The organism is Tangfeifania sp., from assembly GCF_055108615.1.
In genome coordinates, this window is sequence record NZ_JBSQIC010000022.1 from 1 (window position 1) to 45,633 (window position 45,633).

Annotated in this window: 50 protein-coding genes; 20 read left to right on the forward strand and 30 right to left on the reverse strand. The window is 39.1% G+C overall.

The window, feature by feature from the left end; translation table 11 throughout:
• Positions 1-116 precede the first annotated feature (116 nt).
• From ACTCNA_RS06945 to ACTCNA_RS06955, 3 genes are all read right to left on the reverse strand, one after another.
• The gene (locus tag ACTCNA_RS06945; RefSeq protein WP_462947177.1) at positions 117-779 is read right to left on the reverse strand and encodes an AlbA family DNA-binding domain-containing protein; all 663 of its coding nucleotides are present in this window, start codon (positions 777-779) and stop codon (positions 117-119) included.
• A 10-nt stretch (positions 780-789) separates the two neighbouring features.
• Complete coding sequence (locus ACTCNA_RS06950; protein WP_462947178.1) at positions 790-1,683, reverse strand: VIT1/CCC1 transporter family protein; 894 nt, start codon at positions 1,681-1,683, stop codon at positions 790-792.
• Between the two features lie 81 nt (positions 1,684-1,764).
• Positions 1,765-2,217, reverse strand: a complete 453-nt coding sequence (locus tag ACTCNA_RS06955) for a GNAT family N-acetyltransferase (RefSeq protein WP_462947179.1) — start codon at positions 2,215-2,217, stop codon at positions 1,765-1,767.
• A gap of 99 nt (positions 2,218-2,316) precedes the next feature.
• On the opposite strand from ACTCNA_RS06955, the gene yjjX reads away from it, so the two are divergent.
• Complete coding sequence (yjjX, locus tag ACTCNA_RS06960) at positions 2,317-2,835, forward strand: inosine/xanthosine triphosphatase (RefSeq protein ID WP_462947180.1); 519 nt, start codon at positions 2,317-2,319, stop codon at positions 2,833-2,835.
• A gap of 19 nt (positions 2,836-2,854) precedes the next feature.
• On the opposite strand, the gene ACTCNA_RS06965 is transcribed toward yjjX, so the two are convergent.
• The 4 genes from ACTCNA_RS06965 to miaB form a co-directional block, all read right to left on the reverse strand.
• Positions 2,855-3,184 carry a NifB/NifX family molybdenum-iron cluster-binding protein gene (locus ACTCNA_RS06965; protein ID WP_462947181.1) on the reverse strand — a complete coding sequence of 110 codons (330 nt, stop codon included), beginning with the start codon at positions 3,182-3,184 and terminating at the stop codon, positions 2,855-2,857.
• Positions 3,185-3,232: 48 nt separating this feature from the next.
• A complete protein-coding gene (locus tag ACTCNA_RS06970) occupies positions 3,233-3,538 on the reverse strand; it encodes a carboxymuconolactone decarboxylase family protein (protein WP_462947182.1) in 306 nt (101 codons plus the stop codon).
• Positions 3,539-3,667: 129 nt separating this feature from the next.
• Complete coding sequence (nhaA, locus tag ACTCNA_RS06975; RefSeq protein ID WP_462947183.1) at positions 3,668-4,984, reverse strand: Na+/H+ antiporter NhaA; 1,317 nt, start codon at positions 4,982-4,984, stop codon at positions 3,668-3,670.
• 216 nt (positions 4,985-5,200) lie between these two features.
• Positions 5,201-6,535 (reverse strand): tRNA (N6-isopentenyl adenosine(37)-C2)-methylthiotransferase MiaB, encoded by a 1,335-nt coding sequence (miaB, locus tag ACTCNA_RS06980; protein ID WP_462947184.1) that lies wholly within the window; start codon positions 6,533-6,535, stop codon positions 5,201-5,203.
• A 137-nt stretch (positions 6,536-6,672) separates the two neighbouring features.
• Between miaB and ACTCNA_RS06985 the strand changes: the two genes are divergently transcribed.
• From ACTCNA_RS06985 to ACTCNA_RS06995, 3 genes are all read left to right on the forward strand, one after another.
• Entirely contained in the window at positions 6,673-7,422 is a 750-nt protein-coding gene (locus ACTCNA_RS06985) for a YebC/PmpR family DNA-binding transcriptional regulator (RefSeq protein WP_462947185.1), read from the forward strand.
• 135 nt (positions 7,423-7,557) lie between these two features.
• Complete coding sequence (locus ACTCNA_RS06990; protein WP_462947186.1) at positions 7,558-8,055, forward strand: SPOR domain-containing protein; 498 nt, start codon at positions 7,558-7,560, stop codon at positions 8,053-8,055.
• Entirely contained in the window at positions 8,039-9,937 is a 1,899-nt protein-coding gene (locus ACTCNA_RS06995) for an amidophosphoribosyltransferase (protein ID WP_462947187.1), read from the forward strand. Before ACTCNA_RS06990 ends, ACTCNA_RS06995 begins: the two co-directional genes overlap by 17 nt.
• 137 nt (positions 9,938-10,074) lie before the next feature.
• Here ACTCNA_RS06995 and ACTCNA_RS07000 read toward each other — a convergent pair whose 3' ends face one another.
• Positions 10,075-10,287, reverse strand: a complete 213-nt coding sequence (locus ACTCNA_RS07000; protein WP_462947188.1) for a hypothetical protein — start codon at positions 10,285-10,287, stop codon at positions 10,075-10,077.
• Between the two features lie 139 nt (positions 10,288-10,426).
• On the opposite strand from ACTCNA_RS07000, the gene ACTCNA_RS07005 reads away from it, so the two are divergent.
• The 5 genes from ACTCNA_RS07005 (at position 10,427) to ACTCNA_RS07025 (ending at position 14,944) form a co-directional block, all read left to right on the forward strand.
• Positions 10,427-11,629: a lipid II:glycine glycyltransferase FemX gene (locus tag ACTCNA_RS07005; protein ID WP_462947189.1), complete on the forward strand. Its 1,203-nt coding sequence runs from the start codon at positions 10,427-10,429 to the stop codon at positions 11,627-11,629.
• Between the two features lie 335 nt (positions 11,630-11,964).
• Positions 11,965-12,411: a hypothetical protein gene (locus ACTCNA_RS07010; RefSeq protein WP_462947190.1), complete on the forward strand. Its 447-nt coding sequence runs from the start codon at positions 11,965-11,967 to the stop codon at positions 12,409-12,411.
• A complete protein-coding gene (locus ACTCNA_RS07015; RefSeq protein ID WP_462947191.1) occupies positions 12,380-14,185 on the forward strand; it encodes a hypothetical protein in 1,806 nt (601 codons plus the stop codon). The genes ACTCNA_RS07010 and ACTCNA_RS07015 overlap by 32 nt, the downstream gene beginning before the upstream one ends.
• Positions 14,186-14,307: 122 nt before the next feature.
• The gene (locus ACTCNA_RS07020; protein WP_462947192.1) at positions 14,308-14,655 is read left to right on the forward strand and encodes a type II toxin-antitoxin system RelE/ParE family toxin; all 348 of its coding nucleotides are present in this window, start codon (positions 14,308-14,310) and stop codon (positions 14,653-14,655) included.
• A complete protein-coding gene (locus ACTCNA_RS07025; protein ID WP_462947193.1) occupies positions 14,633-14,944 on the forward strand; it encodes a helix-turn-helix domain-containing protein in 312 nt (103 codons plus the stop codon). The genes ACTCNA_RS07020 and ACTCNA_RS07025 overlap by 23 nt, the downstream gene beginning before the upstream one ends.
• A gap of 4 nt (positions 14,945-14,948) precedes the next feature.
• On the opposite strand, the gene ACTCNA_RS07030 is transcribed toward ACTCNA_RS07025, so the two are convergent.
• From ACTCNA_RS07030 to rsfS, 7 genes are read right to left on the reverse strand one after another with little or no spacing between them, the layout of a single operon-like run.
• Positions 14,949-15,695, reverse strand: a complete 747-nt coding sequence (locus ACTCNA_RS07030; protein ID WP_462947194.1) for a CDP-alcohol phosphatidyltransferase family protein — start codon at positions 15,693-15,695, stop codon at positions 14,949-14,951.
• A 6-nt stretch (positions 15,696-15,701) separates the two neighbouring features.
• The gene (locus ACTCNA_RS07035) at positions 15,702-16,358 is read right to left on the reverse strand and encodes a phosphatidylserine decarboxylase family protein (protein WP_462947195.1); all 657 of its coding nucleotides are present in this window, start codon (positions 16,356-16,358) and stop codon (positions 15,702-15,704) included.
• A gap of 3 nt (positions 16,359-16,361) precedes the next feature.
• Positions 16,362-17,189, reverse strand: a complete 828-nt coding sequence (locus ACTCNA_RS07040) for a phosphatidate cytidylyltransferase (protein ID WP_462947196.1) — start codon at positions 17,187-17,189, stop codon at positions 16,362-16,364.
• On the reverse strand, positions 17,186-17,392 hold the full coding sequence (locus tag ACTCNA_RS07045; RefSeq protein ID WP_462947197.1) for a putative signal transducing protein: 207 nt from the start codon (positions 17,390-17,392) through the stop codon (positions 17,186-17,188). The genes ACTCNA_RS07040 and ACTCNA_RS07045 overlap by 4 nt, the downstream gene beginning before the upstream one ends.
• A gap of 56 nt (positions 17,393-17,448) precedes the next feature.
• The gene (locus ACTCNA_RS07050; RefSeq protein ID WP_462947198.1) at positions 17,449-17,748 is read right to left on the reverse strand and encodes a hypothetical protein; all 300 of its coding nucleotides are present in this window, start codon (positions 17,746-17,748) and stop codon (positions 17,449-17,451) included.
• Positions 17,748-19,838 (reverse strand): ATP-dependent zinc metalloprotease FtsH, encoded by a 2,091-nt coding sequence (ftsH, locus tag ACTCNA_RS07055; RefSeq protein ID WP_462947199.1) that lies wholly within the window; start codon positions 19,836-19,838, stop codon positions 17,748-17,750. The genes ACTCNA_RS07050 and ftsH overlap by 1 nt, the downstream gene beginning before the upstream one ends.
• Before the next feature lie 9 nt (positions 19,839-19,847).
• Positions 19,848-20,219 (reverse strand): ribosome silencing factor, encoded by a 372-nt coding sequence (gene rsfS, locus ACTCNA_RS07060; protein WP_462947200.1) that lies wholly within the window; start codon positions 20,217-20,219, stop codon positions 19,848-19,850.
• Between the two features lie 161 nt (positions 20,220-20,380).
• Here rsfS and ACTCNA_RS07065 point away from each other — a divergent pair, with 161 nt between their 5' ends.
• A complete protein-coding gene (locus tag ACTCNA_RS07065; protein ID WP_462947201.1) occupies positions 20,381-21,124 on the forward strand; it encodes a biotin--[acetyl-CoA-carboxylase] ligase in 744 nt (247 codons plus the stop codon).
• Between the two features lie 6 nt (positions 21,125-21,130).
• Here the strand turns inward: ACTCNA_RS07065 and ACTCNA_RS07070 are convergent, their stop codons facing one another.
• From ACTCNA_RS07070 to pyrE, 4 genes are read right to left on the reverse strand one after another with little or no spacing between them, the layout of a single operon-like run.
• Positions 21,131-21,574, reverse strand: a complete 444-nt coding sequence (locus ACTCNA_RS07070; RefSeq protein ID WP_462947202.1) for a hypothetical protein — start codon at positions 21,572-21,574, stop codon at positions 21,131-21,133.
• A gap of 12 nt (positions 21,575-21,586) precedes the next feature.
• Positions 21,587-21,988: a PIN domain-containing protein gene (locus tag ACTCNA_RS07075; protein WP_462947203.1), complete on the reverse strand. Its 402-nt coding sequence runs from the start codon at positions 21,986-21,988 to the stop codon at positions 21,587-21,589.
• Positions 21,973-22,176 carry a hypothetical protein gene (locus ACTCNA_RS07080; protein WP_462947204.1) on the reverse strand — a complete coding sequence of 68 codons (204 nt, stop codon included), beginning with the start codon at positions 22,174-22,176 and terminating at the stop codon, positions 21,973-21,975. The genes ACTCNA_RS07075 and ACTCNA_RS07080 overlap by 16 nt, the downstream gene beginning before the upstream one ends.
• Positions 22,177-22,209: 33 nt before the next feature.
• Positions 22,210-22,845 (reverse strand): orotate phosphoribosyltransferase, encoded by a 636-nt coding sequence (pyrE, locus tag ACTCNA_RS07085; RefSeq protein ID WP_462947205.1) that lies wholly within the window; start codon positions 22,843-22,845, stop codon positions 22,210-22,212.
• A 30-nt stretch (positions 22,846-22,875) separates the two neighbouring features.
• Between pyrE and ACTCNA_RS07090 the strand changes: the two genes are divergently transcribed.
• A complete protein-coding gene (locus tag ACTCNA_RS07090) occupies positions 22,876-23,496 on the forward strand; it encodes an NUDIX hydrolase (protein ID WP_462947206.1) in 621 nt (206 codons plus the stop codon).
• On the opposite strand, the gene ACTCNA_RS07095 is transcribed toward ACTCNA_RS07090, so the two are convergent.
• The 3 genes from ACTCNA_RS07095 to ACTCNA_RS07105 all read right to left on the reverse strand — a co-directional run bounded on the left by ACTCNA_RS07095 (position 23,484) and on the right by ACTCNA_RS07105 (position 25,845).
• A complete protein-coding gene (locus tag ACTCNA_RS07095; RefSeq protein ID WP_462947207.1) occupies positions 23,484-24,914 on the reverse strand; it encodes a peroxiredoxin family protein in 1,431 nt (476 codons plus the stop codon). The two genes, ACTCNA_RS07090 and ACTCNA_RS07095, sit on opposite strands and share 13 nt — an antisense overlap.
• Positions 24,907-25,389: a pantetheine-phosphate adenylyltransferase gene (coaD, locus tag ACTCNA_RS07100; protein ID WP_462947208.1), complete on the reverse strand. Its 483-nt coding sequence runs from the start codon at positions 25,387-25,389 to the stop codon at positions 24,907-24,909. Before coaD ends, ACTCNA_RS07095 begins: the two co-directional genes overlap by 8 nt.
• Before the next feature lie 132 nt (positions 25,390-25,521).
• On the reverse strand, positions 25,522-25,845 hold the full coding sequence (locus ACTCNA_RS07105; RefSeq protein ID WP_462947209.1) for a hypothetical protein: 324 nt from the start codon (positions 25,843-25,845) through the stop codon (positions 25,522-25,524).
• A 181-nt stretch (positions 25,846-26,026) separates the two neighbouring features.
• On the opposite strand from ACTCNA_RS07105, the gene ACTCNA_RS07110 reads away from it, so the two are divergent.
• The 3 genes from ACTCNA_RS07110 to ACTCNA_RS07120 all read left to right on the forward strand — a co-directional run bounded on the left by ACTCNA_RS07110 (position 26,027) and on the right by ACTCNA_RS07120 (position 30,314).
• On the forward strand, positions 26,027-27,643 hold the full coding sequence (locus ACTCNA_RS07110; RefSeq protein WP_462947210.1) for an ArnT family glycosyltransferase: 1,617 nt from the start codon (positions 26,027-26,029) through the stop codon (positions 27,641-27,643).
• Between the two features lie 120 nt (positions 27,644-27,763).
• The gene (locus tag ACTCNA_RS07115) at positions 27,764-28,708 is read left to right on the forward strand and encodes a glycosyltransferase family 2 protein (protein ID WP_462947211.1); all 945 of its coding nucleotides are present in this window, start codon (positions 27,764-27,766) and stop codon (positions 28,706-28,708) included.
• Positions 28,698-30,314 carry a hypothetical protein gene (locus tag ACTCNA_RS07120; RefSeq protein WP_462947212.1) on the forward strand — a complete coding sequence of 539 codons (1,617 nt, stop codon included), beginning with the start codon at positions 28,698-28,700 and terminating at the stop codon, positions 30,312-30,314. The genes ACTCNA_RS07115 and ACTCNA_RS07120 overlap by 11 nt, the downstream gene beginning before the upstream one ends.
• Positions 30,315-30,338: 24 nt before the next feature.
• On the opposite strand, the gene ACTCNA_RS07125 is transcribed toward ACTCNA_RS07120, so the two are convergent.
• The 5 genes from ACTCNA_RS07125 to ACTCNA_RS07145 all read right to left on the reverse strand — a co-directional run bounded on the left by ACTCNA_RS07125 (position 30,339) and on the right by ACTCNA_RS07145 (position 36,226).
• A complete protein-coding gene (locus ACTCNA_RS07125; protein ID WP_462947213.1) occupies positions 30,339-31,817 on the reverse strand; it encodes an ArnT family glycosyltransferase in 1,479 nt (492 codons plus the stop codon).
• A 103-nt stretch (positions 31,818-31,920) separates the two neighbouring features.
• Complete coding sequence (locus ACTCNA_RS07130) at positions 31,921-33,618, reverse strand: hypothetical protein (RefSeq protein WP_462947214.1); 1,698 nt, start codon at positions 33,616-33,618, stop codon at positions 31,921-31,923.
• On the reverse strand, positions 33,605-34,507 hold the full coding sequence (locus tag ACTCNA_RS07135; RefSeq protein ID WP_462947215.1) for a lysylphosphatidylglycerol synthase domain-containing protein: 903 nt from the start codon (positions 34,505-34,507) through the stop codon (positions 33,605-33,607). The genes ACTCNA_RS07130 and ACTCNA_RS07135 overlap by 14 nt, the downstream gene beginning before the upstream one ends.
• Before the next feature lie 2 nt (positions 34,508-34,509).
• A complete protein-coding gene (locus ACTCNA_RS07140) occupies positions 34,510-35,289 on the reverse strand; it encodes a hypothetical protein (RefSeq protein ID WP_462947216.1) in 780 nt (259 codons plus the stop codon).
• Positions 35,276-36,226, reverse strand: coding sequence for a glycosyltransferase family 2 protein (locus tag ACTCNA_RS07145; RefSeq protein ID WP_462947217.1), 951 nt, complete (start codon positions 36,224-36,226; stop codon positions 35,276-35,278). The genes ACTCNA_RS07140 and ACTCNA_RS07145 overlap by 14 nt, the downstream gene beginning before the upstream one ends.
• Before the next feature lie 335 nt (positions 36,227-36,561).
• On the opposite strand from ACTCNA_RS07145, the gene ACTCNA_RS07150 reads away from it, so the two are divergent.
• Positions 36,562-38,127 (forward strand): ArnT family glycosyltransferase, encoded by a 1,566-nt coding sequence (locus tag ACTCNA_RS07150; RefSeq protein ID WP_462947218.1) that lies wholly within the window; start codon positions 36,562-36,564, stop codon positions 38,125-38,127.
• Between the two features lie 6 nt (positions 38,128-38,133).
• Here the strand turns inward: ACTCNA_RS07150 and ACTCNA_RS07155 are convergent, their stop codons facing one another.
• The 3 genes from ACTCNA_RS07155 to ACTCNA_RS07165 form a co-directional block, all read right to left on the reverse strand.
• Entirely contained in the window at positions 38,134-38,883 is a 750-nt protein-coding gene (locus tag ACTCNA_RS07155) for a glycosyltransferase family 2 protein (protein ID WP_462947219.1), read from the reverse strand.
• Positions 38,884-38,952: 69 nt separating this feature from the next.
• A complete protein-coding gene (locus ACTCNA_RS07160; protein ID WP_462947220.1) occupies positions 38,953-40,293 on the reverse strand; it encodes an ABC transporter permease in 1,341 nt (446 codons plus the stop codon).
• 14 nt (positions 40,294-40,307) lie between these two features.
• The gene (locus ACTCNA_RS07165) at positions 40,308-41,225 is read right to left on the reverse strand and encodes an ABC transporter ATP-binding protein (RefSeq protein ID WP_462947221.1); all 918 of its coding nucleotides are present in this window, start codon (positions 41,223-41,225) and stop codon (positions 40,308-40,310) included.
• A 151-nt stretch (positions 41,226-41,376) separates the two neighbouring features.
• Here ACTCNA_RS07165 and ACTCNA_RS07170 point away from each other — a divergent pair, with 151 nt between their 5' ends.
• The 5 genes from ACTCNA_RS07170 to ACTCNA_RS07190 form a co-directional block, all read left to right on the forward strand.
• A complete protein-coding gene (locus ACTCNA_RS07170) occupies positions 41,377-41,655 on the forward strand; it encodes a hypothetical protein (RefSeq protein WP_462947222.1) in 279 nt (92 codons plus the stop codon).
• 163 nt (positions 41,656-41,818) lie between these two features.
• Positions 41,819-42,718, forward strand: a complete 900-nt coding sequence (locus ACTCNA_RS07175) for a DUF4007 family protein (RefSeq protein ID WP_462947223.1) — start codon at positions 41,819-41,821, stop codon at positions 42,716-42,718.
• Positions 42,708-44,066 (forward strand): hypothetical protein, encoded by a 1,359-nt coding sequence (locus tag ACTCNA_RS07180; RefSeq protein ID WP_462947224.1) that lies wholly within the window; start codon positions 42,708-42,710, stop codon positions 44,064-44,066. The genes ACTCNA_RS07175 and ACTCNA_RS07180 overlap by 11 nt, the downstream gene beginning before the upstream one ends.
• 11 nt (positions 44,067-44,077) lie before the next feature.
• A complete protein-coding gene (locus tag ACTCNA_RS07185; protein WP_462947225.1) occupies positions 44,078-45,190 on the forward strand; it encodes an HNH endonuclease domain-containing protein in 1,113 nt (370 codons plus the stop codon).
• Positions 45,178-45,633: class I SAM-dependent methyltransferase (locus ACTCNA_RS07190; protein ID WP_462947226.1), on the forward strand; the 456-nt coding region annotated here is incomplete at its 3' end. The genes ACTCNA_RS07185 and ACTCNA_RS07190, both read left to right, overlap by 13 nt.

The window sequence follows — 45,633 nt, forward strand, 5'->3', positions numbered from 1 at the left end:
TTTTTTTTTTTGAATATTTGTTTAATCGAACTTTTTTTAAAATTGACTGCTTGTTTCAAATTAACACCTGAACCACCAACAAGTTTAATTTGCATGATTATAGAAGTGTGAGATTTTTATTCAAATTTTTCAAGTTCGGTCTTGTCAAAATCAGCATTGAGAAAAAAGTAGGTCCCCTCGTGGGTTGTGTTCAGCCGGATGATGTTCATTATTATGAAATTGCTTAGAATTTCCTGTGCTTTTTGCCTCGAAATTTGGGCCAGCCGCATGAATTTTGAAAATGTAATCCTTTCGTTTTCCCGGAGGTACTGAATCAGAAATTTTTCATCATCGGAATAGGTAAAACAAATTCCTTTTGGGCTGTTCTGTTTGTTCCAAACCACCAGTTGAATTTTGTGTGCTAAAATATTTTCATCGTTTTTTCTGATATAAGCCAGCCACTTTCCACTTTCGTCTTTCGCGTAATGGGGCTTTTCAATGCTGGGCTCTATTGAAATTTCGAGTACGGTTTTTGCTTCGGAATGCCATTGTTTGGTGGAAAAGTTGATGGGCGGGTTGCTGTAAATTTTGGCGGCTGCTTCAACCATGTAAAACTCTTCGTCGGTGCTTATTCCCACTATTTTGCCATTATCTTTCACTCCTATGAGAAGCCTCCCTCCATCGGTATTGGCAAATGCAACCAGCGATTTTGCAATTTTTTTCGAGTCGTTTATACAGTACTTGAAATCTTGCTGCTGGTGTTCGCCCTCTTCAATCAGTTTATGCAAAAATGTATTCACAACCGTTTTTTTAAACTTCGATACCAAAAATCACCCGGGCCAGGTATCCTAATCCAAATGAGATTAACCCGACTACTGTACTTAAAACTACCATTTCGAAAAAATGTTTTTTGAAAGGCTGCTCGTTGGCTACCGAAACGTAATAACTAAAGAGGAACACAATAAATACTGAGTTTAAAGCAGCCCAGCACAGGCTTCCCCAGGGAGAAGACAGGAGCAGGTAAGGGGCTACCAGGAAAATAACGGCCACGATATAGGCAATGCCGGTAAATATGGCCGATTTAACCGCTCCTTCCGTTTTCCCTTCCGATTTGTTGGAGAGATACTCCGACGACGACATCGAGAGGGCACCGGCTATGCCGGCAATAATTCCGGCAAGTGCCACCAGCCTGTTGTTCTGGAGGGCAAAGGTGAGCCCTGCCAGGGTACCGAGTATTTCGACCAGTGCATCGTTCAGGCCTAAAACAATGGAACCGATGTATTTCAACTTATCTTCGTCGATTAAGTTGAGCAGCTCATTCTCGTGCTCGTTCTCTTCCTGTTTTATTTTATTGGCTTCCGGGATTTCTTTTCCGATTTCGGTATAGTTTATTTGCGCCCTTTCTTCGCCGCGTTCCATCAGTTTTAGCCCGAAGGTAAGTCCGAGAATCCGTGAAATCCAGTAAAATTTCCGAATGTTCAGGGCACTCGGCGCGACCTCGCGGCCGCTTTGCGCTTCCCATATTTTATAATGCCTCAACTCATCTTCCGCAATTTCATTCAGGATGTTACGGTTTTTTTGATTTTTTGCTTTCCGGGCCAACCGTTTGTAAATGTGGTATTCGGTTATCTCGGTGCGTTGCGCCTTGATAATTTGTTTCCTCACCCCCGGGGTAAGCGTTTTTAAAGTTGTTTCGGTTTGCATTTTATTTCATCTCATTATTTCAATGGAATTCGCTGTAACTCCCGTGGATTATGATGTAACTCATGTGTGGATAGCGTTTATTCATGGTCGTTTCAGCCATTCAAAAGTTATATAATGGTCGGGGCTCATTCCTAATTTTTTATAAGTTTTGTGGGCCGCTTTGTTGTCCTTGTCGGCATACAAACGAATTCCTTTCAGCGACTCCTCTTGCAATACCAAATCTTTTAAATACAAATACATTTTGCTGTAAACGCCTTTTCTCCTGAATTCGGGAAGTATAAATACCGACTGGATCCAAAGCACAGTTCCGTTTCGCCAGTCGCTCCACTCGTAGGTAGTTAAAAGGGATCCTATGATTTTGCCTTTTTTTTCAGCCACATAGTAACGGCCTTTTGTGTCGTCATTTATTACTTCTTCCACACCTTTTTCTACTGTAGGTTGGTGAAGTTTAATATTTTCCGTTTCTTCGGCCATTGCCACTTGAAATTGGACAATTGCAGAAATATCTGCTTTATTTGCTATTCTTACTAACATTATTATTTTTAAAAGGCAAAATTAAAAAAACCGGCATAACCATTAAGATTTGGTTGATAAAAGTATCCGGCAAATTTTTTAGTATTAAAAAAACGCAATATGAAAATTGTTGTTGCTTCTAAAAATCCGGTAAAAATTGAAGCTGTACAAAAAGGATTTAAATCGTATTTTAATGATATTGAGGTTGAAAGTATTTTGGTCGATTCAGGGGTTTCAGAGCAGCCCGGCACCGATGATGAAACCCTAACCGGAGCAATCAACCGGGTAAAAGCCGCCAGAAATCAGATTTATGATGCTGACTATTGGGTGGCCATTGAAGGTGGGATTCAGGCCAACGAAAAAGATGTTCATGCTTTTGCCTGGGTAGTTATTTATTCGGCAGGGAAATATGGTGAGGCGCGGACTGCGTCATTTGTTCTTCCAAAAAAAATAGCCCATCTCGTGGCTGGTGGAATGGAGCTTGGAGTTGCCAACGACATGGTTTTTAACGAAACAAATTCGAAACAAAAAAACGGGGCCGTGGGGCTGCTTACCCACAACCAAATCGACCGGGTTGAGTTGTACCGTGCAGGTGTGGTTTTGGCTTTAATTCCCTTTGTAAATCAGGGGTTGTATTAGCCTGCTTGAATTAGACAAGTTAGCCTGCCTTTTGGGTTATCCGGTTAATTATTTCTTCCACCTTAATTTTTTCTTCCTGTAAAAGAACAAGCTGTAATTTTTCTTTTTCGAGTAAATTGCTCACCAATGGGCCAACTTCTCCGGTAATGATTACCGAAACGCCTTCTTTCTGAAGGTGCTTAACCAGTTTTACCCCGCTGTGATCTGAATCTTTGTACGGATTCTCAATAATTGAATATGTACCGCTTGCCTCGTTGTAAATAACAATGTTTTCACACTTTCCGAAGCGTAAATCGAGAAACGATTTTTCGGATTTTCCAGAAGAGGAAATTGCATATACTTTATTCATAACTTGAAAGTTGTTTTTTATTATAACAATTTTAAACCTGAAAGTTTTTTATTTCTGGTTGTTTAATGCTTCCCAGTATTCCAGCGCTTTACGTGTATGAGGTATAACAATGGTTCCGCCAACAACGTTTGCAACCGAAAAAATTTCAAATATTTCGTCGGTGGTAATTCCCTGTTCGAAACACTTCTCCAAATGGTATTTGATGCAGTCGTCGCAACGCAGTACCATGCTGGTTGCCAGACCAAGCATCTCTTTTGTTTTCCCGCTCAATGCACCGTCCTGGTAGGTGAGCGTATCCAGACTGAAAATTCGCTTCATTACCTTGTTGTCACTTTCCAGGATTTTTTCATTCATTTTTGAGCGATAATCCCGAAACTCTTTAGTCATCGATTGCATACACTGATTTTTAATTTAACAAGACTGCAAATATGCCATCATTCTGTAATAAGGAAAAGAAAAAACTAAATAAAAGTTCTACCTGTTTTATTTGGACGATTTCGTCAACTTTGCTCGCAGAATGAAATAACCTGCAACACCTGCTATTACTGACCCTGTGAGGACAGATAATTTGGCAGTGTTGGTAAATTCAGCAGTTGTAAAAGCCAGTTCTGTAATAAAAATAGACATCGTAAAACCAATACCGGCAAGCAATCCGGTTCCCAGGATATGGGCGAAATCAATTCCAGGCGGTAAGTCTGCAACTTTTGTTTTAACGGCAATGTAACTTAAAAGTGTAATACCTATTGGTTTTCCAAGTGTGAGGCCTAAAACAACACCCAAAGGAAGGGTTGCTGATTCGGGGGAAAAAAAATTGCCGCCCGACAGTTCAATGCCCGTGTTGGCAAATGCAAATATGGGCATGATAATGAATATGGAGAAATACTGGAGCGAATGTTCCAGCTTCTGTAACGGCGAATTTACCTTTTCATAGTTATCTTGCATATTTTCAATGGTTTCAAATTCTGCTTGTGATAATTTAAATTCTGATTGTTGCAATTCGCTGTTTTCTAACTTGTGGAGCGAATTATGAATGGTGTCGATAAATTTATGAGAATCCATTTTTCTGCGTGCCGGAATGGTAAAAGCCGCCAGTACCCCGGCTATTGTTGCGTGTACTCCTGAAAGAAGCAGGGGTAACCACAGAAGCAAGACCGCAACAGGGATGTAATACCAGATGTTTCGTGCGTTTGCCCGGTTCAAGGCTATCAACAGCAGAAACCCGCCCAAAGCAATAAAAAGCGCAACAAAATTTATTTCTGAAGTATAAAATATGGCAATAGCCAGCACTGCGCCAATATCATCAACGATGGCCAGAGCTGCCAGAAAAACTTTCAACGGCAGTGGAACTTTTTTGCCTAACATGGCTAAAATTCCCAGTGAAAAGGCGATGTCAGTAGCCATTGGGATTGCCCATCCCTCAAGTAATGTTGAGTTGGAAAAGTTCAGTGCGAAATAGATAAGTGACGGCACTAACATTCCTCCAACTGCAGCAAAAATCGGGAGCATCGAATTTTTTACTGATGACAGATTACCACTTAGAACTTCTCTTTTAATTTCCAAACCAATCAGGAAAAAGAAGATCGCCATCAAACCATCATTCACCCAGTAATGCATTGGTTTTGAAAGCTCGAAATCTTTAAAACTGAACGATAACTTGGTCTCATCCCAGAATTCGTGGTAATAATGCGCCAGCGGCGAATTCGCAATAACCAGCGCTGCAACGGTTGCAACAATGAGTAAAATACCGGAGGCACTTTCCGATTTTAAGAATTTTTGAATGGGTCTAATTGCACTTTCCATTTTTTGTAAGTTATAGAGTCAGATTAATTAATTATAATTATTTTTTTGCAAAAATGTTCACCGGGCGCAATGGAAAATTATTTTTACGAATGTATTAAAATCGGGACAAACAGCCTTGTATTTGCATAAAGATTCATGAAGTTTATTTTAACCATTGTTGGTTAGACAGTTAAATGAAACGAGGAAGTAAGTAGTGCCGACGTTGATATTTTGCAGCTATTTTTGTTTGACTGTTCCAATTAAAGTAGCAGACGTTGCTTTAGTAATTTTCACGTTTGCAAAGTCGCCTTTTTCAAAATTTTGTTTCGGGAAAACGACGACCTTATTTTGAGGTGTCCGGCCAAAAAGTTCTTCGTCTGATTTTTTGGAAACTCCTTCCACCAGCACTTCAAAGGTTTTACCAATATCCCCCTGGTTATTATCCAGTGAATGCCTGTTCTGAAGCTGAATCACTTCGTTTAACCGGCGCGTTTTGGTTTTCTCCGGCACATCGTCTTTCAGTTTTTTGGCAGCGTATGTGCCGGGCCTTTCCGAGTATTTAAACATGAAAGCCATATCGAATTTCACCTCTTGCATCAGCGACAATGTTTGGGCGTGGTCCTCTTCGGTTTCACTGCAAAAACCGGTAAATACATCGGTGGATAATCCGCAACCGGGCAAAATGGTTTTAATAGCCCGAATGCGGTCGAGGTACCACTCACGATCGTATTTGCGGTTCATCAGTTTTAAAATGCGCGAACTGCCCGATTGTACCGGTAAATGAATATGTTTGCAAATGTTGGGGTACTGTGCCATTATGTGCAGCACTTTGTCCGACATATCTTTGGGGTGCGAAGTGGTAAAGCGTATTCGCATTTCAGGATCGATTTTAGCAACCATTTCCAGCAAATCCCAAAAGCGCACCGGTTTCCGTTCTCCCCCGGGCAACCACTTGAAAGAATTAACGTTTTGCCCGAGCAGTGTTACTTCCTTATAGTTTTTTGCCGAAATATCTTTTACTTCATTTAAAATATCCTGTGGGTCGCGGCTGCGCTCGCGTCCGCGTGTGTACGGGACAATACAGTAGGTGCAAAAATTATTACACCCGCGGGTAATGCTCACAAACCCTGAAAGCGCTTTGTCGCCAAGGCGCACGGGAGTGATTTTGTCGTAGGTTTCAATAGGCGATAATTCGGTGTTGAAGGCTTTTTCTCCGCTTTCTACTTTATCGATTAAATAGGGGAGGTCGCGGTAGGCATCGGGCCCGGCCACCAAATCAACCACGCCTTTCTCCAGGAATTCATTACCAACCCGTTCGGCCATGCACCCGAGCACTCCAACCACCAGCTTTTTATTTTTCTTTTTGATGGCATTGTAATGGTTCAGCCTGCCCCAAATGCGTTTTTCGGCATTGTCGCGAACCGAGCAGGTATTCAGGAAAACAGCATCGGCTTCTTCGGGCGATTTTACCAACTGGTAGTGCCTTTCCTGCAAAATGGCAGCCACCACTTCGCTGTCGGCCACGTTCATCTGGCACCCGTATGTTTCTATGTATAATTTTTTGTGTTCCATTTCAGATGTGGCAAATTTAGTTCATTTTACCGATTATGAGGAATTCACTTTCAAAAGAATATTATTTCGTGTTTGTCAGAAATTGGTATTTTCTACATTTTTGTAACTTAATAGAAATTTAAAAGAAAGAAAAGCATATGTCAGGTCACAGCAAATGGTCAACCATAAAACGGAAAAAAGGGGCATTGGATGCCAAGCGGTCGAAAATGTTTTCTAAACTTTCGAAAGAGATTACTGTTGCAGCCAAAATGGGCGGGGCTGATGTGGAAGCAAACTCGCGGCTCCGGCTGGCAGTGCAAAATGCCAAAGGCCAAAACATGCCTAAAGACGTGATTCAGCGGGCAATTAACAAGGCCGATAAAGATTCTTCCAATTTTGAAGAAATGACATTTGAAGGCTACGGGCCCGAGGGGATTGCCATTTTTGTGGAATGTCTTTCTGATAATAATAACCGCACGGTAGGCAGTGTGCGGTCTGTTTTTTCAAAACATAACGGGCATTTGGGAACCAATGGCTCAGTAGCATTTCTGTTCGAAACCAAAGGTATTTTTGTGGTTCCGGTTACGGATAAAATTGACATGGATGAGTTTGAGCTCGAGATGATTGATGCCGGTGCTGAAGAATTGGAAGAAAATGATGGTTTCATTGAAATTACTTCTGCCATGGAAGACTTTGGCAGCATTTCAAAAAAACTGGAAGAGCAGGGCATTGATGCCGAAAGCCAGGGCCTGCAGCGCATTCCAACAACCACCACAGCTCTCGATGTGGAAGACGCTAAAAAAGTGCTGCGCCTGGTTGAACGCCTGGAAGAAGACGACGATGTGCAAAATGTTTACCACAACCTGGAAATTACACCCGAGTTGGAAAAAGCACTCAACGAAGAGTAGTTTGCAGCCGGTTCATTTTAAAAGTGAAAGGGGCTTTTCAGTAACAGAAATTTTCTGCAGGCAATTGTCAGTAAGAAAATCCGTTATTGTTTTAAGGTTTTTACGTTATATTTGCATTCTCAATTAAAGGGATTAATGAGGGCACTTTTTTTATTCATTACAGGTTTGTTTTTTTGCCAGCTTGCTCAAGCGCAGGTACTGTTTCCTGAAAGCACTTCTTCTGATACTGTGGCCATTCCCGAAATAACAGTTGACAGTATTCAACTGCTTTCAGAACTTGATTTGAACCAGGATTCCCGCCTCGATAAAATGCTGAAATGGCATATTGAATACAACAGAAGGCGCGATGGGATGGACGGGTACCGCATTGAAATTTTTTCAAGTTCGGCGCTTAACGGTAAAGAACAGGCCCTGAAGAAGAAAGTGGAATTCCTGTCGTTATACCCCGATGTTAATGTTTACGTAAAATTCAGGGCACCGGTGTTTAAAGTGAGGATTGGCGATTTCAGGACCAAAAAGGATGCAATGAAATTGTACAATCGAGTCCGGAAAAATTACCCCGGTGCATTTATTGTTCCTGACATCATAAATTTTCCTGTGCTGAAAACAAATAAATATGAGCGACCAGATTAAGCACGAATGCGGAATTGCTTTAATTCGACTTTTAAAACCTTTATCGTATTACAAAGAAAAGTACGGAACCTGGAAATACGGGCTCAATAAACTCTACCTGCTCATGGAAAAGCAGCACAACCGCGGGCAGGACGGCGCAGGTGCAGTTTGCGTGAAAGATCACCTCGCCCCGGGAAGTACCTACATCAACCGGTACCGTTCCATTCAGCAAAACCCCATTAAAGATGTTTTCGACAGGATAAACAAACCGCTGAAAAAAGCTATCCGCAAAGGAATTGATGTGAATGATTGCGAATGGGCTTACCAAAATTACCCGTTTGCCGGGGAATTGTACCTGGGCCATTTGCGTTACGGTACTTTCGGGAAAAACAGCATTGAGTTTGTGCATCCGGTAATGCGCCAGAACAATTGGAGATCGAGAAACCTGGTGCTGGCCGGCAATTTTAATCTCACCAATACCGACGAACTTTTTGAAGTGCTGGTTGACCTGGGTCAGCATCCAAAAGCTTATACTGATACTGTTACTGCCCTTGAGAAAGTGGGGCATTTCCTCGACGAAGAGAACCAGTTGCTTTTCAGGCAATATAAAAATGAAGGCTACCAGAACAACGAAATTTCGCCGCTGATTGAAGATAACCTGGACATTCGAAATATTCTGGAAAGGGCCACTAAAGATTGGGATGGCGGCTACGCCATGGCTGGCTTAATAGGCCACGGCGATGCCTTTGTGGTGCGCGATCCGTGGGGCATACGGCCGGCGCATTACTATGCCAACGACGAAATTGTGGTGGTGGCTTCCGAACGCCCGGTTATTCAAACTGCCATGAATGTGCAGTGGGATGAGGTTCATGAAATTGAACCGGGTGAAGCCCTGATTATTAAAAAGAAAGGCGAAGTAAAACATGAAATGGTTCGTCCGCCGCACAAAAGAACTTCCTGCTCGTTCGAACGGATTTATTTTTCGCGTGGCAGCGACCGGAACATTTACAACGAACGCAAAGAGCTGGGACGGTTAATCAGCCCGGCCATTCTAAAATCGGTTGATTACGATTTTATTAATACAGTCTTTTCTTTCATTCCCAACACTTCGGAAACTGCGTTTTACGGAATGCTGGAAGGTGTGCGCAGTTACCTCACCAACTGGAAAATTGATGAGCTGAAGAAAAAAAACGGGACACTTAGTGACGATGATATAAAAAAGATAATTTCGTTTGAACCCCGGGTTGAGAAAATTGCCATTAAAGATGTGAAACTCCGTACTTTTATTGCCGACGATGCCAGCCGCGACGACCTGGTGGCTCACGTTTATGATGTTACTTACGGAGTTATTAAAAACGGAGTGGATACCCTGGTGGTTATCGACGATTCCATTGTGAGGGGAACAACACTGAAAAACAGTATCCTGAGAATTCTTGGCCGCCTTAAACCCAAAAAAATCATTGTGGTTTCGTCGGCTCCACAAATTCGCTACCCCGACTGCTACGGAATTGACATGGCACAGCTCGATAAATTTATTGCTTTTAACGCTGCCATAACTTTGCTGAAAGAAACCGGGAGGGAATCGGTCATCGAGGAGGTTTACCAAAAATGCAAGGAACAGCAAAATCTGCCTAAAGAGGAGATGGTGAACTATGTTCGTGAGATTTACCGTCCCTTTACAGCCGAACAAATTTCTGCCAAAATTTCTGAATTGCTGAAACCCGATGAATGCCCCTCGGAAGTTGAAATTGTTTACCAATCGATTGAAAACCTGCACAAAGCTTGTCCCAACGATACCGGCGACTGGTATTTTACCGGGAATTATCCCACCCCGGGAGGCAACAGGGTGGTGAACTCTTCATTCATAAATTATATTGAAGGAAAACACCAACGCGCCTACTAATTTTGGTTTAGCAGAATCTTTTTATCTCCGTAAAAACAATTTGTATGTTGGCGTGTTAATTTAAAAGCCTCTGGAAATGAAAGATGTAAATTTGTCATGGCGTATTATTTATCTTTCCTTCGGGAAAAAATTATCTTTCAATTTTCAGGGGTTTTTTTATACTTCTGAATGAATTTTTGATATTCTTCACTCATTGCCTCCCGGCATTCATTACACCCTTTTTCAAAATTTTTGCCTGAAGCACTGGGCCGAAACAAAGAAAGAATGATATCGCTGATTTTTTTTGCTGGCTGAAGGAGCGATAATTGTGTACCCAATAGCAAATCTACCAAACTTGCTTTTTTCTTCAAAATGCTGGGCATAAGTTATTTGGTAACCTAAAATTAACAACTGTACTGTAAAAGCTAATCTTCCCGTTATGCACGGTTTCTGTTGAAGAATGCGATGATACGAAATCAACAATAAGCTGTTTCCTGCTTTCAAAAAGGTATGTATCTCGGAACATGGGTGATATCATTTTGTGCAGCCATCATGCTTTTTAAATTTGCCTGCCCAAAAGTCAACAGGATTATGCATTGCAAACTTGAAGAAAAAGCGATTCGTGATATTGAAGCAACCAACGTGGTTCAGCAAACTTCGTTTTGGGCACGCGTGAAAAATAAGCAGGGGCTGGAACCTTTTGCTTTTGAGTATGCTGCTTCGGAAGATTTATTGAAACCAGCCAGTAGCGGTCAAAAATTTATTAATGACGATTTGCTGGTGCTGGTGCGTTACATTGACGAAAAACACAGTGTTGCATACATTCCTTACGGGCCGGTTGATGAACCCGACTTTGAAAACCAGGGCGTTTTTATGGAAGAGCTGGCCGAGGCTATGCGTCCTCATCTGCCTGAAAACTGCATTCTTGTCCGGTTCGATTTGCCGTGGGAAAACCAGTGGGCGCACGAAGATGATTTTTTTGACGAGCGGGGAAATTGGATCGGTCCGCCTTCGGCCAACCAGCAGGAGTTCAGGGTGAATTTTAAAACCAACAACTGGAACCTGCAAAAGAGCCGGAGCGACAACCTGCCAACCAACACTATTTTTCTGGATTTGAACCAGGGGCAGGACAGGCTTTTGCAAAACATGAAATCCAAAACGCGTTACAACATTCGCTTGTCGAAGCGCAGGGGAGTTCAGGTGAAAAGCTACGGCATGGATATGCTTGAAACCTGGTATGATTTGTACCGCGAAACTTCAATGCGCAACGGAATAACGCTGCACCCCAAAGAAAATTTTTACGACTTTTTTGAAATTCAGAAAAATGCCGGGAAAGACATTAATACCCACCTGCTGATGGCCGATTCTGAAGGCGAATTCCTGGCGGCTATGTTTTTGGTGCTGGCAAAAAAACGGGGCACCTATTTGTACGGTGCATCTTCTGCAAACAGGCGCAACCTGATGGCTACTTACGCGGTGCAGTGGGAAGGCATCCGTCTGGCGCAGGAAGCTGGCTGCGAAGAGTACGACATGTTTGGCGCGGCTCCCAATGCCAATTCGGGGCATCCGATGCACGGCCTTTACCGCTTTAAAAGTGGTTTTGGCGGTTCCTTTTTCCACCGCATGGGGTGTTGGGATTACCCCTTAAACCAAACACAGTACAACGCTTTCAGGGCGCAGGAAGTGAACAGCCAGGGGTATCATACCAATTAAGCAGAGAGAATAAGGGTGTCATTTGTCTTTCTTAAAGTATTCATTACTCCAAATAAATATTTTGACCCTTAAGATTATTGAATTTTGTTCGAGTTTAATTTCTGCGAACTCCTTTTGCATTTTAAATCAAAGTTGGTTAGTTTTACAAAATACTGAGGCTTAACGAAACTGATCTTGAACAAAACAATCAAAATAAAAATTCACAATCACCAAATTCTTAATTTTTGGGATTTTTCAATAGTTATTTGTTCACACAGCTTTGAACAGCCAAATTTTTTGGAACTCAATCTGAATGTATTTTAACTGATCATTGGTAAGGTCATGAATTTAGTTCTATGATAAAAAAATTATTTTTAAACGATAGGTTTATACTTGGGCTAATTCTTCTAAATGCATTGTTGCTTATTGTTGGGGGTTATTTACAAACTGATTTTGAAAGACAATTTTTTTCAATCGCGGATAATTTAATTACAACACTATTGATTTCACTTTATTCAACATTCAAAATTTTTACTGTTGAAGGATGGTTTGAAATTCCTGAACAAATAGTTGAAAATTATTCAAAATCAGCTTCTTTCTTTACTTATTTGTATTTTATATTTGTTGTATTATCGGGAGGGATTTTTGGTCTTTCGCTGGTTAATTCAATATTTGTAGATTCAATGGTCAGCGATAATAACGATGAACTCGAGAAAAAAATTGACAATCTTGATTCAAAAATCATAGAAATTTTAACTAAAATCAAAGACAATGAAACTGGAAATAATTCTGGACAATGTTAATTCTTTAGAGAAAAATTCGTTTTTAAAAATTATCGATAACATAAAAGCCAGCAACCCGAAAAACAGCAAAGAGATTGATAAAATTCTTTCAGACAGTAGCAATGATTTAAAAAGCGTTGACAGTATCAATATTGCCAGGGTATTTGATTTGGTGAAAAATGAATTTGCCGAAACAGTTCAGGCTGAATTTGTAAATACTACTTCACAACTGGATATTCTTATAGACATAATAATTAAAGATGGTAATGGTATATTGAGTCGTGAATGGCTATCTCGCCTTTATGAAAAGGAATTAGCAAATATTAAGAAGAAAACACAACAACTTAAGAAGCAGTTAGAAATTGAAAAGTCTGATATTAATGAAACCCGGAAACGATATTATGAGATTTATAAAGCTTGTTTACTAACTGCCTACAAAAATGACATTGAGAAAAATCATGAACCTAAGATAACAGATGACGAGTTATCAATTTTATTAACCTTAACCAATGAGTTAGAATTATCACAAGAAGAAGTTAAGCTCATAAATTATTTGATTATACCGCCTAAAAAGGCTGATATTGATGATGTAATTAATTTTCTTAAAAATATTGGAGTAATTTTTTACTCCCGAAAAAATAATTTGATTTATGTAGCCGATGAAGTTGTTAAAGTACTACGTAAAATCAGGAAAAAAGAAGTTGCTGATAAATACTATCGTCGAATTCTTAAAACATTGAAAGAATCCCAGATAAATCTTGTTTGCCGAAAACATAACATTAATACCCGAGAACTTGATTATGAATCAAAAATTAAACAAATAATTAAAGAGGGCATTTCATTTTCAAAACTTCTTAAAAATGATATTCACAAAGACGGAACTACTTTAACTGATAAAAAGAAGTTTTTAAATGAACTTTGGGAGAAAGGATTACGAGTGGAAACTCCATTGCGTGGTTCTACAATTGAAGAGAAAATTGAAAATATTATTTTGTATTTCGACGATCTTGAGCGAGATGAAAAAGTTGGTATTTCAGTTGAGGGATATGAAAAATTGCTAATTGATTTGAAAAATACATTGGATACTTTTGAAAAAATTGTTTTTGATGAATTTGAAATGCAAGATGGAACAGTATTAAACAGCAATACATTATTGGAATACAACATTAAACCGCGCGACATTTTAGATATTCTTCCAATTGATGAACTGAAAAAATTCATTGAAGCTCACAATCTTAAATCAAGGGGTTATATGGTACTAAATATTTTGGAAGCCTATACCGATGCTGAAAATCTAATGATTGAGAATTATGAAGCTATCGGTTTAAGAGACATTGCCACATTACGAGAAAACGGAATTAATATTAAAGAAAGTGAACTGGGCTTAAAGTTTGAAGAAATTACCAAATCAATTTTTGAAAGATTAGGATTCAATGTTGATGATTCCCTGAAAAAACAACTGAATACGTCTAAGAATAAAATCGATCTTGTCCTGAATTTGGGGAAGAATAATATCATAATCGTTGAATGTAAGTCGGTAAAAGAAAAAGGTTATAATAAATACAGCTCAGTATCACGGCAAATAAAATCGTATGTAAATCTGGCCAGGAAAGCGGAATTCAATGTGGTTAAATCTCTTCTTGTGGCTCCCGAATTTACTGATGATTTTATTAATGAATGTGATTTGGAATTTGAAATAAACTTATCACTCATTACAGCCGGGGCTTTGATAAATATCCTTAAAGTATTCCGAAACTCCAATCTGGAACAGTTTCCACATCAACTTTTAATGTAAGATGTATTGATAAGAGAGGATAGGATTATTAAAGCGATGAGTAAATAATTGAAAAACACGAAATAATTTTTTTGATAAATGTAACTTTTAAGTTACATTTGTGTTTGATAGTAATGTAATCAATGAAGAAAGTCCGAAAGATAATTGCCTATCGATATTACTTTGAGGAGTTTTTATTGAAGCAACCAATAAAAGTGCAAAATAAAATTTACAAGGTTTTGGAAGCGGTAGAGACTTTCGAGAGGATTCCTTCAAATTATTTGAAAAGTGTTGCCGGCACGAAAGGATTATATGAAGCCAGAATAAAACTTGGGAGTAATATTTGGCGTGTATTCTGTTTTTTTGATGGCGATAGATTAGTGATATTATTGAATGGGTTTCAGAAAAAATCGCAGAGGACACCAAAAAAAGAGATTGAAAAGGCGGAGAAATTAATGCATGAATACTATGAAAACAAAAGGAGAAAATAGAGAAGTTAGCTCATGGGCTGAGATAAAAGACAGGGTGTACGGAGAGAAAGGAACAGAAAGACGTGATAACCTTGATAGAGAAACTGAAGCATTTAAAATTGGTTTACTTTTACGAAAAGCCCGTGAATCGCGAAATATAACACAGGAAGAATTAGGCAAAATTATTGATAAAAAACGAACTTATATTTCCCGCGTTGAAAACGACGGGAGCAATATCACTTTGAGTACTTTATTCGAAATTGTGGAAAAAGGTCTTGGCGGGAAGGTGAATATTTCAATTGATTTGTAAAATTTTATATTTCCACACCAATCAGGTAAAACACAAAATTCAAAAAGATATAGGCAAGAATAGTGAGTGCCAGGCCGTACACGTTGAAAACGGCCAGCAATGCTACGGCAACGGTCAGAAACAGGAACCGGTGCCAGTTTTCTTTCCATTTCAGGTTTTTAAATTTCAGTGAGAACATGGGCAGGTTAATCACCATCATGCCGGAGGTGAACAGGCCCAGCAACAGCAACGTGCGGGTGGAATAAATCATCTCGAAAAGCTGGTGGTAGCGCGGAACCTCGAGCATCAGCCCCAGCGAAGCCCAGAATAAACCGTTGGAAGGAATGGGCAATCCCCTGAAAAAATTTTCGTCGGGAGCATTGTTAAAGCGGGCCAGCCTTACTGCTCCCAGCACAGGCATTACAAAAGCCGAGAACAAAATAAGCCACTGGCTCCAGTGGGCTGTTATTTCGTAAATGGGCTGGTTTTTTTGAAACATCGAAAATTCGAGCAATGTAAAAAGAATGGCTGCCGGTGCCAGACCGAACGAAACCAAATCGCCCAGCGAATCGAGCTGTTTGCCGGTTTCGGAGTAAGCATTCAGGAGCCGCGCCACAAAACCATCGAGGAAATCGAAAACCGCAGCGAGGCAGATAAAAATACCGGCCCAGGTGAGGTGCCCGTCGATGGCAAAAATTACCGCCAGCGAGCCTGAAACCAGGTTCAGCGAAGTAATAAAATTGGGTATTTGCCGGATAATTCTTTTCAACATTTCTACTTATTCAAAACTTGCAATTATCGTTTGACCACCTACCGCGAGTTGGTGTAATTTTACATTTACCTTCGTGTCAACGGGCAAAAACAGGTCCACACGCGACCCAAACCTGATGAAACCGTATTCCTCGCCCTGTTCAGCCTTGTCGCCCTGTCTTTTGTAAGTTACAATACGTTGTGCAACTGTGCCGGCAATCTGTCGCGACAAAACCTCGGTGCCACTGCTCATTTTAAAAACGGTGGAACAGCGCTCGTTTTTTTCTGACGATTTTTTTACAAATGCCGGGTAGTAGGCACCTTTAAAATGTTTTTGATAAACGATATTGCCGCCAACAGGGGCACGGTTTTGGTGTACGTTAAAAACCGTCATGAAGATGGAAACCATCAACCGTTCTTCCTTGAAATATTCATTTTCGCGAACTTTCAGTATTTCAACAATCTCGCCATCGGCAGGGGCCAGCACATGGTTTTCATTTTTTTCAATTTCGCGGAAAGGTTCCCTGAAAAAGAAAATAATAAGCACTGCCAGCAACAGCGATGCTCCCATGAGAAAATAAAAAACGGTGTAATCCCGCAGTAAAATATAAATGATTGCATCGATTACCGCGAGAAAGAAAAAGGCCACGGGAATAATTTTTCGTCCTTCTTGATGAATTTGCATAGCTTATAAATTTTCTGAAAAAGTTAACCATACATAGATAACGGGTATTACAAACAGTAAACTGTCGAGCCGGTCGAGCAAGCCGCCGTGGCCGGGTAAAACCGAGCCTGAGTCCTTCACATTGAGTTTGCGTTTTATTTTGGATTCGAACAAATCGCCCAGTGTACCGAATGCTACCACAATTACTGCAATTATTATCCAGTTGATAATATCCTGTTCCTGAAAAATAACTGCATTGAGAACGCCCATTACCAGTGCGAATATTGCGCCGGCAAAAAATCCTTCCCAGGTTTTGTTGGGCGAAATTTTTTCGTTGATTTTATGTTTTCCAAACATGGAGCCTACGAGGTAAGCCATTGAATCGTACACCCAAACAATAAAAAACACACCCATGAGTATCCACGGGAAAAATTCAGGCTTTTCGGGATAATCAGGGTAAACAATGAAATTAAGCAGGCTGAAAGGAACGGCAACATAAACAAAGCCGGTAAGTGTAACTGAGCTGTTTTGAATTTCTTTGGAATTATCTCTGAAGGTTTCAACCAAAAAAAGAATTGTTAAAACAGGGATGAAAATGAGAAAAGCATTTTGAGGAATAAATCCGTGAACCATCCCAAAACAGGTACCAAAAAGGAGTAACCCCAAAGTTAATCCCACATATTTACGTGGCGAACTGCCAGCACTTTCCACCAGCTGGTAAAATTCGAGCTGGGTAAAAAACAGCATCGTCGCAAAAATTATTGCAAAAACAACAGGATGTATAGCTGTACCTGCTATTAGCAGCGCTACATATATACATCCGGTAACAGTTCTTTGTACAAGATCATTCAATGCTTCAACTCTTTTAGTAGTTCTTTGGCTTTGTTTTCGTCGGCTTCGGGCACATAAACCACTATGTCGCCAAACGATTTGTAGGCCGAATCGTGCTGGTTCATAATCACAGTTTTAATTCCTGCATTTTCCAGAATGTCTTTGGCCATGTTTGCTTTGTATTCCTGAACAGTCAGAAACACCTCTTTCCATCCTTCTTCCATGTTACAAAAGTATTAAAATTTATATTCAAAGTTAATATAAAAAAACATGAAGACCTTTAGGGTCGTGTGCCCCGAGTGTAAGTGTTTTTTTGAAGCTTCGTTTGAATTTCCGGCTCCGCGCAACAGATTCTTTCCGGATTGCGCGAAGAAAGTAATTCTTTCAGTTTCCTGTACAGTTCTTCTTTCGTTTCGAAGATGGATACATTTCCGTTTACTGCCTCCATGTTATTTATAAAAATCAACTCCGGTAATCCGGTCTGCTCATGAAATACCGGCGATTCAAAATCGGGCATTTCGGGAATCCTGACAGTTGTTTTTTGCAACTTTTGGAGTATTTGCTGCCGGGCCGGTTCCATTAATCTTTTACCGAAATGGATTTATCTTTCGGAGTATCGTCGTTTTTGGGGGTTTCTTTATTTTCAGTTTTTTCCTCCTTTTTATCTTTTGGCTCTTCCTGTCCGTTTTCAGGATCAATAATTTTATCGTCCCACGGCCGCTTGCCAAAGATATGTTCCAGATCTTCGCTGAAAATTACCTCCCGATCGAGCAACAGTTCTGCCAGTTTTTTATGGCCTTCGGAATTTTCTTTCAGAATTTGTTTTGCCCGCTTGAACTGCGAATCGATGAGCTTTTTAACTTCTTCGTCAATAAGCTCGGCTGTTTTTTCGCTGTAAGGTTTCGTGAATGAATATTCCGACTGGCCTGTAGAATCGTAGTAACTAACGTTGCCCACTTTTTCGCTCATGCCAAAATAGGTAACCATGGCAATGGATTGCTTGGTAACTTTTTCCAGGTCGTTTTGAGCTCCTGAAGAAACCCTGTTGAAAATGAGTTCTTCGGCAGCTCTTCCACCAAGTGCCGAGCACATTTCGTCAAGCAGTTGATCTTTTGTAGTAATTGAACGCTCTTCGGGAAGGTACCAGGCTGCACCCAGTGCCTTGCCACGCGGTACAATGGTAACTTTCACCAGTGGGTGGGCGTATTCAAGCAACCAGCTAATAGTGGCATGCCCTGCTTCGTGGTAAGCAATGGTTTTCTTTTCGTCTTTCGAAATAATTTTATTTTTCTTTTCCAGTCCGCCAATAATGCGATCAACGGCATCGAGGAAATCCTGCTTGGTAACCGAATCGCGGCTTTTCCGTGCTGCAATAAGTGCGGCTTCGTTACACACGTTGGCAATGTCGGCACCCGAAAAACCGGGTGTTTGCTTGGCCAGGAAATCCACTTTTACATCTTTGCCCAGTTTGAGAGGTTTGAGGTGGACTTTGAAAATTTCGCCACGTTCTTTAAGGTCGGGCAATTCAACATGAATCTGGCGATCGAACCTGCCGGCACGCATAAGGGCACGGTCGAGCACATCGGCGCGGTTGGTTGCAGCCAGAATGATTACGCCGCTGTTGGTATCGAACCCATCCATTTCGGTAAGCAGCTGGTTCAGGGTGTTTTCCCTTTCGTCGTTGGAACCGAAGTTGGGGTTTTTCCCTCGCGAGCGGCCGATGGCATCAATTTCATCGATGAAAATAATGCAGGGCGCTTTTTCTTTTGCCTGCTTAAACAGGTCGCGCACCCGCGAAGCACCTACACCTACAAACATTTCCACAAAATCGGAACCCGACATGGAGAAGAATGGCACGCTTGCCTCGCCGGCAACAGCTTTGGCAAGCAATGTTTTCCCTGTTCCCGGGGGGCCAACAAGCAACGCTCCTTTGGGAATTTTACCGCCCAGTTTAGTGAATTTTTCCGGGCTTTTCAGGAATTCCACAACCTCTTCCACTTCCTGCTTGGCTTCGGCCAATCCTGCCACATCCTTAAACGATGTGGTTACTTTTTGATCTTTATCGAAAATTTTGGCCTGCGATTTACCCACGTTAAATATTCCGCCGGCACTGCTGCCGCCACCTCTGCTCATTCTTCTGAATATCCACCACCAGAGCAGGATAATCAGCACAAACGGCCCTATTGTCCATAAAATTTCGCTGGCCCAGTTTCGTTCTTCATCGTATTCGAGTAAAATTTCCTGGTCTTTTCCTTCCTGGGCTTCGCGCAGGTTGCGTTCAAATGTTTCTACCGAGCCAATAGTGAACGTAAAGTGCGGGCCTTCTTCTGCTGGTTGCGAAAAATTTCCGCTGAATTGCTGCTCGTATTTTTGAAGGCTGCTTTTTTTAAGGTAAATGTTGGCCTGTTTCTCGTTAACAACCACAATCCGTTCTATGTCGTTGTTGGCCAGCATTGTTGTCTTTACTTCGTTCCAGTTGGTTTTAACGGGACCGCGGCTGTTGGTCAGGTAAATTTGTACAACAATAAAAACTACGGCAATAATTCCGTAAATCCAGTAGGCATTAAATTTGGGGCCTTTCGGGTCTTTTTTGTCGTTCTTGTTTTTGCTGCCCTGGTTAAAAGGGAAGCCCGGTGGTGTTTGTTTATTGTTTTTGTTGTTTTCTGCCATATCTAATTTCTAATTTTCTGAATCAATTTTAATAAATTTTGCATCAGCCCAAAGCTCTTCAAGGTTGTAAAACTGCCTTGCCTGTTGGTGAAATACATGGACTACAATTTCGCCAAAATCGAGTAATACCCAAATTGAATTTTGCATTCCTTCCACATGCCAGGCATCTTCCCCGGTTTCTTTTTTAACTGTCTCTTCAATCGACCGGGCAATGGAGTTTACTTGTGTTGACGAAGTTCCGTGGCAAATTATAAAATATCCGCATTCAGTATAATGTATTGTATTTAAGTCAATTATAGTTATGTCTTTTCCTTTAATTTTTTGAATCCCTTCGAGGATTGCTGTTTTTGTTTTTTCTGTAATTTTTTCGTTTTTATTCATAAATAATTTTTAACTCCACAAAGATAATCTTTTTGACTTACTTCTTTTTTTGTGTTTTCTATTTATGTTTGTTTTTATCGCTGATTTGAAAATTATTAAACATGAAGTTTAATAACTCCGAATGAGGAAAATAATTTAAAGTTGATAATTTCGCTTCTGAAATGACAAAAACAGACAAAAATACATTCATAATCCAGGAAGTTGATTCTACCAATAACTATGCCAAGCAGTTAATTGCAGCGGGAAAGGCAGATCATGGCACTGTCGTTTTGGCACACTTCCAGAATGCCGGAAAAGGGCACGCCGAAAATCACTGGGAAAGTGAGTTCGGAAAGAACATGTTGGCAAGTTTTATTTTGTTCCCAAAATTCCTGAGGGCAGATAAGCAATTCTACCTTTCAAAAATTATCAGTTTGGCACTGGTTGATTTGCTGAGCGATGAAATAGGTTCTGTTTCAGTAAAATGGCCTAACGATATTTATATTGAAAATAAAAAACTGGCCGGCATTTTAATCGAGAATTCAGTCAGTGGGAGCTATATTCATTTTTCGGTGATAGGAGTGGGGCTGAACCTGAATCAGGAGAAATTTAGTGAGCAACTGCCCAATCCGGTGTCGCTTAAGCAAGTTACACGAAAAAAATATTCACCTGAAACCGTAGTCCTGCAGTTAAAAGACAAACTATGGAGCTGGTACAAAAAACTGGAAAACGGCCAGCAAGATTTCATCGATTCAGCCTATTTCCGAAAACTATACCGGCGGGAGCAGTGGAGCCGTTTCAAAAAAGGAAATGATTTCTTTGAGGCCAGGATTAAAGGAATTGGCGAATACGGACAACTGATTCTTGAGATGAGAAACGGTGCTGAACAAGCCTTCCAGTTTAAAGAGGTGGAATTTGTGATTTAACTTCGGCTATTTATACGGAAGTTTTGAAAGCGTTTCTGCCAGTTGGTTAATTCCCTCTGCCAGTTTATTGCCTGCCATCATTTTAATCATCATGTTCATATCGGCATGCAATGTGAGCCGCATTTTGGTTTGATGCGGTGTTACCGGCAGCAGCTGAATCCAGAATGTGAAGCTCAATGGTAAGCCTCCCGAACTTTCCACTTTAATTGTTTTAAACGGTTCGCGGTTTACTATCTGGATTTTGGCAACTCCCATTCCCGTAATGTTAAACTTGCAGGAATCGCGATCCGACTCAAAATCGGTGATTTTTACCTGTGGAACCTGTTTGGTGATCTTTTCAATTAAGCCTGAATTCAAATACTCCGAGAGGTTTTCAAAATTCGAAAGGTATTCAAAAATAATCTGCTGGTTATGATCGATTAACTTTACGTCGCTTATGTATTTCTCCATGTTTTAAAATTCTTAAATAATTTTTGGGAATTTATAAAGGTTAAGCTCCTTGATAAATTTAAAATCTTTTTTGTTTAGGGTAAAAAGCTCAATTTCGTTTGCAATTGCTGTGGATGCAATTAGTGCATCCGGAATTTTAAGGTTATGACTCAACGAATATCTTTCAAGTAACTTCAAAAAGATGGCTTCAGTTTTTTGATTTAAATGAAGTGTGTTTAAACTTTCAATATCTTTTTTTATTTGTTTCAATTCTTTCTTGTTGAGGGCACCAAAAATAAGTTCAGCTGCTGAAATAGTACTGATTGCAATATTATTTCTTCCAATCAGATGTAATTCAGAAACAACTTTTTGATTGTTTTTATAGAATTCAATGATAACATCTGTATCGCAAAGTATAGCTATTTCTTTGTCCATGCTTCATCTCTTAACCTGTGAGAGTCAATATCTCTTCCTTCCCACATTCCTGCTGAGTCAAAAAAGTTATGGTCTGAATGTTCAACTGATTTTGATTTTTTCATCTCAACAAAATCCAGTTGTTCTAAAAGTTGTTTCAGAAACTTCAGTTTGCTTTTGTCTTTTATTTTCAAAACGATTTCTTCCATCCCAATTTTTTGTAGCAAGTTAAGAAAAAAATTCTACTTTTTTCCCCAGTTAGCCGGGTCTTCGCGCCATTCCATGAGGGTTTCCACCTGGTCTTTCGAAATTTCCCCCATTTCCAAAGCTGTGTCAATTAAAACCTGGTAGCGGCTGAGTGGTGTCAGTTCAATATTTGCTTTTTTGAAATTTTCGCGGGCAAGGTTAAAATTATAGGTGAAAATTGAAACCATTCCAATTACTTCGGCACCAAAATTATTAACTGCCTCAGCTGCTTTCAGGCTGCTTACACCTGTTGAAACCAGGTCTTCGATTACAACCACCTTTTGGCCGGGTTTCATTTCGCCTTCAATCAGGTTTTCAAGGCCGTGCCCTTTGGGTTTCGATCGAACATAAATGAACGGAAGTCCCAGCACGTCAGCAACCAAAACTGCGTGTGCAATTGCTCCGGTGGCAACTCCGGCAATTACTTCGGCATGCGGGTATTTTTCCCGGATAATTTCTGCAAATTTGTCGCGAATAAACGAACGGGTGCCAGGGTATGATAAAATTTTCCGGTTGTCGCAATATATCGGTGATTTCCAGCCCGATGCCCAGGTAAATGGACTCAACGGCTGGATTTTTATAGTATTCAACTCTAAAAGTTTTTTGCTAACTTCTTTTTGTGTTGTTTCCATAATAGTTGAAATGATTTTAATTTAAAACAAATGTATAAAGTTTTTCTGAATGACCGGTTGATACAAATTGGTGAGCCGGTGAAAATAACAATTAATAAACCACCAGTAACTTTCAGCGATTGGGTTGAAAAAGATGAAATTAGAAAATGGTTTTTAAATTTCCTGGAGGATGATTTTCAGGAGGTTTATTTGTTGCATCCCAGGCCGGAATATTTTTTTGAAATATTCCGGAGTTCGTTCCGGGAAATCAGTGCCGCGGGGGGCGTAGTGAAATCGGGCAACAAAATACTTTTTATATTCCGCCGTGGTAAATGGGATCTGCCCAAAGGAAAAATCGACAAAGGGGAAACTCCCGAAATTGCTGCAATGCGTGAAGTGGAGGAGGAGTGCGGCATTTCAGGGCATGAAATCATCAAACCGCTGCCCACGACTTATCACATTTATGAATCGCCTTATTCAGAAAATACGGGGGAATGGATTTTTAAAGAAACGTTTTGGTTTGAGATGGATTACACAGGGACTTTCAGTGGAAAGCCGCAAACCGAAGAGGATATACTGGAGGTGAAATGGATAACGCCCGAAAAACTGGATCCGGTTCTTGCCAACACTTATGCCAATCTGAAACAGATTATTGAACTTTACCGCTCCTGATTACGCTGCCGTTCAAACAACTCTTTTTGCAGGAAGGCACCGAATTGCTGCTCAAAGCCGTCGAGCGGGGCTTTGGCTTGCTGAAAAACAACGTTGTGGTTTTCGTTCAGTAAAAAACAGGTGGGGTAAGATTTTATCCGGTATTGTTCAATAAATTTACCATTACTATCAACCAGGTGGATGCCTGGAATTTCATTTTCATTGAGAAAGATTTTCATCTCAATCAGATCGGTTTTGCGGAGAATCACATAAATTTCGAGGTGTTTGTTAAATCTTTCTTCAATTTTAGTGAGGTATTTCAGGTGTTCTTTGCACACCACCATTTCGGTGTCGGCAAAAATGAAGTATTTGAATTTACCGGAATTTTTGTTCGTGCATTTGTTGCGGCCGTCTGTGTCTTTCAGGCAAACAACCGGAGCTGTGCTTCCGGGCCGTAAAAATTTGATTTTTTGCAGCACGTTTTGGGCAGCCATCGAAATTTGTTTATGCCTGTTTTTTTGAAAATAATCGGAGCCAATGATTTTTGTAATCGATTCCTGCGAAAAATCGCCGGAGTAGTAGCTGTCGTGCAGCATTTTAAGCAACGCCAGCTCCAGCATTGGGCTCGAAAGCTGGTAGTTTTTTTTCAAAAAATCAGCTAAAAAGCCTGTGTTTGTTGCTGCCACAGCTCTGGAAATATCTTCATTCCCGGTCGTTTTCGCTTCAAAACTGAGTTTGTTGGCGTATGTTTTTTCAAAAAGATCGATAAAAGCCGGATGTGTCCAGAAACGTGGATCGACATCAGACAACTCTGCGGAAATTTCCCGGGGCCCCAACCGGAACGCATCGGTTTCAACCGATTTTAGCGACAGGTTTTTGTGCATTAAAAAAGTTGGCGCTTTGGCAGAACCAAACTGCCGGTTGAGTTCCGTTTTCAGGGTGTCGAAAATTTGTTCCGACTGCCGGAAATAGAGGCGGTTGAAATATTGGTCGGTCAGCTGGTTCAGCTTCTGGTCGAAAGCAGAAATTTTATCGTTCAGATGATTGCCCTGTTCGGTAGCAAACCAGAATTCTACTGGTTTAAAGAAGGGGTTTTTCTGGTCGGCAAAGCTTTTTTCGCGCAGTGGGGGGAGCCTCAGTGTAATTTCTTTTCCGGCCTCCAAAAACAGCAGTCCCCGATAAATCCCGAATTCAGTAAAAAAGAAGTCAGTATTCGAAGCTTCAATCTCTTTGCTGAATTTCCCGTCTGCATCTATTTTTATTGAAAATGCAGAAATTTTTTCCCGGGTTATTGCATCAGAATAACGAAAAAAAATCAGCTCACGGCCGGCGTAAGCTTCATTTTGTCCTTTTATTACTGTTGCGCTAACGGGAGCGCAAATCAGCAAAAGCGCCAAAAGCAGGAATGGCGTTATAAATTTTGGAGATTTGTTAATCATTTTCGGCTACAAACTCTTTTGGGTCGAGACCTGAAGGAAGAAACATGCTGGCATCTCCGCCGTGCAAAACAATGTCGCGAATGATGGTGGCGTTTACCGGCGTATGTTCCGGCAGGGTAAGCAGGAAAACGGTTTCAATTTCGGGATGCATTTTTTTGTTTATCTGGGCAATGGCGCGTTCGTACTCAAAATCGGATGAGGTACGCAGTCCGCGTAAAATGTATTTTGCTCCCACTTCCTTGCAAAAATCAACGGTGAGCCCTTCGTGAACACGCACCTCAATATTATTTTGATTTTCAAAAACCTGGTTAATCCATTTCAATCTTTTTTTAAGCGAAAAAAACGATTTTTTATTGGCGTTAAAACCAATCATTATTATGATTTTGTCGAATATGGGCTCGGCACGCCTGACAATGGATTCGTGGCCGATGGTAAACGGATCGAATGACCCGGGGAATATGGCTGTTCTTGTCATGATAATACTGATTATTTAGATTCAAAATTAATGAAATTAAAATTCTTCTATCAATTAAAACCGGTTAATTTCCTGAACGTTACCTGAAATCAGTTTATTGCCTTGGCCCGGTTGGTGCCCACAAACAGTATGTTATCCAGGTTTTCGTAGCCTTCCGAAAGGTCTTCGGGATTGAACAGCATTTCGGAAGTTCAGCCCAAACGAGCGGCTGATAATGAAATAGGCACCGCCACCCTGCACCCGCTGGTTGGTGGCAATTTCGGCAACGGCAAAAGCAGTGGGAATGGTTACCACATGCCCGAGTAGGATGATTCCGATAATTCCCGGAAAACCGACTTGCCCCACAACCCAGCCAAAACGCAGAAACAAGATTGCTCCCAGGATAGTAGATAGTGCCGTTAAAAATACGGGCATCGTACCAAACCTGGCATTGGTATTCACCAGTGATTTTGCCATTTTTATTTTTTCAGAGCCAAAAATTAACGGATTTCATTGAAAAACCAAACCGGTAACGAAGATAATTGTTCCCCGCAAGATTTTGCATTTTGCTTGGACGGATTTCTAAATAATTCTTCATTTTTCAGGTTAATTCCTTTATTTTGTCTGAAAATTAACTGAACGAATCAATTTGAAAATTTTGTCGAAAAACATTTTGTGGGGATTGGCCTTTCTGATGATTGGAGTAGCCTGGATTTTTGGTTTGTTTATCGACCTGACGGGCGACTCGGGTTTGTATGCCGCCATTTCCCGGCAAATGGTTGAATCGGGCGACTGGCTGGTCCTGAAAATTAACGGCGAACCCTACGACCAGAAACCGCATTTGCTTTTCTGGCTGGCCGGTTTGGGAATTGAATTGTTTGGGAATTGCAATTTTGCATTTAAACTTTTCCCGTTTCTTTTTGCAATCAGCAGTTTGTGGTTTGCATATAAACTTGGCCGACTTTTATTTTCACGCGAAGCAGGATTAACAGCCGCGCTGATTGCCGGTACTTCGCAAATGTTTTTTCTCTACACGCTCGATATTCATACCGACACCATATTGCAGGCTGGTGTTGCACTGGCACTGTGGCAACTTATTGCCTACCTCGAAAATCGAAAAGTCAGAAATTTTGTTTGGGGATTTGTTGGAATTGGGCTGGCTATGCTTGCCAAAGGTCCGGTGGGGGCGGTGTTGCCGTTTTTTACTGTGCTGATTTATTTACTGATAAAAAAAGATTACCGACAACTGTTTCACCCCAAATGGATTTTGGGAATTGTAATCGTGCTGGTTGTTATTTCGCCAACGCTCTGGCATTTGTATCAAAGTTTTGGCTGGGAAGGCATCCGTTTCTATTTCATCACCAACAACTTGGGCCGGGTAACCGGAGAGTACGCAGGTTCCAGCACCGATCCGTTTTTTTATCTCTACAACATGTTGTGGGCATTTTTACCCTGGACACTCATTGTGCTGGCAGCAATCTGGTTCGAAATTAAAAGCTGGTTTTCTGCAGGAAAAATTCACCCGGCACGTACAGCCATTTTGGGAAGCGTCCTGATTTTATTGTTTGTGTACAGTATTTCAAAAGGAAAGGCCCCCCATTATTTCCTGATAATGGTTGCGCCGCTTGCAGTGGTAACAGCCGGGCATTTGCCGAAATTTAAAAATATGTCATTAAAAAGAGGCAGAAGTTTTTTGTGTTTGCAGGGCGTGGTTTTAACTATTATTTTTTTGGTTTTCATTGCGGTGGTTTTTTTCTTGTCGGAGAAACTTACCTGGCTGCCGGTTTTTTTGCTGGGATTGCTTTTTGTGTTGTCGTGGGTTTTTATCCAAAAAGAACACGACAGCTGGAAGCGGCTCCTTTTCTTTTCAGTAATTGTTACCGGTGTCTTCAATATTTTTATGAATGCTGAATTTATTCCCGGCTTGTTTCGTTACCAGGGAGCCCGTCAGGCGCTGGAGATTTTTGAAGAAACCCGGAAACCGGGAGATAAATTGTATAATTTCGCACTGGAAGAATATGAACTGTTTTTTATGGCCGATGAGAAGATTGAAGATATTGTTAATGGAGACAGATTACGGGAGGTTATGGAAATATCTGACAGTTGGATATACACTAATAAAACTAAATATCAGGATATTATGAGAATAAAAAATAAAGTTGATACTGTTTTTATTATTAAACAGCATGGAATGAATGAAATTAGTTTACAGTTTTTGAATATTAAAACACGCGAGAAAAGCCTAACCGATAATTATTTAGTAAAAGTAAAATAACTCTTTTGTTTTTTTCTTTTGATTTGTAGACAAAATTTAGTTTATAGCTCAATATGAAATAGTACCATTATCCAAAACCAAAAAAATATTTTTATTGTTATTTTTATAAAAAATGCCTTTATGAAAACTTTATGTATTATCGTTCCTTGCTATAATGAGGAAAATAATCTTACTTATTTAAATAAAAAACTTCAGGAAATTTTTAAAAATCAACTTTTAAAAAATTATAACTTCAGGATATTATTCATCAATGATGGTAGCAGTGACAATACATTAGTAGAAATAAAAGAATTACGAGATAAGTTTTCTAATATTGATTTTATTTCTTTTTCCAGAAATTTTGGTCACCAAAACGCAATAAAAGCAGGAATAGATCATGCTGAAACAGATGTTGTAATAACCATGGATGCTGATTTACAACACCCCCCAGATTTAATTCCTGAACTGATTAAATATTGGGAAAAAGGATTCGATATTGTAAATACCAAACGGTGCGATAATGAAAATCAATCTATTTTTAAAAAGTTAACGTCTCAAAGTTTTTATACCGTTTTGAACTTCTTTAGTTATGTGAAAATTGAATCAGGTACTGCAGACTTCCGATTAATAGATAAAAAGGTCTTACAACAACTGCGGAAACTAAACGAACAAAATTTATTTATCAGGGGAGCAATTCCATGGATAGGATTTAAGCAATATACACTAAATTATTTTCCTGATGAACGTAAGTATGGAAAAACAAAATATACGGTTAAAAAAATGATTAGTTTTGCCATAACAGGAATTACTTCTTTTAGTGTAAAACCATTAAGGATTTCAATCATTTTTGGACTGGTTCTGTCTGTGGTAGCAATCGTTTATATGATATATGCCTTATATATCGGATTGTTTACAGATAAAGCGATTGAAGGTTGGACTTCGGTAATTGTGAGTGTGCTTTTTATTGGGGGACTCCAATTGTTAATGTTAGGTATTATTGGAGAATATTTAGGAAAACTTTTCATCGAGAATAAAAAACGACCCAATTATATTATCGATCAAATAGAAATTTCAAATGAGAAATAAAATCCTCTTCAAAGTTTTATTCTACCTTACACTTTTATTAAATCTTGTATTTGTACTGCAAGTTTTCGGCAGCTTAACTGAAAAAGAATTAAGTATTTTTTTTAATTCCGATGCCTTATATCTGCCATCAATTTATAAAGATATTTTTATTGATAACTCCGGTTTCTCCGGATGGCATCTAAATGCTGCCCCCAACTTTTTCCCGGAGTGGCCTGTATATTTTATATTATATTATATTGCAGGTAATTTTAAAATAGCCAGCCTTTTATATTCTATTTTTTATGTTCTTGCCGTTAATGTTTTAACAGCAGGTATTATTAAATATGTCTTTGAAAAAATAGATTTCCGTTATCTTATACTTGTAAATTTAGGTTATGCTATATTTCTGCACCAATACCTGGTAATGGGTTATTTTGTTGAAACCGCGTATTTATTTTTAGTCGGCTTTCATGGAGGCACCTATTTAATGGCTTTAATATCACTGCTTTTCTTTTTGTTTTATTTTAAAAAAGGCACAATTGTCTATTTCGTTTTACTTTCTCTATCAGTGTTTTTAGGAGTACTTTCCGACAGATTTTTAATCATGTATTTTGTTGTTCCTTCTCTCCTTGCCTTGTTTTTTATTGGTAATAAAAGGCATAGAAAAAGAATAATACTTAGTTCTGTTGGCTCAATTTTTTCAACAGTTTTAGGTATGATTACTTATTCTTTCATTAAGAACAGTGATTACATTTATATCATTGGTCTTGGGTACAGAAAATTTGACCCTCAAAAAATAGAATCTGCAGGTATCAATTATGTCAATAAACTCAATGGTATGTTAGAAGCAGGAGGAATTGAAATGATTATAATTATTATTAGCATTATATCAATAATTGCAGGAATCTATTTATTCTTAAATGCACTTTTTGCGAAAGGGAAAATTTATAACAATTTAAAAGAAAAATTATTAGTTGTTTTTTTTACCGGGTTTATTATTATTATTGCATTAACCCCAGTTGTTCACGGTACTTTTTCTCCAAGCGGTGCTCATTTACGGTACAATTTTGCTGCATTTTATATTGCAGTTAGTTTCATTCCAGTGATTTTGTTTTTGTTAGTGAGGAAAATACCAAAACTTTCAACTGGTGTATCTATTTTGACTTTAATGTTAATTATTGCAGCTATTTTTTCTGTGATAAGAAATGAAAAAAATAACAGTACAATCCTTGGATTAATAAGTTTTAAGAATTATTACCCCGAGGAAGTGAAATTAATTGATGAAATAGCGAAAAAACATAATCTGCAATTTGGAATCGCAAACTACTGGTACGCCAAAAGAACTACTATGTTTTCTAAAGAAAATGTCAGAATTTATGCAGTCCATGATAATCTCCGCCCCTGGTACCATGTAACAAATGAAAACTGGTACCACTCAGGCGGAAAAGGGAAATACCATACACCGCGTTTTAGTTTTATTTTACTTAATAACCTTAACCCTGAAGGAGAATTTTATCAACAATTAATAAATGATGCCGATTCTTTGTCCAATGGGAAAATAGATATTTTGAAGGTTCCTGAATTTGGCTATAAAAGAAATAAAGAAGCCTACTTTTTAAATGAATAGGATTCACTGCATGTATTTCTGGATTTAATTTATTCTTTTGAAAATTTTAAACTTATCGTTTTCCCAAATTAGTTCTAATTTATTGTTGTAGTTTTTAATGTAGTTCTCAAACTGTTTGCTTTTTTTATCCTCAACTGTCAAGATATAATTTACTCCAACCTCTGAAAATTTTTGGTCAATTTCTTCCATGCTTTTCCCTTTACCAATACCAATAGATTGTCTTTCTGTGTATAGGGCTAATACCCTGGGTTTTATAAATGCAAAGACTGAATTTTCATCTGTGTGTTTTTGTATGTAATGGAATGTTTCGGTTGAATAACTTGTTTGTGGACCGGCAAGAGTCTTTTTTTGAGATTTAATTACTGATGATATACCATTGTAATAAATTAAAATCAATAAACTTGACACAGCTATAGTCAAAAAAACATTTCTTTTGCTTGGAAAATTTATTTTAATCGACTTAAAACCAAACACAATATAAATTAGAATGATTGGATATACCGGAAGTAAATATCTGAAACCCTGAACAGCTGGGAAAGAGAATATGATTATTAAATAGGCTATAAAAATGTAATCTGCAATATCTGCTTTGCTTATTATTTTTTTGATAAAACCCAACAAAAACAGAGTTATGGTAATTGCACTTATTACAACATCATCTGAGAAATAATTTTTTATTAAAACAAAATAGTAACTATAGTTCGATTTGATAGCTCCAACAATATTGTCCAAATTAAATAAAGTTGAAAAAAAAGAATAGTGTTCAGTATCAGTAGGAAAGATAATATAATTTGAGAGTATGTAAAAAAATAGAATGGTTACCAAAATTATAAGTGGATCATGAAAACGGGCAAATTTAAAATTCCTGTTTTTTAATGAGGCCACTATTTTTTCAAAGAAAATTCCGAAAATGATTAAGGCACCTATGCTCTTTATTAGCATCGAAATGCAAATTATTAAACCGAGTAAAATTGAAAACCTGATTTTTGTTTTTTCTGAATTAAATTTATTCAGATAGAAATATATTCCCAACAAAAAGAAAAACGCAAAAGGGATATCAGATACAATAGTAGATTTAAACCGCAATAGCCATGGATTATATATGAAAGCTACTGCCATTAAAACTGAGATTAAATAATTAAAGTATAAGTTGAAAGTTTTAACAAGGATAAATGATAAAGCCAACAGAAAAATTGAAATTAAAAATGAAAAAACTGATATATTGTTGCCAAAGAAATAATAAAGTGGGGCTAATATAAGTGGAAATCCAATGGGGTATGTAGGTGGTCCCAGGTAAGGATTTTGCTCATTAAAGATATACCCGGTTTCAGACTGGCTTCGTCCTTCACTTATGCATTTTGCCTGGTTTATATATTGAGCAAAATCACCACCCCAGTTATGACTACTTCGGACATTAATAAACAATACGGGCAAAAAAATCAACAAGACAATTGCAGATTTATATATTTTATTTGTAAGTACACTCTCAAACGGCCTTATCATTTTATTCGCATATTTGAAATTAAAAAATGCCTGTGAAAAGATTAGTGTAATCAGTCAATCGTATTTTTATACTTACATTTTTCATCGGAACCTATTAAAACAACTACTTAAAATACAAGGTGTTTATGATTCTTTTGAACTCTATGTTTAGAGCTGAATCATAAGGAATTTCATTTTTCAATGCCAGTTTTTTCACAAATTTATTCCACTCCTTATCGCCGGTAATCCTGTTTTTGATCTCTTCCTCTTTTTTCTGCAGTTCATTTCCTACGCGCTTCGATGCCAGGTCTTTTATAGCTTCGTCAATAGTTTTTTCCACTCCTGTGGTATATAATTTCAGGCTGTCGAGCACTTGCTGATTCTGTTTAACCGTGTTGATGTAGTTGTCACGGTAACCTCTCCACAAATCGCGTCTTCTTTTTTCAACCGGGGTAACTGCTTCGTAAATCCCCTTTCTTGCCAAATAATAATCTGGAACCCGTACCATATCCCAATATTCGCTGGAAGGGTGAAGCCGAAGGAAGTTTTCCCAATAAGCCTCCTTGTTATTCCACCAAAAATGAATGGCACCCTTGGTGTACTGCCTCAATTGAAAAGTGTTGTACCAAATGAGCACGACTAAAACCGACGGCGCTACATATTTCAAAAATTTTTTTTGCGAAGCGACATCCAAAACCATTGCCAGCGGAATCGCCATAATTCCGTAGGAATCGATAAACGCCCGGAGGCCGAATGCACCACCAAACCACCAGCTCCACCAGCTCGACTGGACATAAATGTTCAGAATAGTAAAAATCAGAATGGGCCAAAATGCCTCTTTCATTCTTTTGCGCAACAGGAAAATTCCCAGAAAAGCAATGAACATGATTGGCGTATAAACAAACCATCCTTTTTTATAGCTGAAAAGAATATCAAATATTTGGGGATTTCCCCAGAAGAAGGAGGCATCCTTGGTGCTGTAGGAATAGAAAATCCAGTGGCCGGTTATTTCTTTCCAGTAAAAAAATTGTGGGATCCAAACCAGAAAGAAAAAAAGCAGCATAATCAGCACAAAATCGAATCGTTTGATGTAAAACCAAAGCCGCGCGGTAAAATCGTTCCAGGTTTTTACATCCCAAAGCAGCAAAATAAAAAAAACCAGAATATTTGACGGCCGCACCAATGCAATCAGTCCGAATAATGTTCCAACGGCAATGGCTTTTTTTCGCGATGGCGATTCGTACCATTTAATCACCAGCCAGGTGAAAACAGTAATCAGCGCAAAATTGTAACAGTGGGTCATGGCAGCTTCATAAGTAGCATAATAGGCCAGGTTGGTACCTACTGCAACTGCCAGTAAAACCATTGCCACAATCCTTTCTTTAAAGTAGCGTTTAAGCAGTTTTCGTAAAAAAAACAGTCCGAGCAACAAATAAAATGCGGCGCTGAAAGTGAGCGCCAGACTGTAAGGCAATGAATATCCGTCGGCTTCGAAATTATTGTCGAGCAACGCATAGCCATGCGCCAAAATAAAGAAAGGCGAATACAACAAGGACATTCCATACGAAGTGACAATCATTTTGTTTCCGTTGGGCAGCGTTACCGGCCACATTTCATCAAATATCCGGGGATTATCATCCAGAAATTTCAGGGTCAAATCGTTGTAAATGAATGCCGCCGGCAGGTAGGAGTAATAGGCCTTTACATCGTGCTCGATTACGGTTCCGCTTTGCCATTTATGATGACTGAAATTTACCAGCACCACAGCGGCCAAAATGAACCAGATAACTATTCGTGAAAAGCTGTTTTTAATTTTTTGCATTGTCGGTTTTTGTTGATATTCTTTTTAATAGTAATGCCAGAACGAATATAACGATTTCTCCGAATAACATCCACAACCGCGTGATCAATGAAATGGTAGTTGCCGTTTCAACAGGCAGGCCTCCCTGGTGTAGCCAGAAAACCAGCACACCTTCGCGCACGCCAAGTCCGCCGGGAGCAAAAACAGCCAGAATCCCCATTGTAATCGATAGCGGATAGCCGGGCAAAAACAGCAGTTGCAAAAAATCGGGCGACAATGCTCCGAGCAGCAAAGCGAAACCAGCAATTCGGATAATCCAGTCGAACAGAAAAAAGGGTACCAGCCGGATGAGTTCACCTACCCGGATAACCGGCAGTTCAATGTTTTTTTTGAATAATTTATTGCTGATTTTCAAAAAGTAGTCCTGCAGTGAGGGCACAAATAATATCAAGGTGAGTAATACAAAACCTGCAATAAAAACGATGGCCCACTTGGCTGGAATTGGAATGAACAAAAATCCGGCGGCACCAATGAGCAGCCCGGTCCAGATGGTAAGTATTTGCGCGTAAAAAGAGACGTAAGAAGTGTCTTTCAGTTTCCAGGAATAGTTTTCGGAAATGTAGCCGGCGCGGCCCAGAATTATCCAGAGTTTCCCCGGTATGTATTTCCCCAGCTCGGCCAACCCAACCGAGGTTACCCCGCTTCGAAACGTCACCGGAAGGTTTTTGAATTTCAGAGTTTGTGTCCATGCAAAACTTTTTGTCAGGTAGCCGGCAATTAAAAAAACGACCGAACCTGCCAGGAGAAAATAATTTTGAATTTCAGGAATAATCAGGTAATCGGCTTTCCACAAAGCATAAATCAGGAACAGTACCGAAATGTATACGAAATATTTTGTCCACTTCTTCATATTTATAAATCGTAGTCGTATTTCGCCAGCAAATCACTTCCTTCCTGTTTCAAATAATCGAGGTGTTTTTGCTGAACCGGCCATTTTTCGGAAATGTTTGTTTTCGACTGATTGGAAGGTTTAGCCAGCCAATCCAGGTTTTCTTCATCTTTTAGATTCTCACAACCCACAAAATTTCGGATTTGGTTGAGCGATTGCAATGATTTTTCACCCGGCTTCACAAACAAATCTTCAAACCGGAAATTGAGATATGGAAAATCCTGTTGATAATTTTCAATTACCCGGTTCACATACATCCAGCGGGCAGCCAGTATCAAAACCGGGTCGTTGCTTTTGCGGATATCTTTATCTACAAATTCTACCCATCCCGGAATATTGCGGGCGGTAAATCCTTTAATCCCGTTCCAGAACCCTTTGTTCAGGTGCGACCGGATATAAGTAAGCGGGTGCCGGATGATATGAATTACTTTCACCGTTTCCATTTCGGAAGCAATGGGTTTCATGCACCCAAAAATCATGTTACTCGATTCAACATATTCTTTTTCGCTGAAATTTGTTAAAATTTTATGTCGGGTTTTTAGAAATTCTCCGGCCACAAATTGTGACGAAAGCCGGTTGGTAAGGTAATAATTGGAGTACCATTTAAACCGGCGGGTGGGAGGTGGCTCGTGCAAACACAGCACATGGTTGCAGGTTTGCGTAAGGTATTTGGCAAAAAACTGCGTGCCTGTCCGTCCGGTGGACAAAATAAAAGTGACTGGAATTTTTTTAATGTCTTCCATTCTGGTTTTTTAATTGAAAAAGAATTTCTTCCTGGTTGTGGCGCATCCGGGCAAACATGTCGAGAATGAATCCCAAAAGCAAAAAGATAAGCGAGGAGAGGAACAGCACACCCGCTGCCAATCCACTCCATTTGTACGGAGTGAAAGAACCGGTGGTGAATTTGAAGTAGAACAGCACAATTAAAAATACCAAACCCGCCAGCGCAAATAGCAGCGAAACAAACCCAAAAAGTTTGAAAGGTTTGTAATCGCGAAAAGTGCGCAAAATAATTTTCAGGGTTTGAAACGCGTACTTAAACAGGTTGGAGGCCACGCGCGATTTTCCTTTGCTTCGTTTCCCCAGCACTTTTACCGGAACTTCCATGATAGTCATATCTTTGAAAACCAGGTCGATAAAAGTTTCCTGGGTGTACGTAAAAGTGCCGAATAAATTCATCCGGTGAAGTGTTTCGGTGGAGTAGGCCCGGAACCCGCAGGAAACATCATGGAATTTTTCGCCGGTGAGCCAGCCCACAAACCGCGACATTTGCCGGTTTCCCCACAATTTTACAGGCGACATCACCGGCACCAAATCTTTGTCTTTAAACCGCGATGCCGTTACAAAATCGGCTCTGTTTTCCACAATCGGGTCCAGTAGTTTCGAAATGTCTTCGGGGTTAAACTGCCCGTCGGCATCCATGTTAACCATGATGTCGATACCGGCTGTGAGCATGTATTTTACACCAGTATTGAAAGTGGCTCCCACGCCCCGGTTTTTTTTGTGATTGATGACCGTGGCCCCGTTTTTTGCGGCAATTTCTGCAGTGTCGTCATCTGAACCGTCATCCACCACCACCAACTTGTCGATATACTCCGGAATGCGAATCAGAACGTCTTGTATGTTCTCTTCTTCATTAAAAGCGGGTATTACAAGGCCTATTTTTTTTTGTTTATACATTCAGAGTTTTTGTTCAGAATTTTCAATTGTTCGTTTCACTGGTTTTTCCTGATTTAAAAGGAAATTTTTTTTATGATGATTTTTAAAGGAGTAAAATTACTATTTTTTAGCAGAAACCTGAAACTGCAATCAGCACTTGTGTTTAATCAATCAAAAATGCGAAGTTTTTCTTCCTGTTTTAGAACCAAAAAAAAGTGCGGATAATAGCTTTAATATTTATATTTGAACCAAATTTTTGGGAATGTGCAGTTCAGCCTTTCACTCTCATTAACAATTTTTCATTTTCAGTTGGCTTCTTTTCAACTGCAAAATTGTAGCTAAATGCAGATGTTTTTATGAGAACAAATATTATAAAATCAAAATGGTTCGGTAATCTTCTGTTTCTGTTGGTTTTTGTGGCTATGTTTTTTTACTACGGATTGCATGAATCAATGTTTTATCCTCCTCAGTCTGTTCATGTTTGGCGGCAAACAAATTGTCTTTCGTTAACTCAAAATTATTATCAGCACGACCTGCCATTTCTGCAACCAGAAATGCATAACCAGTTTGGAAACGGGGGAACTTCAGGAAAAGCCGTGGGTGAGTTTCCGGTTATTTATTATGTGGTTGCACAGCTATGGGATGTATTCGGTAAGCATGAATGGATATTTAAACTGGTTCAAATCCTTATTTTTTTTACTGGAATGTTGGCTTTATTCTCCACATTAAAATACCTGTTTAAAAATTATTTTTGGGCAGCTTTTGTCAGTTTGCTGGTATTTACTTCGCCCATGATTGTTTTTTATGGCCCTAATTTTTTACCTGATGTGCCGGCGCTTTCGTTGGTATTTATAGCCTGGTATTTCGTTGTACGATTTATAAAAAAACGAAGGCAGCTTAATCTTTGGTGGGCAGCTTTGCTTTTCTGCCTCGCTATGCTGTTAAAAGTGACTTCAGCCATTTCGTTTATTGCACTTGGCGGATGGGTTGTTTTCGAGTTAATCTTTCAGCAAAATCAGCAGCGCATATTTAATTTTAAGATAAAGCATTTTTTGCCATTTGTACTTTTTCTTTTACCTGTTATCGCCTGGTATCTTTATGCCGATTATTACAATTCTGTCAATCAGGGACATTTTTCCGTTCACGGAATATGGCCAATATGGAATATTACTGAGGAGAATTTTTTAAGAGTAATTGACGTTCAACGAAAAATTTATTTTAAACAGTTATTTTGGCCGGTTACACAATATTTAACTGTTGGTATCTGGTTATTTTTGCTGATTACCATCAAAAGGATGAAACCGGTTTACCGTTATTTTGTCCTTGTTCTGCCGGCCGGATTTATTATGCAGGTGCTGTTCTGGTTTCAAATTCTCGATTACCACGATTATTACATGATTAACCTTGTAGTTGTGCTTGTTGCTGTCTGGACAATTTTCGTCATTCAGTTCAGAACACTTAATTTGAGCCGATACCTGAATTATGCAGTTTACGGATTCTTTACATTGTTTTTTGTTTGGAATGTGGTTACCTGCCGGGAACATTTGCAAATTCGTTACCGGGGCTGGATGAATGCACCGTTCACAAAGTTTCACCAGGCGCTGCTGGAAATTGAACCCCTGTTTAAAAGATTGGGAATCAGTAAAGATGATAAAGTTATTTCGTTGCCTGATACTTCCATCAATTCAACATTGTATTATATGAACAGAAAAGGTTATACAACTTTTGGCAGCGATTTTTCAAAGAAGGAAACCTTTTACAGGCGGATTGAACAGGGAGCAAAATACCTGATTGTAAATGACTCATCCATTTTGTCTTCTGAAGTTTTACAGCCATTTATTAATAACAAAATTGGTGAATTCGAGAATGTTTCTGTGTATGATATCCGAAATATAAAACCGGAAAATCAACAATCAAATTGATCAGGATTATCTGTTGTATTTCAGATAGTTGAATTTTGAAATCCCCCACTTTTGCAACCTGAACTGCACCGATGTTCTTAAAACCCCAAAACCGTATATACTGCTGCTTTTCAGGCTGATGCTCGAGGCATCGTCGAAATACTTGGTGGGGCAGGTAATTTCGGCAATTTCGTAACCGGCGTACCAGATTTGCGCCAGCATCTGGTTATCGAATACAAAGTTATCGGAGTTGGCATTGTAGTTTACGGCTTCCAGCACTTCGCGGGTAAATGCGCGGTAACCGGTGTGATACTCCGAAAGCTTGGCATTCATCAGAATGTTTTGAATCAAAGTAAGCCCCCGGTTGGCAACGTACTTTATCATGGGCATGCCGCCTTTCAGCGCACCTTTTCCCAGAATCCGGGAGCCCAGAACCACGTGGTACAATCCGCTGGCCAGCAGGTGCGTCATTGCCGGAATTAATTTTGGTGTGTACTGGTAATCGGGGTGGAGCATAATCACGATGTCGGCACCTAACTCGAGCGCTTTGTTGTAGCACGATTTCTGGTTTCCGCCGTAACCTCTGTTTAGTTTGTGCTCCACAATGTGTTTAATGCCCAGTTTTTTCCCGACTTCCACGGTGTCGTCGTTGCTCAGGTCATCTACCAGGATAACATCATCAATAATCGAAAAATCAATTTCGTTGTAGGTTTTCTCCAGTGTTTTTGAGGCATTATATGCAGGAAGAACAACGATCACCTTTTTGTTTTTAACCATCTCCGATTTGGTTTTTGCGTGTAAAAATAACAAGAAAAAAGCAGATGCCGGACTTCTTGAATCGTGCTTTCAGCTTTTATAGCGCAGCCATTTTATTAACTCTTTGAGGTTTACCTTTTTGCCGTACATCAGCAAGCCGGTTTTGTAAATTTTTGCAGCTACCCAAATTGCACCAACCGTAGCCAGCAGTAGCAAAAACATGGAGAGCAGCAGCTCCCAGGTTGGTATTCCGTAGGGGATGCGGGCCAGCATGGCCACCGGAGAGGTAAACGGTATAATCGAGCCCCAGAAAGCAACAGGCCCCTCAGGATTCCGGGCAATGGGGAAAAGCAGCATGATGGAAAGAATGAGTGGAAAAGTGATGGGGAATACCATTTGCTGCGAATCTTCGTCGTTATCTACAGCCGCTCCAACAGCTCCCAGGAGCGAACTGTACATGAGGTAACCGGCCAGGAAATAGAATACAAAAGTAAAAAGAATCAGGCCGAGGTTAAGGTTGCCAATCATGTCGAGCGCTGCGGCAACCTGGTTTTGGTCAGCAGCCTGTGTCATTTCCGGGCCCATCGATTGCCGGCTTTCCATCAGGCTTTGTCCCATTTGCTGTGCACTTTCGGGCGTAAAAAAGCTTTGCATGGCGGTTAAAACAATCATTCCAACTATAACCCAAATAGCTACCTGGGTGAGGCCAACCAGCGCGGTGCCTATTATTTTCCCGGCCATCAGCTGAAACGGTTTCACCGACGAAATAATTACCTCCACAATGCGGTTTTTCTTTTCTTCCATTACGCTGCGCATAACCATGGAACCATACATGAAAACAAAGAAATAGATGATGAATCCCATGGCGTAACTGGCAATGAATGCCACTTCAGAAGAACTTTGTGTGGCCTCGCCGGTTTCCGATATTTTCAGGGTATTTAGTTTTACCGAAGTTTGGGTTGCTGCGAGGCGTTCGTCCAAATCGGGGATGCCTGCTTCGTCAATAACTTTCTGGCGTTTGTCTTTTTCGATGAACTGGCTCAGCCGGCGTTGAATTTTTTCGGTCAATTCAATGGGCACCTGCTTTGCAGAAATAAGTTGTGCTGTTCCGGCCGAATAAATATTTTCAGGAATGTACAACAATGCATAAAACTCGCTGTTTTTCAGGTCCGATTTCAACTCATTGTACTTTTCTTTCGGAATAAAATGAAATTTGGTGTATTCGTCCTGTTCCAGTTCTCCGAGGAAAAGTGTCGATTCATCGAAAACTGCAATGGTGCGCTCCTGTTTATCGTTGTTTATCGATAACAGGATGATGAGGGCAAACATCCCCACAAAAAGTAACGGCACCAGCAGTGTGAGTATAATAAACGATTTTTTCTTAACCCGTTTTAAGTATTCTTGTTTTAGTATCAGAATTGTTTTGTTCATTTTCCTTTGGTTTATTATTTATCTTCCTCAACTGCTTTAATGAAAACATCATTCATACTGGGGATTATTTCTTCGAAGGCCACAATTTCGGCAACCGGAATTAATGCCTGCAACAACTCGTTGCTGGTTCCGCCTTTTAAATGCTGAATGCGTATCCGGTTTGCTTTTTCATTTTCGGTGTGTTCCAGAATTTTGACCTGGTTACCCAGCGTTTGGTCCACTTTTTTGAAATCGCCTTTGTACTTCACTTCAAAAATGTTCGATTTGTATTTTTCGCGTATTTCGTGGGTTGGGCCATCCACAATTTTTATTGATTTGTTAATGAGTGCGATGTGGTCGCAAAGTTCTTCTACCGAGCCCATATTGTGGGTAGAGAAAATGATGGTGGCCCCTTCGTCGCGCAATTGCAGAATTTCCCTTTTCAGCAGATTGGCATTTATGGGGTCGAAGCCACTGAAAGGTTCGTCGAAGATAAGCAACTTTGGCTCGTGCACAACGGTTGTAATAAACTGCACTTTTTGCTGCATTCCTTTCGAGAGCTCTTCAATTTTCTTGTTCCACCAGTCCATGATGTCAAACCTGGTGAACCATTTTTTCAGGTTGGCCACGGCCTCTTTCCGGCTGAGTCCTTTTAACCGGGCCAGGTAAATGGCTTGTTCGCCAATTTTCATTTTGGGGTAGAGGCCCCGTTCCTCGGGAAGGTAGCCAATGTGTGCCACATCGGATGCCCGCATGCGCCTTCCCTGCAAACGAACCTCGCCGGTGTCGGGAGCAGTAATTTGGTTGATTATTCTGATAAGGGTAGTTTTTCCCGCCCCGTTGGGCCCCAGTAAACCAAATATACTTTGTTCTCCTACTGAAATGCTCACATCGGTAAGTGCCCGGGTGCCGGCAAAAACTTTGGTAACATTGTTCGCGCTGAATAATTCCATTCCTTGTTATTTTTTTGATGGGTACAATTTATGAACTGTTTGTTACAACGTAAGCTTTATTTACTGGAAAAATAACCAGACTTATCGAAAAAATTAAACTGTTCTTCTGAAAGCAACCTGGGCCGGCGGCAAGCGCTACACACCCATTGATGTGGAAGCTTCAAAAAATAACGATGACGGTGCTTTTAATACTGTTTCCATGGATGAACTCGCGTATTCAAAACAATTTCCGGGTTATTTAAAAGCGGATGTAAAAATCGGTTACTGCCTCGATGGCAAAAAGGTTTCGCAGGTTTGGGAGTTTTACGTGGAAAATGTAACCAACCACAAAAATCCGCTCAACCAGACATTTGATTCCAACACCGTTGAAGTTGAAACGGTTTACCAACTGGGAATTTTTTCGCTGTTTAATTATAAGTTCTATTTTTAATATGAATATTTACAACTTTAGTAATAACAGATTTCCTTTCCGAATGGACGAGACAAGAAAATTACGGTGTTCAAAGAATCTTGATAAGATTATAATGTTTCAGATTTATACAATTTTCTGTTTTTTTTATCTTTACTGAAAATTAAGATACCACACAGGTGTTATGAATATACGATTTACAGGTCACGAAACTTTTGTTGTCAGGACTTTTTGGCCTAAAAAAGGGTTTGATTTTATTAACAGTAGTGGAAGTTTCAGCAATGAAAGTGCAGTGGTCGATTTAGGTGTTGGAAAAAACATGGTAGCGTCCATAAGCTTTTGGATGAAAGCTTTAGGACTTTACGACGGAAAGAAAAAGGAACTAACTGATTTTGCAAAGAATTTACTTTCGGACGATGGATTAGATCCTTTCCTCGAAGACATTGGTTCAATCTGGTTATTACATTATTATTTGCTGAAAACAAATTATGCCTCCATCTACCACTTAATATTTAATGAATTTCGAAAGGAAAGGGCGGTTTTCAACAAAAGTCAACTGAAAGCATTTATTAAGCGAAAGTATGCTGAAATGGATGACAACACATTAAATGTAAATACGATTGATAAAGACATTTCTGTTTTTGCACGTTTGTATGAAAAAGTAGATTACCAAAATGTATCGAAAGATTTTGAGGAAGAAATCAATAGTTTAATGATTGAGTTGGAATTAATTTCCACCACCGTTGAAGATGAAATAAAAGAAGGAACCAATAGAAGAGAAAAAGTCAAATGGTTTCATTTGCATGGCGAAAGCAGGAATTCTTTACCACCAGCAATTTTGCTTTTTACCATATTGGATAATTTCAAGGAATCCAGAAACATCGCAGTCAAGCGGTTAGAAATAGAACCGAATAGCCCTGGATTAATTTTTCTGCTTAGTAAAGACGGGCTGTATAAAAAACTCAAAGAAATTGAAAAAGAATTTTCGGAAATTATTGTTTCTGAAACTGCAGGTAATTTGGTTTTGGTATTGCCGGAAGGTCTAAACAAATGGGAAATTTTAAGAAATTACTATGCAACCTAAATATTATTCTCCTTCCATAAATATTCTCCGCGATGCCAACAGTCACCTTGATTACATTCCGACAAGAAATGGTGAAAAAGCATTTCAAAAAATAGTTTCGGCATTTGAAGAAAATGGAAGAAAGTCGTTTAATATTATCGGTGCTTACGGAACAGGAAAGTCTGCATTTATCCTGGCTCTGGAAAAAGTACTGAATAAAAAAGCCGATTATTTTATTAATCCCCTTGACGGTTTTATTGATTCTTTTGATCCAGTTTTTATAGTTGGAAGTTACACTTCTTTTAAAGAAGAATTTTGCGATACTTTAGGAATTAAGACCAATGAAAACATTTTTGAAAACCTAAAATCTGTCACCGAAAAAAAGAAAAAAGCCCGGATTGGCCAGTTGATTGTTGTTGATGAATTTGGAAAGTTTCTTGAATATGCCGCAAAAGAAAGCCCCGAAAAAGAGTTGTACTTTATTCAGCAGTTAGCAGAATTTGTGAACACACCGGATTTGCCAATCCTTTTTATTACCACCTTGCATCAACCTTTTGAAGATTATGCACTGGCTTTAACCAAACCACAGAAAAATGAATGGGATAAAGTTAAAGGACGCTTAACCGAGGTTTCTTTTAATGAACCTGTTGAACAACTTCTGTTTTTAGCATCTGAACGAATCAGCGATAAAAAATATCCTTGTCACATCTCCGTGAAAAAACAAAAACAGTTATTCGATTCCATAAAAAAGGCGGATGTGTTTCCCATGAGGGATTACTTTTCTTTTGATTTTGCCCGGAAACTTTTTCCATTAGATATTTTATCTGCTTCTGTTGTAACTGTTGCGTTCCAACGATATGGGCAAAATGAACGGTCTCTCTTCTCTCTACTTGAGTCTGAAGATTATTTGGGCATTAACGATTTTAAAAGTGGTAAGGAATATTATAATGTTGCTCGTATATACGACTATCTAAAACATAATTTTCACAGCTTATTAAATTCAAGATATAATCAGGATTCTGCACATTGGAAATCAATTGATGAAGCCTTGCAAAGAGCCGAGACTATATTTGAAAAAGATTTTGATGATGCTGCCCAGCTAATTAAAACAATTGGATTAATCTCTGTTCTTGGAAGGCAGGGACAGAAAGTAACCAAATTTTTTTTAACCACTTATGCAAATGTCGCCTTAAATGTTACTGATGCAAGCCCATTAATTGATATCCTGGAAACAAAACAAATTATCCGGTTTAGGGAATATAGTCAACGATATGTTCTTTTTAAAGGAACCGATTTTGACATCAACCTGGAATTAGAACTGGCAGAAGGGCAGGTGACAAAAGATTTTTCAATTATTAATTTAAATTGAAAGAACCTACAATGAGGGACGAAGTATTTGCGAATATTAGTAAAATAATCGAAAGAGACAGTAAAACTACCACTTACAAGTTTGCATTACTTCGAGGTGTAATTGATATAATTCAGGACAATTCTCCATACATCGATTTTAAACATAACAGAGCATATTTTCCAATAGGTTTGCTTGTTGAAAAATGGTTGTTATACTATTATCCAATTTTGGAAGCCAACGATAATATTCCACAAATCAATGGAGTAGCAAAACTTGCATTTGAAACTCAGTTTAAAAAACTCATTAAAGAATATAGAAATATCGGGGGATTATCTGCTTTTTATAATGATTTAAAAAGCAAAGGACTACCGCCAAATCTTATCCCAGAATTTTTTGATTTAGCAAAGAAAATTAAAAATACAATTATACGGATGCCCATGAAATACATAGGGCGTTCAATAAGTGATGAATATTATTCGATATTCCAATTTGAACCAAAATCAAAAGGGGGAAAGTCCGATTTAATTGATATTGAATACTTAATAACCAATTTTGGAAACTTTTCAATTCCAATCGAATACTATGACGCTTTTCGTATACTTGGAAGTTTTATAAATGGCCAAGATTCAATATTATTTAAATGGGCAGAGTTCTCAGTTAAAGCTTCAGGAAATAATATATCTATTGAAAAAGTGATTGGTGAAGTATTAAAAAATCCAATTACCGATAGAGATATAAAAGAATCGAAAAGAATTTTCGAAACCATTTTGAACAAAGAAGGAAAAGTTTATTGTGTCTGGACAGGAGATCCAATTTCAAATTATCAAGTTGACCATTTAATACCTTTTTCAATTTGGAAAAATAATGATTTATGGAATTTACTTCCCTCAAAAGCAACAATCAATAATCAGAAAAGAGACAAAATCCCCTCTACTCATTTGATTGAGAAAAGGAAAGATTTAATTATTCATTATTGGGAGTTGTTAAATAAAAATCAATTTGAAAGATTTCAAAAAGAAATTCAAATATCACTTCTTGGAAATAATTCTAATACAAATTGGCAAGAAAATGCATTTGCCCATCTTCAAGATAGTTGCAGATATCTCATAAATAATCGGGGATACATAGAATGGAAAATCTAAAATCTAATCCATATAATCACTTAACAGCCAAAGAACGAGAAAAGCTTTCTTTCCCTGCCAGAATTTTATTAAACCAAAACAAAATAAAAGGCAGAGTACTTGATTTTGGCTGTGGGTTTGGAAAAGACGTTGAGGTGCTGAAATCGAAAGGGATTGAAATTACGGGCTACGATAAGCATTATTTTTCGGAATATCCAACTGGTAAATTTGATACAGTTTTATGTTTTTATGTCTTAAATGTTTTACTTCCCGAAGAACAAACCGATGTTTTGATAAAAGTTTCGCGATTGCTTAAACCAACGGGAAAAGCCTATTTTGCAGTAAGAAGAGATATCAAATATGAAGGATTTAGAACTCACAAAATTTACAAGAAACCAACTTACCAATGCATCGTTAAACTGGGTTACAAATCCATTTTTAGAAATGAAAATGTTGAGATTTAT

What these genes read in the sequence shown, in the direction of transcription:
- ACTCNA_RS06950 (WP_462947178.1), bottom strand. Translation starts at nt 1,683, where the DNA reads ATGCAAACCGAAACAACTTTAAAAACGCTTACCCCGGGGGTGAGGAAA.
- ACTCNA_RS06955 (WP_462947179.1), bottom strand. Translation starts at nt 2,217, where the DNA reads ATGTTAGTAAGAATAGCAAATAAAGCAGATATTTCTGCAATTGTCCAA.
- yjjX (WP_462947180.1), top strand. Translation starts at nt 2,317, where the DNA reads ATGAAAATTGTTGTTGCTTCTAAAAATCCGGTAAAAATTGAAGCTGTA.
- ACTCNA_RS06965 (WP_462947181.1), bottom strand. Translation starts at nt 3,184, where the DNA reads ATGAATAAAGTATATGCAATTTCCTCTTCTGGAAAATCCGAAAAATCG.
- ACTCNA_RS06970 (WP_462947182.1), bottom strand. Translation starts at nt 3,538, where the DNA reads ATGAATGAAAAAATCCTGGAAAGTGACAACAAGGTAATGAAGCGAATT.
- nhaA (WP_462947183.1), bottom strand. Translation starts at nt 4,984, where the DNA reads ATGGAAAGTGCAATTAGACCCATTCAAAAATTCTTAAAATCGGAAAGT.
- miaB (WP_462947184.1), bottom strand. Translation starts at nt 6,535, where the DNA reads ATGGAACACAAAAAATTATACATAGAAACATACGGGTGCCAGATGAAC.
- ACTCNA_RS06985 (WP_462947185.1), top strand. Translation starts at nt 6,673, where the DNA reads ATGTCAGGTCACAGCAAATGGTCAACCATAAAACGGAAAAAAGGGGCA.
- ACTCNA_RS06990 (WP_462947186.1), top strand. Translation starts at nt 7,558, where the DNA reads ATGAGGGCACTTTTTTTATTCATTACAGGTTTGTTTTTTTGCCAGCTT.
- ACTCNA_RS06995 (WP_462947187.1), top strand. Translation starts at nt 8,039, where the DNA reads ATGAGCGACCAGATTAAGCACGAATGCGGAATTGCTTTAATTCGACTT.
- ACTCNA_RS07005 (WP_462947189.1), top strand. Translation starts at nt 10,427, where the DNA reads ATGTATCTCGGAACATGGGTGATATCATTTTGTGCAGCCATCATGCTT.
- ACTCNA_RS07010 (WP_462947190.1), top strand. Translation starts at nt 11,965, where the DNA reads ATGATAAAAAAATTATTTTTAAACGATAGGTTTATACTTGGGCTAATT.
- ACTCNA_RS07015 (WP_462947191.1), top strand. Translation starts at nt 12,380, where the DNA reads ATGAAACTGGAAATAATTCTGGACAATGTTAATTCTTTAGAGAAAAAT.
- ACTCNA_RS07020 (WP_462947192.1), top strand. Translation starts at nt 14,308, where the DNA reads ATGAAGAAAGTCCGAAAGATAATTGCCTATCGATATTACTTTGAGGAG.
- ACTCNA_RS07025 (WP_462947193.1), top strand. Translation starts at nt 14,633, where the DNA reads ATGAAAACAAAAGGAGAAAATAGAGAAGTTAGCTCATGGGCTGAGATA.
- ACTCNA_RS07030 (WP_462947194.1), bottom strand. Translation starts at nt 15,695, where the DNA reads ATGTTGAAAAGAATTATCCGGCAAATACCCAATTTTATTACTTCGCTG.
- ACTCNA_RS07035 (WP_462947195.1), bottom strand. Translation starts at nt 16,358, where the DNA reads ATGCAAATTCATCAAGAAGGACGAAAAATTATTCCCGTGGCCTTTTTC.
- ACTCNA_RS07045 (WP_462947197.1), bottom strand. Translation starts at nt 17,392, where the DNA reads ATGGAAGAAGGATGGAAAGAGGTGTTTCTGACTGTTCAGGAATACAAA.
- ACTCNA_RS07050 (WP_462947198.1), bottom strand. Translation starts at nt 17,748, where the DNA reads ATGGAACCGGCCCGGCAGCAAATACTCCAAAAGTTGCAAAAAACAACT.
- ftsH (WP_462947199.1), bottom strand. Translation starts at nt 19,838, where the DNA reads ATGGCAGAAAACAACAAAAACAATAAACAAACACCACCGGGCTTCCCT.
- rsfS (WP_462947200.1), bottom strand. Translation starts at nt 20,219, where the DNA reads ATGAATAAAAACGAAAAAATTACAGAAAAAACAAAAACAGCAATCCTC.
- ACTCNA_RS07065 (WP_462947201.1), top strand. Translation starts at nt 20,381, where the DNA reads ATGACAAAAACAGACAAAAATACATTCATAATCCAGGAAGTTGATTCT.
- ACTCNA_RS07070 (WP_462947202.1), bottom strand. Translation starts at nt 21,574, where the DNA reads ATGGAGAAATACATAAGCGACGTAAAGTTAATCGATCATAACCAGCAG.
- ACTCNA_RS07075 (WP_462947203.1), bottom strand. Translation starts at nt 21,988, where the DNA reads ATGGACAAAGAAATAGCTATACTTTGCGATACAGATGTTATCATTGAA.
- ACTCNA_RS07080 (WP_462947204.1), bottom strand. Translation starts at nt 22,176, where the DNA reads ATGGAAGAAATCGTTTTGAAAATAAAAGACAAAAGCAAACTGAAGTTT.
- pyrE (WP_462947205.1), bottom strand. Translation starts at nt 22,845, where the DNA reads ATGGAAACAACACAAAAAGAAGTTAGCAAAAAACTTTTAGAGTTGAAT.
- ACTCNA_RS07090 (WP_462947206.1), top strand. Translation starts at nt 22,876, where the DNA reads ATGTATAAAGTTTTTCTGAATGACCGGTTGATACAAATTGGTGAGCCG.
- ACTCNA_RS07095 (WP_462947207.1), bottom strand. Translation starts at nt 24,914, where the DNA reads ATGATTAACAAATCTCCAAAATTTATAACGCCATTCCTGCTTTTGGCG.
- coaD (WP_462947208.1), bottom strand. Translation starts at nt 25,389, where the DNA reads ATGACAAGAACAGCCATATTCCCCGGGTCATTCGATCCGTTTACCATC.
- ACTCNA_RS07105 (WP_462947209.1), bottom strand. Translation starts at nt 25,845, where the DNA reads ATGGCAAAATCACTGGTGAATACCAATGCCAGGTTTGGTACGATGCCC.
- ACTCNA_RS07115 (WP_462947211.1), top strand. Translation starts at nt 27,764, where the DNA reads ATGAAAACTTTATGTATTATCGTTCCTTGCTATAATGAGGAAAATAAT.
- ACTCNA_RS07120 (WP_462947212.1), top strand. Translation starts at nt 28,698, where the DNA reads ATGAGAAATAAAATCCTCTTCAAAGTTTTATTCTACCTTACACTTTTA.
- ACTCNA_RS07125 (WP_462947213.1), bottom strand. Translation starts at nt 31,817, where the DNA reads ATGATAAGGCCGTTTGAGAGTGTACTTACAAATAAAATATATAAATCT.
- ACTCNA_RS07130 (WP_462947214.1), bottom strand. Translation starts at nt 33,618, where the DNA reads ATGCAAAAAATTAAAAACAGCTTTTCACGAATAGTTATCTGGTTCATT.
- ACTCNA_RS07135 (WP_462947215.1), bottom strand. Translation starts at nt 34,507, where the DNA reads ATGAAGAAGTGGACAAAATATTTCGTATACATTTCGGTACTGTTCCTG.
- ACTCNA_RS07140 (WP_462947216.1), bottom strand. Translation starts at nt 35,289, where the DNA reads ATGGAAGACATTAAAAAAATTCCAGTCACTTTTATTTTGTCCACCGGA.
- ACTCNA_RS07145 (WP_462947217.1), bottom strand. Translation starts at nt 36,226, where the DNA reads ATGTATAAACAAAAAAAAATAGGCCTTGTAATACCCGCTTTTAATGAA.
- ACTCNA_RS07150 (WP_462947218.1), top strand. Translation starts at nt 36,562, where the DNA reads ATGAGAACAAATATTATAAAATCAAAATGGTTCGGTAATCTTCTGTTT.
- ACTCNA_RS07155 (WP_462947219.1), bottom strand. Translation starts at nt 38,883, where the DNA reads ATGGTTAAAAACAAAAAGGTGATCGTTGTTCTTCCTGCATATAATGCC.
- ACTCNA_RS07160 (WP_462947220.1), bottom strand. Translation starts at nt 40,293, where the DNA reads ATGAACAAAACAATTCTGATACTAAAACAAGAATACTTAAAACGGGTT.
- ACTCNA_RS07165 (WP_462947221.1), bottom strand. Translation starts at nt 41,225, where the DNA reads ATGGAATTATTCAGCGCGAACAATGTTACCAAAGTTTTTGCCGGCACC.
- ACTCNA_RS07175 (WP_462947223.1), top strand. Translation starts at nt 41,819, where the DNA reads ATGAATATACGATTTACAGGTCACGAAACTTTTGTTGTCAGGACTTTT.
- ACTCNA_RS07180 (WP_462947224.1), top strand. Translation starts at nt 42,708, where the DNA reads ATGCAACCTAAATATTATTCTCCTTCCATAAATATTCTCCGCGATGCC.
- ACTCNA_RS07185 (WP_462947225.1), top strand. Translation starts at nt 44,078, where the DNA reads ATGAGGGACGAAGTATTTGCGAATATTAGTAAAATAATCGAAAGAGAC.